The following is a 57,084-nucleotide window of genomic DNA, read 5'->3' on the forward strand; positions in this document are numbered from 1 at the left end:
CAGGGGCCGCCCCGGCCTGCCCGGCATCGCCGCCCTGTCGAGCGACATCAGCGCCCGCACGGCCGGCACCAACGAGATGTGCAAGCTGGGCAAGCAGATGTTGCTCGCCGCGGCGGCCACCGCGGCCACCGACCTGGCCACCGGCCAGGTCTACATCGAGGACGCCTCCACGAAGGACGAGTGCGGCTACATCAGCCAGAAGTACACCTACACCTACTACATCGGCCCTTCGCCGTCGGAGACCCTCAAGTTCTCCGGCAGCGTGAAGGTCCCGTGCGGCCTCTGAGCTGAACTGAGCCGCACGGTGACGCGGCGGACCGGTACGCCGCGTCATCGGGCCTCACCAGGATTGCCTCAGAGTTCGTCGCAGGTGTTGCGCACATCGACGACGAGTTGCTCCACCCGGTCGAAGTCGAACGACACGACGGCCTGCTGCACCTGCTGAGCCTGGGTGGCGAGGGTGCCGTATCCGGCGTCGCGTTCACCCGCGGCCTGAGCCAGCGCGATGGCCCCGCCCAGCTGATAGGTGTTGGCCTCGGTGACGGTCTCGCGTGACCAGTCGTCCGGCACCCGGGCGAACACCCCGCAGGCCGCTGCCGCGTCCTCGGCCCCGTCGTCGTCCCCGCGGCTCCCGGCGAACGAGCTGGCCGCCCACAGGATCCCGACCACGAGCGCGCCGATGACCACCCCCGCCACGCCGGCCAGCAACCAGGGCCGCGACGGCCTCGGCGCCGCCTCGGGCGCGGCCTCCGGCGGGACGGTCGGTGGCGGGAAGTGCTCGGGCTGCGGCGTCGTCATGACCCGAAGAATCCCACATGATCCGGACAGTGATCGCCCGGAGGGTCATCTCGCCCGGGGCGGGAGCAGCCGATCCAGGGCATTGCTGAGGGCGGCGCGCTCGGCGGCGGGGAGGCCGGCGACGATCTCCCGGTCGAGTTGCGCCGCCACCTCGGTCGCGGACTCGAGCAGCCGCAACCCGGCGTCGGTCAGGCGCAGGCTCTGCCGGCGGCGGTCGGCCGGATCCCGTACGCGGTGAAGTGCGCCCAGCCCCTCCAGGTGATCCGCCAGCAGGACCACCAGGCTGGGGGCCACGCCCAGCAGCCGGGCCAGCTCCATCTGCGACTCGGCGCCGTGCAGGCGCAGCACGCAGAGCAGCGCCACATGCTTGGGCTTGAGATCGAGATCGGTCAGCCGCGCCGAGTAGAGCGCGTCCTGGGCGACCCCCAGCAGGCCCAGCCGGAACGAGACCGTCCCCATCGGAGTCGCCGGCTTCTCGGTTGCCATGAGTACACCATAGACGCGCCGAATCATTCATACATTGCACGGTTTTCGGTGGTTGAGACGCGTGGCACCCCCGGGTGTTCCACGGGCGCGATTCGGGCGATCAAGGGGCAGGCTGAGGGCACCAGGACGAAGAAGGGACGACCCATGACCCGTACGACTCCTCTCGGCGCCGTCATCCGGGGCCTCGTCGCCGGCACGGTCGGCACCCTCGCCATGGACACGCTGCTCTACTGGCGCTATCGGCGTGGCGGTGGAAAGGACGGCTTCCTCACCTGGGAGTTCTCGTCGACCGTGCGGACGTGGGACGACGCCCCGGCCCCGGCCCAGGTCGGCCGGCGCCTGTTCGAGGGCCTGTTCCAGCGCAAGCTCCCGGACAGTCGAGCCGCGCTGGTCAACAACGTCATGCACTGGGGCTACGGCATCGCCAACGGCGCCGCCTACGGGCTCCTGGCCGGGTCGGCTCCGAAACCGCGGGTCGCCTACGGCCCGCCGTTCGGCGCCGGCGTCTGGCTCACCGGTTATGCCGTGCTCCCGCCCGCCGGCCTCTACAAACCGATCTACGAGTACGACCGGGTGACGCTGGCCAAGGACCTCAGCGCGCACCTCGTCTTCGGCACCACGACCGCCGCCACGTTCGCCGCCGTCCAGCCGCGCGGCTGACGTCGCGGGTCAGCCCGGCTGACCTGGCCGGTCAGCCCGGCGGCCGGCGGCGGTATTCGACCTCGGGACGGCCGGGCCCGCCGTACCGGGGGTTCCGCGCGACCTGCCCCGTCCCGGCCAGATGCTCCAGGTAACGCCGCGCGGTCACCCGGGACGCTCCCATCCGCGCGGCGACCTCGGCCGCCGACAGCCCGGCCGCGTCCCCGGCCCCGCGCAGCACGCCCAGCACCAGGTCGAGCGTGCCCTGGTCGAGACCCTTGGGCAGCGAGTCGGGGGAGGAGCCGCGCAACGTGGCCAGCGCCCGGTCGATCTCGTGCTGCGCCGCCACCGGCTCGACGCCGAGCATCTGGGCGCGATACCGGGCGTACGAGAGAAGCTTCTCCCGGAAGGTGGCGAACGTGAACGGCTTGAGCAGGTAGTGCGTCACGCCCAGCGACACCGCCGAGCGCACCACGGCCAGGTCGCGGGCCGACGTCACGACGAGCACGTCGGTGCCGATTCCGGAGGCGCGCAGGGCCCGGGTCAGCTCGAGGCCGAACATGTCGGGCAGATTGAGGTCGAGCAGCACCAGGTCGACCGGCATCGCGCGCAACGTGGCCATCGCCCGCTGCGCGGTGTGCGCGACGGCGGCCACCTCGAAACCGTCGACCCTTCCCGCGTACGCGGCGTGGGCCTCCGCGATGAGCGGCTCGTCCTCGACGACGAGCACCCGGATGGCCGTCACGGGCGCACCGGAAGCCGTACGGAGATCAACGCGCCCCCGCCCGCGGCCGTCGCCACCTCGATGCCCCCGCCGTGCCGATCCACCACCTGCCTGACCAGCGCCAGCCCCAGCCCGCGGCCCGCCGCCTTGGTCGACCAACCCCGCTGGAAGGCCTCGGGCGAGGCCAGGCCGGGCCCGGTGTCACCCACCCGCACGAGAACCTCCCCGTCCGACTCGACCACCAGCACGGTCACCTCCCGCGGCGGCTCGGTGCCGGCCACCGCCTCCAGCGCGTTGTCGACCAGGTTGCCGACGACGGTGAGCAGATCGCGACCGGGCAGCGGGGTGCGGCCGAGCCGGGAAGCATCGTCCACCACCAGTTGCACACCGCGCTCGGCGGCCTGCGCCGACTTGCCCAGCAGCAGGGCGGCCAGCGCCGGCTCGCTGAGTGCGCCCACCACCTGATCGGTGAGCTGCTGGGCCACCTCGAGCTCGGCCGTGGCCAGGCGCACGGCCTCCTCGGTGCGGCCCAGCTCGACCATCGTGAGCACGGTGTGCAGGCGGTTCGCGGCCTCGTGGGCCTGCGAGCGCAGCGCCTCGGTCAGCCCGCGGACGGAGTCGAGCTCGCCGGTCAGCGCGCGCAGCTCGGTGTGGTCGCGCAGGGTGAGCACCGTCCCGACCGTCTGGCCCTCCGAGCGGATCACCCGCTGGTTGGCGACCAGGATGCGGTCGCCGGCCGGCACCGGCTCGTCCTCGACGGCAGTTTTCGCGGCGAGCAGGTCGCTGATCTCGGGCGGCAGCTCACCGTCACCCAGGAGTCGTCGCCCCTCGTCGTTGACCAGCGTCACGGTGCCGGCCCGGTCGGCCACCACCAGGCCCTCGCGCACCGAGTGGAGCACCGCGTCGTGATACTCGTACATCCGGGTCATCTCGGCCGGGCCGAGGCCGTGTGTCTGGCGGCGCAGGCGACGGCTGAGCAGCCACGACCCGGCCGCCGCGAGCAGCAGGGCGAGCGCCGTCGGGACGGCCACGGCCGGCGTGCGGGCCAGCAGCTTCTGGTTGATCGCCTCGGTGGTGATGCCGACCGACACCAGCGCGATCACCACACCGTCGCCGTCCCGCACCGGCACCACCGTGCGCACCGACTCACCGAGGGTGCCGACGCTCGTCTCGATCACCGTGCCGCCGTCGAGCGCGCCCTGGATCGTCCCGATGAACCTCTGGCCGATCAGGTCGGGCCGGGTGTGCGTGAAGCGGGTGCGATCGGTCGCCATGACCACGATGAAGTCGGTGCGCGTGGCGTCGCGGACGCTTTCGGTGTACGGCTGCAGCACCTTCGACGGATCGGTGCCGCGCACCGCGTCGACGACCATCGGGTTGTTCGCGACCGCCTGGGCGATCCCCTCGACCTGACCGATGGCCGCCTGCTCGGCGTCGTCCCGGGCCAGCAGCACCGCCCCGGTCGTGCCGATCGCCACCAGCGCCGTCACGACCAGCACCTGCAGGACGAAGAGCCGGCCCGCGATGCTCCAGCTTCGAGTCAACGGCATGTGTCCGTCTCAGTTCCTCGCGGTAAACAGAATGAACTCAATCTCGCCCTCGATGTGAGACGCAGGACACAGTCTGCGGCATGGACACCCAGAGCCCCAGCCCGCGGGTCAAACGGGACAGGACGCATTACCTCTACCTGGCGGTGATCGCGGCAGTCGTGGCCGGCATCGTGCTCGGCCTCGCGGTTCCGGATGTCGCCAAGGAGCTCAAGCCGATCGGCACCGGCTTCGTCAACCTGATCAAGATGATGATCGCCCCGGTCATCTTCTGCACGATCGTGCTCGGTGTCGGCTCGATCCGGCAGGCGGCCAAGGTCGGCCGGGTCGGTGGCCTGGCCCTCGGCTACTTCCTCATCATGTCGACCGTGGCGCTGGCCATCGGCCTGGTCGTCGGCAACATCATCCACCCGGGGGCCGGGCTGCACCTGGACGCGGCGGCCGCCGCGGCCGGGCAGAAGCAGGCCGGCGGGGCGGCCGACGAGAGCCTGGCCGACTTCGTCCTCGGCATCATCCCCAACAGCCTGCTCTCCTCGCTGACCGACGGCGAGGTGCTGGAGACGCTGCTCGTGGCGCTGCTGGTCGGCTTCGCGGTGCAGGGCATGGGCCGCCGCGGTGAGCCCGTGCTGCGGGCCATCTCGACGATCCAGCGGCTGGTCTTCAAGATCCTCGCCATGATCATGTGGCTGGCCCCGATCGGCGCGTTCGGCGCGATCGCGGCGGTGGTCGGCGAGACCGGCGTCGACGCGCTCAAGAGCCTGGCCCAGATCATGTTCGGCTTCTACGTGACCTGCGCGATCTTCGTCTTCGTCATCCTGGCCGCGATCCTCTGGGTGTTCGCCCGGATGAACATCTTCTCGCTGCTCAAGTACCTCGGCCGCGAGTTCCTGCTGATCCTGTCGACCTCGTCGTCGGAGTCGGCGCTGCCGCGGCTCATCGCGAAGATGGAGCACCTGGGCGTGAGCAAGCCGGTCGTCGGCATCACCGTCCCGACCGGCTACTCCTTCAACCTCGACGGCACGGCGATCTATCTGACGATGGCGTCGTTGTTCATCGCCGAGGCGCTCGACCAGCCGCTCAGCGTCGGCGAGCAGATCTCGCTGCTGGTCTTCATGGTCATCGCCTCCAAGGGCGCGGCCGGCATCACCGGCGCCGGCCTGGCCACGCTGGCCGGCGGCCTGCAGAGCCACCGTCCCGAGCTGGTCGACGGCGTCGGGCTGATCGTCGGCATCGACCGGTTCATGTCCGAGGCCCGGGCGCTGACCAACTTCGCCGGCAACGCCGTGGCCACCGTCCTGGTCGGCACCTGGACCAACGAGATCGACCGCGACAAGACCCGGGCCGTGCTCTCCGGTCAGGACCCGTTCGACGAGGCCACGATGCTCGACCGGGACTCGGACGAAGGCACCGAGCCGGCGCCCACCGGCACCGAGCCGGCGCCCACCGGCACCGAGCCGGCGCCAGCCGGCGCCACGGCCCAGCCGGCGCCGGCCGCCAAGGCCTGACCCGGTCCGGCCCGGCCGTCCCCGCTCCCGGAGACGGCCGGGCCGGGCCCTTGGTGGTCTTGAGTAGCATGTCCGGGTGCTGTCCCCGGGAACCATGCTCAACGACCGTTACCGCCTGACCCAGCGGATCGCCGCCGGTGGCATGGGTGAGGTCTGGCGCGGCGAGGACCTCATGCTCCACCGGCCGATCGCCGTCAAGACGATCCTGCCCGCGCTGATGGCCGACCGCGAGTTCCTCACCCGCTTCCGCACCGAGGCCCGGATGATGGCCGCGCTGCGCCACCCGGGCATCGTGCAGGTCTACGACTACGGCGAGAACGCCCAGGTGGGCGGGTCCACCGGCGTCGACTACCTGGTGATGGAGTTCATCGAGGGCATCTCGCTGGCCAAGCGCATCGAGCAGGTGGGCCGGCTGAGCCCCGGCGAGACGATGACGATCGTGGCCCAGGTGGCCGACGCCCTGCAGGTGGCTCACGAGGCGGGCATCGTGCACCGCGACGTCAAGCCGGCCAACCTTCTGGTCCGGCGTAACGGCGCCATCGTGCTGGTCGACTTCGGGGTCGCCCGCTCCGCCGCCGGGGCCGGGCTGACCGGGACCAACGTGGTGCTCGGCTCGGTCAACTACATGGCCCCCGAGCAGGCCGAGGCCCGCCCGATCTCGCCGCAGACCGATGTCTACGCCCTGGGCGCCGTCGCCTACTGCTGCCTGACCGGCCGCCCGCCCTACGTCGGCGACAACCCGCTGCAGGTCATGTCCCAGCTGGTCTATGGCGACCTGCCCGCGCTGCCCGCTGACGTGCCGCCGCCGGTGGCCGCCCTGGTGCTGCGCGCGCTGGCCAAGGAGCCGTCCCAGCGTTTCTCCAGCGCGGCCGAGATGGCGTCGGCCGCCCGCTCACCGGGCCGCCCGCCGACCGGCCAGTTCACCCGGCCCGGCCCCCAGGCCACCCGGCCCGGCCCGCAGGCCACCCGGCCCTACCACCAGCCCGGCCCCGGCACGTCCGGGCGCATGGCGGCGCCCTTCCCGGCCGCCGGCACGGCACCGATGACCGGTTCGGCCCGGCCCGCGCCGGCCGGGTCCGGCGGTTTCCAGGCGGGCCGGGCGTCGGCCTCGGTGCCGCAGCCGCCGTCCTATGCCACGTCGTCCGGGCGGATGCCCGCCGCCGGCTCGGCCGCGATCCCGCTGCCCGGGGCCGGGGTGGCCGGGTCCGGTCGGGGCGGCCCGGGCGCCGGGGCCGCCCCCAAGCGCCGCCGCAATGTCGCGCTCCTCTCGGCCATCGCGGCCGTGGTGGTCGGCCTGGGCGGCATCGGGGTGGCGTACGCGATGTCGGACGGCAACGGCACAACGGACACGCCCGACGACGTGGTCGCCGGAGCCTCCAGCCCGTCGCCCAAGACGACCAAGTCCCGCAAACCGGCCTCGGGCACGCGCACCAAGACCCCCAAGGCCGACCCGACCACGCCGACCGAGTCGCCCGAGCCGGAGCCGAGCGAGACCGTCACCAAGAACCCGTTCACCGCCGAGCAGCTCTGCGGCGACGACTTCCAGGTGGTCAAGCAGGCCAAGGTGCGCGACGACGAGGGTGAGCTGCTCGGCCAGGTCTACCTGCTGTCGTTCAACGAGGGCGAGCTGACCTGCACGGTCACCCTGCGCGAGACCGGCGACGGCAAGAAGGTCGCCATGTCGGCCTACCTCGAGCTCGACGGGCAGCCGCGGGAGGAGGACAAGCGCCGCGACGAGTTCTCGGCCGGCGCGGTCCGGCTCGGCCCGGTGGTCGACGGCGCCTGCCTCAAGTGGGGCGGTTCGATCGACGGCGTCGACTACGACGGCCAGCAGTGCGACGACTGAGGCCGCGGTGGGCCACTCCGAAACGGCCACGCTGAGCTGGATGGCCTGCTGAGCCGACGACCACACCAACGGGGCCTTCCAGCTGGGCCTCAACGGCGCCGAGCTCTGGCACTCGGGCCCACCGCCGCCCGGGCACAGCCTCTATGTGCACGTCAGCCGCGAGGAGCAGGCACACGCGCTGGCCGGGGCGGTCGGCGGCCGGGTGCTCGGCGAGGGCGCCACCGGCTGGTGAGCTCCGGGGCGTCACCGGCCCGCCCCGGCCCGGCGCCCACACCGTCGAGCTGACCTCCACGATGGCCGGCACCCCAGGCGTGGAAACGGCCGAGACTGTCGCCGTGACTGTCCGGAGATGGCGCGATCCTGCTATACCTGCCGATGACGGTCGGATGTAGCGGGACGGTGACTGTGATGGATCTGGGCGAACTGTCGACCTCAGTGGTTCCCTTTGTGGCCGCGGCGGCCTCGGCCTACGGCGGTGCCGTGGTGCAGCGGGCCACCGACACGGCGGTGGACAGCGGTGCCGACGCCACGGTGAGCTGGGGGCGGCGCCTGCTGGGCCGTCTGATCGCGTCGCGCCGGGGCGACCAGGTGACCTCGGCCGTCGAGGATCTGGCCGAGGACCCGGCCGACGAGACCTCGCTGACCCTGGTCCGGGCCCAGGTGCTCAAGGCCCTGACGGACGACCCGGCCCTGGCCGCCGAGATCGAGGCCATGCTCCGCGAGGCTCCCACCCCCGGCGACCGCTACACCATCACGGTGACCAACAGCCACGGCTTCCAGATCGGCTCCCACAACGTGCAGACGAACGTGTCCCGTCCGCAACACTGATGGGCGAGGTCTCCGGCAGCCGGGCCTTCCAGATCGGCTCGCACAACGTCCAGACCAACGTCGACCTCGACGCCGGATCCCTGCCGCCACCGCAGCGCCCGGGCCGGGCGGGAACGGCGCCGCACAACCTGCCTCCGGCGTCGGCCGTCTTCGAGGGCCGCGATCTGACCGAGCTCGGCACGTTGCTCGGCGAACTCGAAGGCGACGCCGAGGGCGGCGTGGTGGCGGCCCAGGCCGCGGTGCACGGGCTGGGCGGGACCGGCAAGAGCGAGTTGGCCAATCAGTACGCCCGGGCCCACCTCGACCGCTACGACCTGGTCTGGTGGATCACCGCCGAGACCCGGCAGTCGGTCGGCCTCGGTCTGGCCGCGCTGACCGCCCGCCTGCACCCGGTGGCCACTCTGGCCGACGCGCAGGAGTGGGCCGTGGGCTGGTTGCAGTCGAACACAGGCTGGCTCCTGGTGCTCGACAACGTCGACGACGTGGCCGCGGTCACCGGCCTGCTCGGCCTGGTCGCCGGGCGTGGCCGGATCGTGGTCACCACCCGCCGCGATCCCGGCGCGGCCGGCTGGCGCAAGCTCGGCCTCGCACCGCTGCGGCTGGACGTGCTCGACCGGCCCGCCAGCGTCCGTCTCCTGCTGGAGCTGACCGGTTCCGACGACGACGCCGGCGCGGACGTGCTGGCCGGCGCGCTCGGTGACCTGCCGCTCGGCCTCCAGCAGGCCGCCGCCTATGTGAGCCGGCACGACGGGATGACCTTCGACGACTACGTCACCTTGTTGACCGAAGAGTTCGACCGGGCGGCGTTGCACAGAGCCGAGGGCGACGACGACCAGAGGACGATCGCTGCCGTGTGGACAGTGACTATGGCCTCGGTCGCCGCGCGGAGTCCGCTGGCCGCGAAGGTGCTGGACGTGCTGGCCTGGCTCGCCGCCGACCCGTTGCCCAAGACGGTGCTCGAGCCGCTGGCCACGAGTGATCGTGACCTGGACGACGCTCTGGCCCTGCTGGCGTCGTACTCGATGATCGCGCGCCGATCCGGGGCGGTGACGGTGCACCGCTTGGTGCAGGCTGTCACCCGCGCAGCCGCCGCGACAGCCGGGAGCTCCGGCGTGGATCGGGACGCGGCAATCAAGTGCTTGGTCACAGCCATGCCGCCTGAGCCCGCCACCAACGTTGCCGGGTGGTCGATGTGGGCGGCACTGCTCCCGCATGTCGAGGCGGTCGGCGGTTACCTTCCGGCCGGCCACCGCTCCGCAGTGGCGCTGAAGCTTCAAGACCGTGCCGCCACTTACCAGCAGTATCAGGGCAACGGGACCTCGGCCGTCGCGACCTTCGAGCGGGTACTCCTCGATACCGAGCGACTCTTCGGCGCGGAGAATCGGAATACTCTCGCCGCGCGGTCGAATCTCGCTTTCGCCTACGTGGAGACCGGGCGGCTGGATGAAGCCATCGCGCTGAACGAACGCAATGTCGCCGATTGCCGGCGCCTCCTCGGTGACGACCACGCGGGAACGCTCACGGTTCTCGGGAATCTCGCGACCTGCTACTTGCGGGCCGGCGACGATGCCAAGGCACTCGAGATTCTCGAGCGTCTCGTCGTCGATCGTGAGCGGATATTCGGTGTGGACCACCGCGACACGCTCTCGGCCCGGAGCAACCTGGCAGCATCGTACGAACGGATGGGTCGCGTCCAGGAGGCATTCGCGCTTCGGGAGGAGGCTCTGGCTGACCTCGAGCGAAACTTCGGCTCGGATGATCCGGACACCCTCAAGGCCCGAGGTGGGCTCGGCGTCGCCTACTGGAAGGAGGGCCGCACCGGCGACGCGATCGTCATCTTCGAGCGGATCGTCGAGGAGAGTATGCGGGTTCTCGGCCCCGACAAGCCGGACACGCTCACCGCGCGCAGCAATCTAGGTGTCGCCTACAGCAGGACCGGACGCGTCCCCGAAGCGATCACGATCCTGGAACGGGTCCTCGACGACCTGGAGCGGGTCCGCGGTTCGGCACACCCCGACACGCTTACTGTCGTCTCGCGCCTCGCCGAAGCCCGCGCCATCGGCGCCCGTGGTTCTAGAGCTGCGGCTCCGGCTGACGTGCTCCCGCCTTCGCCGGAGGGCGCAGGATGACGTTCACCGCCGCGCGGACCGCGGCCACCTCGGGGTGCAGCGCGGCCAGCGCCTCCACGGCCGCGTCGAGGTCGCCCAGGCGGGCCTGCTCCTCCAGCACGCCGCAGGCGTCGGCCGCGCCGGCGGCGCCGATGTTGGCCATGATGCCCTTCAGCTGGTGGGCCTCGTTGCGCAGCTCCGGGGCGTCGTCCAGGGCCAGGGCCTGGCTGATCTTCTCGATGTGGTCCGGGATCCGGGCGACCATCGTGCGCAGCAGGCGCTCGATCACCGGGGCGCTCTCGGCCGGGTCGGGGCCCCGCAACTGGTCGAGGCGAGCCTCGATCTGAGCCACCACCCCGTCGCCGGCCTCCGGCGCGGGAGCGGCCCAGGTGGCCAGGGCCGCGGCCACGTCGGCCGGCACCAGGGGCTTGGCGATGTGCTCGTCCATGCCGGCTTCCAGGCAGCGGGCGCGGTCCTCGGCCAGGGCGCTCGCGGTCAGGGCGATGATCGGGACGTGGCGCTTTCCGGCCTCCTGACGGCGGATCTCGGCCGTGGCCGCGTAACCGTCCATCTCGGGCATCAGGCAGTCCATGAAGACCAGCTGGTAGTCGCGGGCGGTGGCCATCGCCACCGCCTCGCGGCCGTTGACGGCCACGTCGGCGCTGTATCCCAGGTTGGCCAGGATGCCCAGGGCCACCGTGCGGTTGATGTCGTTGTCCTCGACCAGCAGCACATGACCGCGGCCGGGCGCGGCCGGGATCGGGCCGGCCGCCGGCTCCTCCGCCGGGACCAGCACGCCGACCAGCGCGTCGTAGAGCTGGGACTGCCGCAGCGGCTTGCTGAAGGCGGCCGACACCACCTGCGGGTCGGGTTCCGAGGGCAGGCTGGTCGGGTCGTTGGTGAGCAGGATCGTCTTGGGCACCGGCGTGCCGTCGGGGGCCGGCGTGCTGACCCCGGCCGTGCGGACGTCCTGGATGACCAGGTCTATGGGGCGGCCGGTGGCGGCGGCGTCGCGCAGGATCTCGTACGCGGCCTCGCTGTCCCCGACGCCGGTGGCCTGCATCGACCAGGCCGCCAGCTGGTCGGCCAGCACGGCCCGGTCGGTCTCGTCCTTGTCGACGATGACCACCCGCAGTCCGTCCAGGGCATGGCTGGAGGCGATGTCCTTGCCCGGGCGGGCGGCCCGCAGGGTGATCGTGAACCAGAACGTGCTGCCCTGGCCCGGCTCGCTGTGCACGCCGATGTGACCGCCCATCAGTTCGACCAGGTCGCGCGAGATGGCCAGGCCCAGACCGGTGCCGCCGAACCGCCGCGTGGTGCCCGCGTCGGCCTGGGTGAAGGGCTCGAAGAGCTTCTCCTGCTCGTGGCGGTCGATGCCGATCCCGGTGTCGTGCACCTCGAACCGGACCGGCACCGCGTCGGGACCCGCCTGCTGTCCCGGGTCCGGCGTGACGGTGATCGAGACCTTCCCGTACGGGGTGAACTTGATCGCGTTGCCGGCCAGGTTCAGCAGGACCTGGCGCAGCTTGGCCGCGTCCCCGCTGACCGTGGCCGGCAGGCGCTCGTCGCAGCCGCCGGTGACCGAGACCGACCGGGCCGTGCCGGGCGGCGCCACCAGCGCGACCACGTCGTCGACCAGCCGCCGCAGCTGGAAGTTCGTGTCCTCGAGCAGCACCTTGCCCGCTTCCAGCTTGGAGAAGTCGAGCACGTCGTTGATCACGGCCAGCAGCGCCGACCCGGCCGTGCTGATCCCTTCCGCGTACCGCCGCTGCTGCTCGTCGAGGGCCGAGCCGAGCAGCAGGCCGGTCAGCCCGATGACCCCGTTCATCGGGGTGCGGATCTCGTGGCTCATCGACGCCAGGAACTGCGACTTGAGCCGGGCGGTCTCGATGGCCTGGTCGCGCGCCTGGGCCAGCGCCTGCTCGGTCTCCCGGCGGGCGCTGATGTCGCGGGCGAACGCGTGCAGCTGGGCCAGGCCGTCGTGCCGGATGCGCCACATGGTGAGCTCGACCGGCAGTTCCCGCCCGTCGTGATGCACCGCGATCATCTCGGTCGGGCGGTCGAGCAGCCACTCCCACCGGCCGTCGAGGAACCGCCGCAGCGCCTGGTGATACCTCTGCGGCAGCACCGTCCCGGCCACGTCGCGCCCGACGATCTCCTCCCGCGGCCAGCCGAAGACCTGCTCGGCCTGCCGGTTCCACTCGCGGATGATCCCGTCGGAGTCCATCGAGAAGAACGGGTCGGCCGCGGCTGACATGATCATTTCGAGCTGTTCGCGCTCGACCCGCAGCCGGTTCTCGGCCTTGACGCGGGCGGTGATGTCGTGGGCGACGGTGGACGCGCCGATGATCCGGTCCTCGTCGTCGCGCATCGGGGCCATGCTCAGCGACACCTCGATGATCCGGCCGTCCTTGCGCATCCGCCGGGTCTCGTGCTGCGGCAGCGTCTCGCCCCGGGTGACCCGGGCCAGCAGGTGCTTCTCCTCGTCGAGCCGGTCCGGCGGCAGCAGCCGGGTGACGTCGTACCCGATCATCTCCTCGGCCGTGTAGCCGTAGAGCCGCTCGGCGCCCGAGTTCCAGGTCTGGATCGTGCCGTCGAGGGCCTTGCTGACGATCGCGTCGTTCGACGACTCGACGATCGCCGCGAGCCGGGCGTTGGTGTGCCCCTGCAGGCGGCGCGCGGTGACGTCCTGGATGGCGGCCAGCACCATCGTCTTGCCCTCGGCCTGCACGGGGGAGAGGCTGACGTCGACCGGGAACTCGGTGCCGTCCTTGCGCTGAGCGGTGAGCAGCATGCCCTCGCCCATCGGCCGGGCGGTCGGGGTGGAGAAGTAGCGGTTGCGGTGCTGGACGTGGATCTTGCGGCTGGCCCCGGGGACGAGCGTCTCGATGGCCGCGCCGACCATCTCGTCGCGGCGGTAGCGGAACAGGGCCACCGCGCGGCTGTTGGCGTAGACGATCCGGCCGTCGCTGTTGACGCAGACCATCGCCTCGGGCGAGGCGTCGAGCAGGCTGCGGAACTTCCCCTCGGCCAGCCGCAGCTGGGTGACGTCGACGCCGGCGCCGAAGATCGCGTACGGGCGGCCGCGCCCGTCCCGCAGGGCGTGCAGGGTGGTCACGAACCAGCGGCCGCCGAGCTCCTCCTCGTAGGCGACGGGGCCGTTGCCGATCAGTACGTCGGTGTCGTGCCGGTGGATCTCGGCCATCGCTTCGGGCGTGTGCACCTCGTGGTCGAACCGCCCGGCCGCGTCGCCGATGCCGTGCAACCGCTCGTAGGCGGGGCTGACGATCCGGTAGCGACCGTCCAGCGTCTTGACGAAGGCGGGCGCGGCCGTCTCCTCGAGGATGGCGGCGAGGTGGATGTAGCGCTCGAGGCGGCGGCGGTTGTGGCGGCGCGCGAGGCGGCGCCCGGCCCAGATCAGGGCGCTGGTGGCGGCCGCGGCGGCGGTGACGTGTCGGCTGCTCACGGTGATTAACGTACAAGGGATCTTTCCTGCATTAGTCTTATAACGGACATCAGTAGATGAGGAGCCGCCTGTGGCGACGGTGATGGTCGTGGACGATGTCGCCGCGAACCGGGATATCGTCCGCTTGCTGCTCGGATATCGGGGCCACGAGGTGATCGAGGCCAACGACGGGGCAGACGCGTTGCGCCTGGCCCACGAGCACCACCCCGACGTCGTCGTGTCCGATGTGCTGATGCCCGGCATCGACGGGCTTGAGCTCGTGCACCGGCTGCGCACCGACGACGACCAGCTCGCCGCGCAGGCCCCGGTGATCTTCTACACGGCCAACTACCTGGAGCCGGAGACCCGGCCGATCGCCGAGGCGTGCGGGGTCAGCCAGGTCGTGCTGCGCTCCCAGGACCCGCACGAGCTGCTCGACGCGGTGGACGCCGCGCTGGCCGGCGGGCCGGTGTCGATCGACGTGGTGCCCTCCGACGACTTCGCTCAGGCCCACGTGCAGGCGGTCAACGCCAAGCTGATCGAGAAGGTGCGCGCCCTGCACCACAGCGAGCGGCGCTTCGAGGCGATGGCCGTGGCGTCCCCGGTCGGCATCGCGCTGCTCGACGCCGAGGGTGAGGCCGACTACATCAATCCCCGGCTGGCCGAGATCATGCGTACGCCGATCTCGGGTCTCCTCGGACGCGGCTGGCTGGCCTGCCTGCCGGCGTCGGCGCACCGCGACGCCCTGGACCTGTTGCGGGGCGACGCGACCGAGCACCGGTTCATCCACCGGGTCGAGTTCCCCGACGGCGCGGTGCAGTCGCTGCGCCTGCAGCTGCGGCACATCCAGGACGACGACGCGGAGCTGGCCGGCGGCGTGCTCATGGTCGACGACGTCTCCGACGTGGTGGCGGCCGAGGAACGGCTGCGCGACGAGACCCAGCGCCGCCAGGACGACGCCCGCCGCCGCGACGCCGAACGGCTGGACAGCCTGCGGCGCATGGCCGGCGGTGCCGCGCACGACTTCAACAACATCCTGGGCGCGATCCTGGGTTACACGTCGCTGGCCATCGAATCGGTCACCGAGTCGGCCGACGTGCTGCCGCAGGACCTGTCGGCCTCGCTCCTGGCCGACCTCGACCAGGTGATCAAGGGCGGCGAGCGGGCCAAGGCGCTCACCCAGCAGCTGCTCGCGTTCGGCCGGCGCGAGATCACCCAGCCGGCCACCTTCGACCTCAACGCGCTGCTGCGCGAGCTGCAGGGCACCCTGCGCGAGGCGGCCGGCGGGGCCACGGTCGAGCTGCGGCCGTCCGCCGGGACGGCCGACGTGCGGGCCGACCCCCGCCAGCTCAGCCAGGTGCTGGTCAACCTGGTCAGCAACAGCGCCGACGCGATGCCGGGCGGCGGTCCGATCTGCATCGCCACGTCGGTGTCGGGCTCCGGCGACACGGTGGTGACGGTCAGCGACACCGGCCGGGGCATGGCCGGCGACGTGCTCAACCGCGCGTTCGAGCCGTTCTTCACCACGAAACGGTCGACCGGCACGGCCGGGCTCGGCCTCTCCACCGCCCACGGCATCGTCAGCCAGGCCGGCGGCCAGCTGACCCTGGCCTCGGTCCCGGGCGAGGGCACGACCGCGACGATCAAGCTGCCCGGCGTACGGGATCAGGCCGCACCGGCCGCGCCCCAGCCCGCCACCCCGGCCGAGCCCGGCGGCGGCGAGACCCTGCTGCTGGTCGACGACGAGCCCGACCTGCGCGAGGTGACCGCCCGTTTCCTGGACCGGGCCGGATACCGCGTGCTGTCCGCGGCCGACGCGGCCGAGGCCCTGCGCCTGCTCGACCGCGACGACCACCGCATCGCCGCCATGATCACCGACGTCGTGATGCCCGGCATGAACGGCCGCCAGCTGGCCCGGGTGGCCAAGCAGCGCCGCCCCGACCTCCGCGTCGTCTTCGTCTCCGGCTTCGCCGAGGCCCTGATCGACGAGGCCGGCAACAACCTCGAACCCGACTCGATGATCGTCGCCAAGCCCTACACCCGAGACCAGCTCCTGGCCGGCGTCCAGTCGGTACTCCGCCAAACCTGATCCCGCACCGACCCACCCCGGCCGCGCTGCTGCTCTTCGTCTCAGCGGCCCGCAGCCACCTCATCACCCGCCAACGCGCCATCCTGGCTTTACCCTGGCCGAACCCTCACCCCTGTCGATATCGATTGTCGGACGAGCCGAGGAGGCGGCAGGATCAGGCCGATGGACCCGCTGACCGACGCCCGTGATCTCGTCCTCTCCCGTTTCCCCCACGCCACCTGGGCGATCCTCACCGGCAGCGTGCTCGGCCCGTCCCGCACGGCCGGCTCCGACCTGGACATCGTCGTGCTCCAGGAGGAGGCCCCCGGATTTCGCGAGAGCCTGCGTTTCCGCGGCTGGCCGGTGGAGCTCTTCATTCAAACCCCCGCCCAGCTGACCGAGTTCCTCGCCCGCGAGCTGGCCCAGCGCAAGCCGAGCACCCACCGCATGATCGCCCACGGCGTCCCGCTGCTCGGCGACCCGGCCGACCTGACCACCCGATGCGCCCAGGTCCTCGCCGCCGGCCCACCACCACTGTCACCGGCCGAGCACGACCACCTCCGCTACGCCCTGACCGACCTGCTCGACGACCACCTCCACGCCACCGACCCCGGTGAGCGCACCGTCATAGCCACCACCTTGTGGACCGAGACCGCCCGAGCCGCCCTGGCCTTCGCCGCCCGCTGGCAGAGCACCGGGAAGTGGCTCCTGCGAGAGCTACGCGACCACGACGCCGACCTGGCCACGCGTTGGCTGGCCGCCCGCGACAACCCGGCTGCCCTGGCCACCGAGATCCTCGACCGGGTCGGCGGCCCGTTGTTCGACGGCTACCGGGCCCAGGCCCCCGGCCCGACCGCCTGACCAAGCCCGGCCGCACCCATCTGCTGGTTCGCCTCGAGCAGACCTTGTGAAGGTGTCGTGTGCCCCATGGCCACCCGCCTTCCCCCTGCCTAGGCTCTTGATCATGAGAGCGATCCGCGTCTGGCTGGCCATCTTCGTGGCCGGCCTCGTGCTCAGTGGAGTGACGGCCTTCCCGCTGGTTACGGAGGCTCGGCTGCTCGCCGCCATACTGCACGAAATCCCCGCCCCCGACGCCTTGGTCGTCTTCATCGACGATGTACGCGACGGCTTGGCAACGACCGGCACGAACTATCCGTACATCGCCTACGGCACCGACTGGCTGGCCTTCGCCCACCTGGCGATCGCGATGGCGTTCATCGGCCCCTGGCGCGACCCGATACGCAACATCTGGGTCCTGGAGTGGGCGATGCTCTGCTGCGCAGCCATCATCCCCTTGGCCTTGATCGCCGGCCCGATCCGCCAGCTGCCGTGGTGGTGGCTCCCCATCGACATCTCCTTCGGCGTACTGGGCCTCATCCCCTTGACCTTCGCCCACCGCCGCATCAAACACCTGGCACGACACCCCGAAGCCGACCCGGCCCAAGCCGCCGCCCCCAACCCCACGAACTAGCCCCGCCCCGCGACCCTTCCAGGCCGCGACGTGGTTTCACCGCCCAGCAAAGCCCACCAGGACGCTCAACGCCGTGACCTGCTTCCCCCGGCGGACGACCCACCACTTGTCCTACCAGACAGCCGCCGACCAACGCGTTCAACGCTCTCGCGTCCGCCAGCCACCCGACACTCGCACTTTCGCGCGCTCGTGCACCCACACACTCGCAACTGCGCACGGGCACTCGCTCAGCCGCGCGTCCGCGCCCGCGTAGTGGAGCTCTCGTGCTGCCGCACCGCGCACTCGCGTTCTCGCGCGGCCGAGATTCGCGCTCTCGCGCAGCCACGCACGCGCATCGCGAGACCTCGACGTATGCCGAAGGCAGAAGCAACCGGCATTGTCAATTTCCCGCCCCCACCCCAAAGGCCGGCCTGCAACACCCCACCACCTGGTTTCATCCCCAGCGCGGCAGCCAGATCCCCAACCCGTCAGGTGACCGCCACCCCAACCAGGCAATCAGCAGCCCGCGACCAAAGACATAGCCGCCGGCAAGCTCACCCGTCAACCGCAAGCAAGTCGACCAACCAAACCTCAATCCGACTGATCCTCTTTGTAGGTGGCCCCACCACTCGACTCAGAGGTCAACGGCCGAGCCCCACCCTCAGGCGGCCCAGACCGCGACTGCGCCCCCGCAGCCAATTCCGGGAACTTGGCATCAAAAGCCGGACGCTCGGACCGAATCCGCGGCATCCGGTCGAAGTTCCGCAACGGCGGAGGCGACGAGGTCGCCCACTCCAGCGAGTTCCCGTGCCCCCACGGATCATTTACCGTGACGAGCTGCCCCACCCGATACGACTTCCAGACGTTGTAGAGGAACGGCAGCGTGGACGCCCCCAGCACGAACGACCCCAGCGTGGAGAAGGTGTTGAGGAAAGTGAACTGGTCCGAAGCCAGATAGTCGGCGTAGCGCCGCGGCATCCCCTCGGCCCCCAGCCAGTGCTGCACCAGGAACGTGGTGTGGAACCCGAGGAACGTCAGCCAGAAGTGAATCTTGCCCAGGCGATCGTCCAGCATCCGCCCGAACATCTTGGGGAACCAGAAGTAGATGCCCGCGAATACCGCGAACACAATGGTCCCGAACAACACGTAGTGGAAGTGCGCCACCACGAAATAGCTGTCGTGCACGTGGAAGTCGATCGGCGGCGACGCCAGCAGCACCCCCGTCAGCCCGCCCAGCAGGAACGTCACCAGGAACCCGACGGCGAACAGCATGGGCGTCTCGAGGCTCACCTGCCCCCGCCACATCGTGCCGATCCACACGAAGAACTTCATGCCCGTCGGCACCGCGATGAGGTAGCTCAGCAGGCTGAAGAACGGCAGCAGCACCTGCCCGGTGGCGAACATGTGGTGCGCCCACACCACGAACGACAGCGCCGCGATCAGCAGGGTGGCCGACACGAGTCCCTTGTAGCCGAACACGGGCTTACGGCTGAACACCGGGATGACCTCGGTGATGATGCCGAAGAAGGGCAGCGCCACCACATACACCTCGGGGTGGCCGAAGAACCAGAACAGATGCTGCCACAGCATCGGCCCGCCGGTCTCCGGCGCGAAGACCTGCGCGCCCAGGATGCGATCGGCGGCCAGGGCGAACAACGCGGCCGCCAGGAACGGGAAGATCAGGATGACCAGGAGGCTGGTCAGCAGGATGTTCCAGGTGAAGATCGGCATCCGGAACATGGTCATGCCGGGCGCCCGCAGGGTCAGGATCGTGGTGATCATGTTGACGCCGCCGAGGATGGTGCCGAGCCCGCTCAGGGCCAGCCCGACCACCCACATGTTCGCGCCGACCCCGGGCGAGTGGATCGAGTCGCTCAGTGGCGCGTACGCCGTCCAGCCGAAGTCGGCCGCGCCGCCCGGGACCAGGAACCCGGCCACGGCCAGCGAGCCGCCGAACAGGTAGAGCCAGTAGGCGAACGCGTTCAGCCGCGGGAACGACACGTCGGGCGCGCCGATCTGCAGCGGCACGATGTAGTTGGCGAAGGCGAACACGATCGGCGTCGCGAACAGCAGCAGCATGATCGTGCCGTGCATGGTGAACAGCTGGTTGTACTGCTCGGGCGACAGAAACTGCATGCCGGGCCGGGCCAGCTCACCGCGCATCAGCAGCGCCATGAACCCGCCGACCATGAAGAACCCGAACGACGTGGCCAGATACATCAGGCCGATCTGCTTGGCGTCGGTCGTGCGGATGGTGCGGGCCAGGAAGCTGCCCCGGACCTGGGGCCGGACGGGCCAGGGCCGGGTGATGACAGGTTTCGGTTCGACCGCGGTCATGGAACCTCCTCGGGCGTGCCGAGGCCTGACGCTACGCCGACATTTTCAAGACCAACACCCGTACGGCGGTCAATCGACCATGAAGGAGGCAGTGACGACCTTCGTGGACGCACCGGCCGTGGCATCCGCGGCGCGATTCACCACATACCGGTAGGTCATCTTGCGGTTGCCCTGGGCCAGCCCGGCCCACGCGGCGCCGGTGGCGTTGGTCGGGAACGTCGTGGTCTGGTCGGTGATCCACGTCGTGCCGCTGCGGTGCTGCAGGCTGACGGTGACCCGCCCGGCCCGCTTCGGCTGGATCTGCATCGTCGCGCGCACCACGCCGACCGACCGGTAGTGCGCGACACCCTTGACGACCTTTGTGTACCCGATGAGCTTGACGGCCGCCTGGGCCGCCGGTTTGACCACCGGCGCGGCCTGCGCGGCCAGGGTGGCGGGCACGGCGAGGCTGCCGGCGAACACGGCGGCGGACAACAGGGCGGTCTTGAGTTTCAGCACGGACGTTCGTATCGGTGTCGCCGGCGCCGACTTTAGGCCACGGCACATCGACTTCCGGCGGCAGCGGCGGGCCGGCGTACGCCCGCAGACTCGTCAGATACGGGGAAGGGGTGCGGATGGAGCGACGGCTTCCGGGTGCGGTGCGGATCGGGATCGTTTTCGGTGCGGCCACGCTGATCTGGCTGTTCATCCACTGGGCGCGCGGTGCCCTCTTCGGCGGGGACGGCTACAGCCGCGGGGGGCACGCCTTCTCGGCGGTGACGGCAACGGTTCTGGCCGTGCCGATGGTGGTGCTGGCCTATCGCCATCTCGACCGGTTGCCCTGGAGCAGGCTCCGACGGGCTTCCCTCCGTACGGTGGGAAGGCTCTTGACAGCCGGGGCGGCAGGCTACCTGATCCCGGCGACGGTAGCCTTCACGATCTTCGTGGTGGCCGGGGTGGTGAGCATCGAGCTGAACGGGCCGGTGGCCGGCGCGATCCTCTCCGTCCTGGGATTGCTGGTCCTGGTGTTCCTCTACGAGGCGCTGCCCGAGGAGCTCATCTTCCGCGGCTACCTGTTCCGCAACCTCGCCACCGCGTTGCCGACGTGGGCCGTCGTGCTTGTCCAAGCGGCCTTGTTCACCCTGTTCGGCGTGCTGGTCGGTGCCGCCCCGAGCCTCGACCGCATGATCACGCTCTTCGGATTCGCGATCGTCCAGGGTCTGCTGCGGGCGGTGACCGACACGTTGTGGGTGCCGATCGGTTTCCACCTCGCGTTCCAGACCGCCGAGCAGATCGTCGGACCGGACTGGAACCGCTTCATCGTCAACGACCTGCCGCTGCTGCAGAACATCGTCATCGGACTCATCCCGCTCGCCCTCGGCGTAGTCACGGTCCAGCTACTGGGCCGGCGCGCCCGGCGCCCCGCGGTCATCAGATGATCCCAGCTCAAGTAGGCGGCCAGCCCCCCGCTCCGGCCGTTCGCCGCGCTTCTGGTCGACCACGCGGCGATGATCTCCGGCGCGGTGCCGCAGTCAGTGACCCGCAACCTGCCGGCCTGGCCTGACCCGCTGACGTGGCCGGAGCCGCTGGTGGCCTGACCCGCTGGTGTGGCCGGAGCCGCTGGTGTGGCCTGACCCGCGGGCGTTGCCTGGCCCGCTGGCGTGGCAGATCCGCTGGCCTCGTGGCACCCGCTGGCCTGGCCAGAGCCGTCACCTTGTGGAACCTGTGGAACTCGTACGCCTACTGGCCCGTCGCATCCGCTGGTTTGGCCGGACCCGCTGGCCTCGCGACGCCGGCCGGACTTGGTGCGAAACGGGGGAGGGCGGCCGGCTCACCGAATCCGCCGACATCGCCCTGGCCGCGGCCCGCGGGACTCCGGTTCGCACAACGGGCCGAGAGGAGTCAGGTGTCGAGAAAGGGACAGATCGGGCACCGCGTCGGCGTGTTGTTGCGTCGGAGCCTCGGTGGGTGGGATGCTCTTGCCCGTTCTCCTATCGAAATGGTAGGCACGATAGGCGCACCACACATTCGTCCCCACACAGTGCGCCTGGACTGGAGCGACCATGAGAAAGCTGATCCTCCTGGCCCTCGTCGGCCTGGGAGCGCAACTGGTCGACGGCAGCCTGGGCATGGCCTACGGCGTGACGTCGACGACGCTGCTGCTCGCGATCGGCACCAACCCGGCCGCGGCTTCGGCCACGATCCACCTGGCCGAGATCGGCACCACGCTCGTCTCCGGTTTCTCGCACTGGAAGTTCGGCAACGTCGACTGGAAAGTCGTCCTGAAGATCGGTCTGCCGGGAGCAGTGGGTGCTTTCGCGGGCGCCACGTTCCTCTCCTGGCTCTCCACCGAGACCGCGGCACCGCTGATGGCGATCATCCTGCTGGCGCTCGGTCTCTACGTCTTCATCCGCTTCACCACGATGGGCCTGCCCCAGGACCGGCAGGGCCTCCCGCTGCGCAAGCGGTTCCTGGCGCCGCTCGGTCTGGTGGCCGGTTTCGTCGACTCGACCGGCGGCGGTGGCTGGGGCCCGGTGGGCACCCCGGCGATCCTCGCGTCCGGCCGGCTCGAGCCCCGCAAGACGATCGGCTCGATCGACACCAGCGAGTTCCTGGTAGCGGTGGCCGCGAGCCTCGGCTTCCTGGTGGGCCTCGGCTCCGAGAACATCAACTTCGCCTGGGTCGGCGCCTTGCTGCTCGGCGGTGTGATCGCCGCGCCGATCGCCGCCTGGCTCGTCCGGCACATCCCGCCGCGCGTGCTCGGCGCCGCGGTCGGCGGTGTCATCATTCTCACCAACGGCCGCACGCTGCTGCGCTCCGACTGGATCGACGCTTCCGACGGCGTCCGCTACGCCATCTACGCCGTCATCTACATCGTCTGGGCCGCCGCGCTGGCCTACTCGTTCCGCGAGCACCGCAGGCAAGCGGCCGAGGAGCGCCTCCTCCGCGAGGAGACCGAGGCCCTCCCCGCAGCCGAGAGCCGCCGCGAGACCGAGCCCGCCTGACCGACCCTCCGATGGCCGCGCCGACACCCGTCGCCGCGGCCATCGCCTGTTCCAGCTGTCGCCTGTTCCAGCTGTCGCCTGTTCCAGCAATCGCCCGTTCCAGCAATCGCCGGTCTGCCATGGCGGTTCCGGCTGGGTGGGCGACATGGCTGTTCCGGCTGGGTGGGCGACATGGCTGTTCCGGCTAGGTGGATGACCTGGCCATGCTCTGGCGAGGGCACGCCTCACTGCTGTGCAAGGGCAGGCGCCATGACCCGCTCCGGGTGGGCATGCGCCACTGTCCGTCCCCGTCGGGATACGCCATGGCCGTGTTTCGGTGGGAAACGTGCGCCACTGTCCGTTTCGGGTTAGGTGCGAGCCGTCGTCGGCACTCCAGGGGAGACCTGGCAACCTTGGCGCAGCGCGCGGTCCGTCCCGGTTGGGGTGTGCGGTGCTGTCCGTTCCGGTTGGGGTGCGTGGCGCTGTCCGTTCCGGTTGGGTGCGCGGTGCTGTCGGCGCTAGGTCGTTGCCCGGCGGCTGCCCCAGCCGGCTAGGAGCAAGCCGGCCAGGGCCAGCACCACGTGCCCAGTCAGTTGAACTCCGAAGCCGCCCGGCAGCCAGCCGAGCAGACCCGCATTGTCGTGATCCAGGAGCTGCCGGATCGCTCCCTGCGCTCCGACAACCAGCAAAACCATGCCCATGACCAGTACGAATACCCGCATGCCGAACCCTCCCCGGTATCGTGGTACATCCGTACCATAACACGTAGTGATACGGTCGTACCAGAATGGAGAACGGATGCCGCGGCAGGTCGATCACGACGAACGGCGGCGGCGCATCGCAGCAGCGGTGTGGCGGCTGGCTGCCGCCGGTGGGCTCGAGGACGCAACGGTCCGGAGGGTCGCCGCTGAGGCCGGCGTGCCCGCCCGGCAGCTGCAGTACTACTTCGGCAGCCGAGACGACCTCCTGCTCGGCGCCCTCGACCTCCTCAACCGCGACGGCGAAGCGGAGGCGCAGCAGCGGGTCGCCGCGCTGGGCGCCACCCCGGCCCCGCGCGAGGTACTGCGCAGCATCTTGCTCGAGCTGCTGCCGCTCGATGAGAGCCGCCGGCAGCGACAGCTCGTGCACGCGGCCTATTTCGTCCGTTTCCTGGCCGACGACGGGCTGCGCGAGCGGATCCGTGACACCCCGCCCGAGCTGGAGGCCCTGATCGCCCTGCTGCTGCCGGAGCAGCACCGCGACGAGGCCGACTTCCTGCTGGCCGGAGCCGCTGGTCTGCAAGGAGCCGTTCTGCTCGGCCAGATGAGTGCGGAGCGTGCCGTCGAGCTGATCGACCGCCAGCTCGACCGGCTCTTCCCGGCCGCCGCCTGAGCACCCGGCGAATGGCCTACGGTTGGCGGTCATGATGACCGAACTGGCCCAGCAGATAGCCGAGGCGCTCAACGAGGCGCTCGACCAGCGTGTCGCCACCGATCACCACCTGCGGCACGTCGAGCGTGGGCTGGCGGCGGGCGGCCCCGACGAGCCGATCATCGCGCTCACCGTCGACGAGGTCGCCCGGATCGCCGCGCGCACGGCCCGCGACGCCTCGGCTTGACCGATTCGGGCCACGGCAAGACCTTTCCTGTACGGAGGGAGCTGCGGCGCCTCCAGCAATGCGCCGCCACGGCGGGTAAGCGGCCACGCCCCGCACGGGAAGGACTTCCGCAGAAGGCGCCGTGAGGAATGACGTGCCGGTCGAACGCTGAGGGGGCGCCGCCGGGAACTGCCCGAACTTGGCCAACTGCTCAGTGACGTGCACGACGAGCAGGACCGGTCTCCCGTGCTGAGAACCGCCGCCGGCACCGGCAAAATGCCGGATCTCGCCCCGGCCCCGGACCCCGCTCGGGCTGATCGGTGGCTTCGCGGCGGAGAAGAGGTCCGGGCGTCGAGCTTCTGGCCGCGGTGAGCCTCTCGTCGCTGCCCGCCGCGGCCCGCGAGCCCGGCCCCGATAGGCTTGCCCGCGCGCCCGGCTGGGAGACGAACGCCCAGCGTGCGTGGCGTGGCCGGCGTCGGTGACCGAGAGCGGGGAAGCCCATGCACGACGACTTGTTCAGCCCGACGATCCGGGAGCAGCCGGCGCCGGGCCGGCCGCCGTGGCGGCCCGAGTCGATCGTCTACCCCGCCTTCTTCGGCGGGCCGCTCGCCGCCGCCACGCTCGGCGTCCTCAACGGGCGCCGCCTCGCCCTCCCGACCGGCCACCTGCTGGCCATCGCGGGCGCCGGCCTGGCCGGCTTCGCCGCGCGGGCCGTGGTGGAGGGCTTCACCGACGGCAATTCCCCCACCCGGCTGGCCGGCACCGTCACCGGCCTGCTGGTCTGGCTGGTCGTGCTGTCGCTGCAGCGACGCCCGTTCCGCGTCGTCGCTTTGCGTGGACACGGGCCTGCTCGGCTGCTCGGCCCGGGCTTCGCGGCCGCGATCGGCTGTGGCCTGCTGGAGGCCATCCTGCTCGTGGTGCTGGTCCGATGAGCGCGACTCGGCACCGCACCCAAGAACACACGCTCGCACATCATGCACCGGCTCTCGCCTCCTCGACGGTGGTCCGATGAACGCGGCCCTGCACCACGCCCAGGCGCTGCTGGCCACCGGCCGGCCCGAGCAGGCGCTCACCGAGCTGTCGACGCTGCCCGCGAACGAGGTCACCGGCTCGTATGCGATGCAGCTGCGCTGCGCCGCGCTGAGTCAGCTCGACCGCTGGACCGAGGTGGGCGACGCCACCCGCGCCGGGCTGGCGGCCAACGGGCCCGACCCTGATCTGCTGCTGTGGCTGGGCCGCTCCGAGCACGAGGCCGGGCGTGATCCGATGGCCGAGCGGGTCCTGCTCGACGGTCTGGCGCTCGCGCCGCACGATGTGGATCTGCTCTGCGCGTACGCGGACCTGTGCGCGGCCAACGGTCAGCTGGACAAGGCCGGCAAGCTGGTGGATCTCGCCGCCGCCCGGGCGCCGCAGGCACCGGTGGTCTATGCGACGCGGATCCAGCTGGCCCACGCGCGCGGCGACGACCGCGAGGCGCAGCGGATCAGCCGCGAGTTCGTCGGGGTGCACCCGGAGAACCCGGTCGCGCACGCCCTGCTCGGCAGCACGAGCGCGGCCCGGGGGCAGGTCGACGCGGCATATGAAGGTTTCCGCCAGGCAGCGGCGGCCCGCCCGACCGAGCAGATCTTCGCCGAGTCGGCGATGGAGTTGCGCGTGGCGCGCCACCCGTTGATGCTCCCGCTGCGGCCCATCCTGCGCTTCGGCGCACTCAAGACCTGGCTGGTCGCGGTCGGCCTGATCATCGGTCTGCGCGCGGTCGGGCTGCCCGTCCTGGCCGGTCTGCTGGGCTTCGTCTGGCTCGCCTTCTGCGTGTACTCCTGGGTCGTGCCGCCACTCGTCCGCAAATGGGTCCTCCGCGGCTGGCGCTGAGACCGACGCCGGCGCTGAGACCGCGGCTGGCGCTGAGACGGCGGCTGGCGCTGAGACGGCGGCTGGCGCTGAGACGGCGGCTGGCGCTGAGACGGCGGCTGGCGCTGAGAATCCGGCGGGCGCTGAGAGCCCGGCTGGCGCTGAGGACCCGGCTGGCGCTGAAGCCGCGGCCTTCGCCGGGACCGCGGCGGGCGGTGAAGCGTGGCCGGAGGCGAAAGTGCTGTGGGCGATGAAAGACTGGGCCGGGAACCGGACATAGCTGAGAGTGGACCCTGTGAACCCCGACGACCGCCGGCAGCGGTTCGAGGCGGTGGCGCCCACGGTGATCGACGCCGTGCGCCGCTTCCTGGCCCGGCGCACGGACCCGGCCACCGCCGACGACGTGCTCCAGGAGACGTTGCTGGTCTGCTGGCGGCGTTTCGACGATGCCGCCACCGGCGAGGTGCTTCCCTGGGCGTACGGCGTCGCGCGCCTCTGCCTGGCCAACGCCGAGCGTTCACGCCGGCGGCAGGGGCGCCTGCTGGCCCGGATCCGGCAGCTTGACCCGCCGCGTTCCGTCTCACCCGCGCCCGGCCTGCCGGATGACGACCTGGCCGCCGCGCTGGCGTCGTTACGGGCCGACGATGCCGAGCTGCTCCGCCTGTGGGCGTGGGAGGAGTTGGCCCTGTCGCAGATCGCCGTCGTGCTCGGCATCAGCGCGAACGCGGTCAGCATCCGCCTGCACCGCGCGAAGCGAAGATTGCGCGACGAGTTGCGAAAGGGCGAAGCCTCCGCCGGACATGAGGAGTCGACAGAGGGGAGCCGGCCATGACGGACGACGACGACCTGCGCACACGCCTGCACCGGGCCGATCCGGCCGCCGACGTGCCGCCCACGGCTCCCGACCGGGTTTCCCGACTCCTGGAGAAGACGATGACCACCACGACCGCCGCTCCGCGCCGCACCACCGCGCTCCGCCCCACCCGGCTGATCACGCTGGCCGCCGCCGCGGTGGTGCTGATCGCCGCCCTCGGCACGTGGTTCGTGCTGCGCCCCGACAACACCCCTGGAGCTCCCGTGGCCGCCCCCACCGTCACTGAGATCACTGCCCCCGGCATCGCCGCCAAGTGCGCCGAGCCCACCGCCGACCGGTTGACGGAGGCGGCCGATCTCGCCTTCGCCGGCACGGTCACCACCATCGACGGCCGGATAGTGACGCTCGAGGTCACCAACGTCTTTCGCGGCGCCCCGACCGACGTGGTCCGCGTCGCCCAGACCGGCGACATCTCCGAGACCATGATGGGCAGTGGCAAGTTCGAGGTGGGCCGGGATTACCTCGTCGCCTCCTCCGAGGGCTCGATGCTGACCTGCGGTTACAGCGGCGAAGCGTCCTCCCCGGGGCTGGCCGGGCTCTACGACACCGCATTCTGATCGACGGGGGAGCACGTGAGCAGCCCAATGGTTCGTCCCATGCGGCCGGCTGACGCCGGCGCGGTGCTCGCCCTCTATCAGGCTGGGCTCGACGGGGGGAACGCGAGTTTCGAACCGGCCGCGCCCACCTGGGAGGCCTTCGACACGGGCCGGCTCGACGAGCACCGCTTCGTGGCCGCCGATGCCGAGGGACGGGTGCTGGGCTGGGTGGCGGTCACGCCGGTGTCGAGCCGTCCCGTCTACGCCGGCGTGGTCGAGCACTCGGTCTATGTGGACCCGGCGGCTCAGGGCCGGGGAGTGGGCCGCGCCCTGCTCACCGCCCTGATCGCCTCGACCGAGGCCGCCGGCGTCTGGACGATCCAGTCCGGCGTCTTTCCGGAGAACACCGCGAGCCTCGCCCTGCACCGATCCTGCGGCTTCCGCACGGTCGGCATCCGGGAGCGGGTCGCTCGTCACGCCACCCGGAACAATCAGTGGCGTGACGTGGTGCTGCTCGAACGGCGCAGCCCGGTGATCGCCTGAGTGGCCGGCGCAGGCCCGGCCCGGGGCGGGTGCGGGAATCATCGACGGGCGAGGTCGTCGAGGATCTCGACCGAGGCGGCCCAGCCCGCCTGGTCGGCCGCGTGCGAGGTGGCGACCGACCGTACGTCGAACTTGTTGCGGGGCGTGAGCCGGTCGGCCTCGGCGATGAAGCGATCCTGCAGTGGCAGCGGGATCATCCGGTCGCGGGTGTGCCGGATGTAGGTCCGCGGGATCGTGCCCCACGTGTCCTTGTGGCCGCGAGCATCCGCCAGCGGGACCTGGGTCGACTCGTCGGGATGCGAAGCGTTGAGAATCGACATGAACTCGGCCTCGGTGGCGTCGGCGCACAGCGCTTCCTTCATTTTGGCCAGCACGGCGGGATCGTCGGTGCGGAAATTGGTGCGCGTCGCGCCGATCACCGCCGGATCGGCGAGCGAGGCGCCGCCCAGCTCGAGGATCAGGGTGCCGGCCGCCTCGGGGGTCTGCAGATAATCGCCCATGGTGGGCAGGTCGACGCAGCAGAAGGCGGAGCTGTAGACCAACCGGCTGATCAGCCCGGGCACCTCGTTGGCCACCCGGTTGACCGTGGCGCCGCCCATGCTGCCGCCCCACAGGATCACCGGGCCCAGCCGGGCCGCGCGGCGAAGCACGGCGACCGTCGCCGCCGCGTAGTCGTCGAGGGTGACGCCGGCCATCGGCGAGGGCTCGGTGGCCAGCGCGGCCAGGTCTTGCGGAGCCTGATAGGAGCGGCGGAACTGACCGGAAAAGACACCGTGGCCGGGAAGCTCGACGCCCACCGTACGGTGGCCGCGCAGGGTGAGCTCGGCGTCGCCGGCGGCTGACCCGTTCGCCCCGGTCACCATGACGAATGTGGTGACCCCGCGGCGGGGCGGCCCGCCCGACCGCGTGGCGGCCGGTGTGGCGACCACCGCTGCCGCACCCGCGGCGGCACCCAGCAGTACGCGCCTCGTCATCGTCCTCATGACTGTCTCCCCTCGTCGTTGTCGGCCTCCATTCAGCCCGACGGTGAGCGGTCGGCGGCAGCGGAGAAAGTACTGGCCGAGCACCTACTTTGGTAGGGTCCGCGGCTCCGGCCCGGCCGGTAGCGTCAGGCCCATGAAGCGGCGCGACCTGCTGATCGACAGCGTGCTGCTGACCGCGCTCGTCGCGGCGGCAGCGCTCGGCGGCGTGCTGACCGCGCACATCACCGGGCCGTCAGATCCTTTCGCGTACGTGTGGGTGGTGGTCACCCTCCAGGTGCTGACCTCGACGGTCGTCTTCTGGCGGCGACGCCGGCCGACGGGCACGGCCATCACGATTGTGGGTTCGGCGCTCGTGCAGACGCTGGTGGCGTTCGCCGCACCGACCACGATGGCCGAGGCTCTGCTGTCGGTGAGCGCCTGGATCCCGATCGCCCTGTCGGTGGTGGTCGAGAATACGACCGAGCGCGGCGTGCCGCCCCGCTGGACTGCGGTGATCTGGGCTCTGATCGGTCTGCTGACCCTGGTCAGCGTGCGACCCTGGGACCCGACGACGAGCTTGGTGGTCAACGGCTTGTTACACAGTGCGGTCGCGCCGCTGGTCGCGCTCTACCTGGCCGCCCGGCGCCGCAAGATGCAGCTCCTCGGCGAGCGGGCCGAGCGGGCGGAGCGGGAGCAGTGGTGGCGGGCCGAGCAAGCGCGGGCCGAGGAACGCGCCCGGCTGGCGACCGAGCTGCACGATCTCGTGGCCCATCGCGTCTCCCTGATGACGTTGCAGGCCGGTGCGCTGACGGTGTGCGCGTCCGATGACGACACCCGCGCCGCAGCCGAAGACCTGCGGGCGAACGGAGCCTTGGCGCTCGACGAACTGCGCGAGCTTGTCGGCGTCCTGCGGCGGGGCGGCCGGTCGGCCGGGACGCCGCTCGACGAGGCGTCCCTGCCGCCGCTGGCTGAGCTGGTGGACGAGGCCGCGCGGGCCGGGCAGCAGGTGGAGCTGGTCGTCGCGGGGGAGCCGGCCGGCCTGTCGCGGGTGACCGGCCGTACGGCCTACCGCGTGGTGCGGGAGGCGCTGACCAACGCCAGGAAGCACGCCGGCGGTGCCTCCGTGCGGGTGGAGGCGCAGTTCGATCCCGAGCGCGTCCGCATCGTCGTCCACAACGGGGCCGGGCAGACGTCGCGGTCGTCCCGGGGCAACGGCGCCGGGCTCGCCGGACTGCGGGAACGGGTCGAGTCGATCGGCGGCACGTTCGACGTCGGACCGGACGGCTCCGGTGGTTTCCGGCTCGAGACGGTGATGCCCACGACCACGACGCCCGAGCGGGAGCTGATTTGACGCCCATCCGCGTGCTGATCGTCGACGACGAGCCGTTGGTGTGCCGGCATCTGGGGACGATCCTGTCTGCCGCGCCCGACATCGTCGTGGTGGGAACGGCTTCGGACGGCGCCGAGGCAGCCGAGGCCGCTGTGCGCGAGAAGCCCGATCTGGTCCTGATGGATCTGCGGATGCCCGGAGTGGACGGGCTCGCGGCGACCGCACGGATCCGGGCGCTGGCGCAGCCGCCGATCGTGCTGGTGCTGACGACATTCGACGCCGACGGGTATGTGATTCGCGCACTGCAGGCCGGGGCCGCCGGCTATCTCGTCAAGTCGACGCCGCCGGCCGACCTGATCGATCTGATCCGGGTGGCGGCGCAGGGTCACACTGTCCTGTCCCCGGTGGCGAAGGACGGTCTGGTCGCCGCCTCGGCCACGGCCCATGCCGAGCGTGTGGCAGCGCTGGCCCGGGTTGCCGACCTCACCGAGCGCGAGCGCGACGTGCTCACCGCCATCGGTGACGGTCTGTCCAACGCGGAGATCGCCCGCCGCCTGTTCCTGTCCGAGACGACGGTGAAGGGCTACGTGTCCCACCTGTTCGAGAAACTCGGCTGCGCCAACCGTACGCAGGCCGGGCTGCTGGCCCAGTCCGCCGGCCTGACGACTCCGGCCGATCAGTGATCGAGCGGCACCCAGCGGGGCCATCCTCCCCTTGACGGCCTCGCTGGGACCTCTCTTCCCATGTCAGCGCCACAGGCCTAGGAATACCCGCGGTGAGACCTGTTAACGCTAACAGGTCAAAGTGAGGTAGGGCCAGACGCATGCGCAAACTGGCAGGACCGATCCGATGACGTCTCACGTGGAGCGCGACGTCGAGTGCCGCGTTCTTGGTGAGTCGCCCGCTCAAGGGCGGTGGGTGGCCCGCACGGCAAGGGCGGTCAGGGGGCCGGCTCAACGAAACGGCGCGGCGCCGCCTGGGACGGGACGGTGGGTGGCTGGCTCAACGGGCGGTGGGGCGCTGGCTCGGCCGGGACGCTGGGCGGCGGCTGGCTCGACGGACGTGGTGGGGCGCCGGCTCGGCCGGGACGGTGGGTGGCTGGCTCGACGGGCGCGGTGGGGTGCTGGCTCGGCCGGGACGGTGGGTGGCTGGCTCGACGGACGTGGTGGGGCGCCGGCTCGGCCGGGACGGTGGGTGGCTGGCTCGACGGGCGCGGTGGGGTGCTGGCTCGGCCGGGACGGTGGGTGGCTGGCTCGACGGGCGCGGTGGGGCGCTGGCTCGGCCGGGACGCTGGGCGGCGGCTGGCTTAACGGGCGCGGTGGGGCGCCGGCTCGACGCCGGCCCGACCCGCTGCACAAGCACCTTCAACGGCATTGTGCGCGGTCGTCGTGTTCGCGCAAGTACTGGTGGCCGGCTTAACGGGCGCGGTCGGGCGCTTCCACCGGGGCGATGGGTGGTGGCCGGCCTAACCGGCGCGGTGGGGCACCGGCTCGGCCGAGGGCGGTGGATGGCGGCCCGCTCGACGAACCCCGTGGGGCGCGGCTCAACCGGGACAGTGGCGGCGACCCGCTCAGCAGGCGCGGTGTGGGGGCGACCCGCTAACGGAGGCGGTGGGGGGACTTCGCCGCTGGGACGGCAGGGCAGGGCTCAGCGGTGGGCTGGCCGTCAGCGATGGGCGCCGTCAGCGGCGGGGTGGTGGGGCGACGCTGTCGCGGGGGATCAGGGTGGGGGCGATCGTGCGGCGGGCGGTCAGGTTGGGGGAGCCGGAGTCGATCTGGGCCAGGAGGAGCTCGACGCTGGCTGTGGCCACCGCGTCGAAGTCGGGGCGGACCGTGGTCAAAGGCGGGGAGTAGTAGGCGGCCTGGGGGACGTCGTCGAAGCCGACGATGCTGATCTCCTCGGGCACGCGGCGGCCGTGTTCACTCAGTGCGCGCAGCAGTCCCAGCGCTATGTGATCGTTCGCGGTGAAGACGGCCGTCACCTCGGGCAGACGGGCGAGCAGCTTGCCGTTGCGATAGCCCGACTCGGCGCTCCAGTCGCCGGTGAGCAGCGGAGGCTGTTCGGCGCCGGCCTTGCGCAGCGCGTCCTCCCAGCCTCGCACCCGCCCGGCGGCGTCGAACCACTCGGCCGGGCCGGAGATGTGCCAGACCGTCGCGTGGCCGGCGGCCAGCAGATGCTCGGTCGCGTCTCGGGCTCCGGCCACCTGGTCGACGGTGACCAGGGTGCTGGCGCGCTCGGGATCGCCGTCGATCGTGACCAGGGGGATGTCCTCGGGGAGGCGAGCCAGCGCCGGGCCGGCGCTGGCCACGGGCGCGATCACTACGAGGCCGGCGACACGCTGGTCGAGGTGGCGCTCGACGGCGTCGGCGATGGATCGCTCGTTCAGGCTGCGGACGCTGCCGACATTGACCGCGAAACCGCTGTCTTGCGCGGCCTGCTCGAAGGCCGTCAGCATCGACGCCGGACCGTAGAGCGCCGTGTTCGGCGCGACGACGCCGATCACCTTGGACGTGCCGGTGACGAGTGCGCGGGCCGTGCGGTTGGGGCGATAACCGAGCTCGGCGATGGCCGCCCGCACCTTGAGCCGGGTGGGCTCGCTGACATTCGGATGCTCGTTGAGCACCCGGGAGACGGTCTGGTGCGACACCCCTGCCAGCCGGGCGACATCCATCATGCCCGGCGGCCGTCCGCGTTTCACACTCACCCGTACCCCGCATCCACTGGTTGCGGGCAGGATATCGCCTCACCGGCCGTCATCGTGACGTGCGGGTACGCCGCGCCGCGGAAATCACAGCGCATTCCTGTTACCGCTCCCCATCGCAACCTTGCGGGAGCGTTCCCAGTCCGACCGGAGCGTCCGTTCTCCCGCCCACCCGCGGTCGGTTAGCCGCTCTTCGACAAGAACCAGACCAAGCACCGGTACGACCAAGTATCGGTTCCCTGGGGAATCAGGCTTTCGTTTCGGCGCATTCCCTCTCCCCCTGCCAGCGCATCGGGCATTTCCGGAAGAGCCTTCCCGTAACGCCGATGGTGGTCCTCGGTGCCGTTGTCATCGGCGGAGAACAATCAAAGATCCGCTTCAGCTGGTAGCCGCGTCGGCGCCGAGAGGGACCGCCGTTGCCGCAGGGATACGAAATGGCAGTGCTTCTACAGCAGAGGCGCCATCGGTGTTCGGCGATTCCGTTGGCGCTCACTCCACGACCCGGGCGCTGTTCGTGTTCGCCTGTTTTCGGCGCCGACGATCATTCCGCTGTTTGCGTTCGCGGACGAGCGGACGAGCGGACGAGCGGACGAGCGGACGAGCGGACGAGCGGACGAGCGCACGAGCGCACGAGCGGCTGGACGGACAAGCGGACGGACGGCTGGCTGGCGGCCGCGCCGTCGAGGAGCGTCTCAGTCCCGAGCGATGAACAGGTCGACGGGCAGGGCGGCCCTGGAGGTTCGCCCGCCTAGCAGTGGCGAGCGCGAGGTGCGGTCCGGCGAGCGGCACCGTCCCTAGTGGCGGAGGGGTCCGCTGCTCGTCCGGATGACCAGTTGCGGGGCGACCAGCACGCGGTCCGGAGGCGGCACCTCGGGCGAGGTCGCCATGTGCTCCAGGAGCAGTGACAAACTCCGCCGCCCCAGTTCGCCGAAATCCTGGTGCACCGTGGTCAACGGCGGCACGAAGAAGCCGGAGTCCGGCATGTCGTCGAAGCCGACCACGCTCACGTCCTCGGGGACCCGCTTGCCCGCCTCGTGCAGGGCCCGCAGCACGCCCAGGGCGATCCGGTCGTTGGCGCAGAAGATCGCCGTCACCGCCGGATCCCGGGCCATCGCGCGGCCCTGCGCGTAGCCCGATTCCGCATCCCACCAGCCGTGCTCCACCGGCGGCACGACCGCGCCGGCCGCGTAGAGCGTCCTGCGCCAGCCCTCGATGCGCTCCACCGATTCGGGCCAGTCGGACGGCCCGGCCGCGTGGTGGACGGTGGCGTGGCCCAGGTCGAGCAGGTGCTGGGTGGCCAGGCGGGCGCCGGCCGCGTTGTCGATGGAGACCGTGGGTGCGGCGTCCGACTCGCCGGAGCCGCCCACGGCCACGCATTGCAGGGACGGTGGCGCCTGGGCCAGGGCGTGGTTCACCGACTGTTTCGGGGCGATCGCGATGACCCCGTCCACCGAGTGCTGGGTCAGCCGGTCGACCGCCTCCAGCACCTGCCGGCGTTCGAGGTCGCGCACGGAGGCGATGCTCACCATGTAGCCGGCGTCGCGGGCCGCGCTCTCGATCCCGTACAGCATGGAGGCGGGACCGAAAAGGGTGGTCTCGAAGCCGATGATGCCGAGCGTGTCGGACTGGCGGGTGACCAGTGTGCGGGCGGCCAGGTTGCGCCGGTAGTTGAGGGAGCGCATGGCCTCGAGCACCCGTTCGCGGGTCTCGACGCGCACGTTGGGGTGGTTGTTGAGGACCCGGGACACGGTCTGGTGCGAGACGCCGGCCAGCTTGGCGACGTCCCGCATGACGGTCAGGCGTGGGCGGGCCGGCGCGGCGGGGATGCCGTCGGCCGCGGGCTTTCTGGATGCCAAGTGGTACCCCCGGGTCCGCGGTGACAATGCCCGATGTGAGCGCGCACAGTGTACGGCTCCGGCTGACCGTGTCCATCGATCCCGGCCGGGTCTTCCTGCACCTTGCGGGATTCGGCAATCTCTCGGTAACAAACCGGTGTTGAAGCCTTGACTCGCTGGATGAGAACGGTAACACTTCCGGAACGCGGGTCCTGAGGGTGACGCCACAGCGACTCGCCGCAACAAAAGTTCCCTTCACCGGTCGCCCGTCATCCCCGCGAGGCGCCGGCCCTCAGCTCTGTGAACGTTAACACGCGCGCCCTCACATTCAGGAGGATTCAGTGCTCAGAAGACTTTCCGTCGCGGTGGCCGGCGGGCTCCTGCTCGCCTCGGCCGTCGCAGGTTGCGGCGCCAGCGACGACGCCGGTTCCGGCAACAGCGGCGGTGGCGGCGACGACAAGATCACGCTCGGCTTCTCGCAGGTCGGCGCCGAGAGCGGCTGGCGCACGGCCAACACCAAGTCGGTGCAGGACTCGGCGGCCTCGGCCGGCATCGATCTCAAGTTCTCCGACGCCCAGGGCAAGCAGGAGAACCAGATCAAGGCCATTCGCAACTTCATCACCCAGCGGGTCGACGTCATCGCCTTCTCGCCGGTGGTCGAGAGCGGCTGGGGCACCGTGCTCAAGGAGGCCAAGGACGCCAACATCCCGGTGATCCTGACCGACCGCGCGATCGACGACCCGGACACCACGCTCTACAAGACCTTCATCGGCTCGGACTTCGTCGAGGAGGGCAAGAAGGCCGGCCAGTGGCTGGTCAAGGAGTACGAGGGCAAGACCGAGACGGTCAACATCGTCGAGCTGCAGGGCTCGCCGGGCGCCGCGCCGGCCAACGACCGCAAGTCGGGCTTCGCCGACGTCATCAAGGCCGACCCCAAGTTCAAGGTCATCGCCTCGCAGACCGGTCAGTTCACCCGGACCGACGGCAAGGCCGTGATGGAGACCTTCCTGAAGTCGCAGCCGGACATCGACGTGCTCTACGCCCACAACGACGACATGGGCCTGGGTGCGATCGAGGCCATCGAGGCGGCCGGCAAGAAGCCCGGCACCGACATCAAGATCATCACCGTCGACGCGGTCAAGGACGGCATGACGGCCCTCTCCGAAAACAAGATCAACTTCATCGTGGAGTGCAGCCCGCTCCTCGGCCCACAGCTGATGGACCTGGTCAAGAAGGCCAAGGCCGGCGAGACCATCCCGCAGCGCGTGCTCACCGAGGAGACCACCTTCACGCCGGAGCAGGCCAAGGAAGCTCTGCCGTCCCGTAAGTACTGAGAGCGGTTGGTGGGCCGTCCGACCAGGACGGCCCACCGCTGAACGGAGCCCACATGGCCGACCAGTTGAAGATGACCGGCATCAAGAAGATCTTCCCCGGCGTCGTCGCCCTCGACGGCGTCGACTTCCGGCTGTTACCCGGCGAGATCCACGCGCTGATGGGTGAGAACGGCGCCGGCAAGTCGACGCTCATCAAGGTGCTGACCGGGGTCTACGACATCGACGGCGGCGAGATCGAGCTGGCCGGGCAGCAGGTCCGGTTCACCGGTCCGCTGCAGGCTCAGCAGGCCGGCATCAGCACCGTCTATCAGGAGGTCAACCTCTGCCCCAACCTCTCGGTGGCGGAGAACATCTTCATCGGTCGCGAGCCGCGCAAGTTCGGGCGCATCCAGTGGTCCGAGATGCGCAAGCGGGCGGCCGCCCTGCTCGCCCGTCTCGATCTCGACCTCGACGTCACGGCCCAGCTCGACAGCTACTCGCTGGCCATCCAGCAGATGGTGGCGATCGCCCGCGCGGTCGACATCCAGGCTCGCGTGCTGATCCTCGACGAGCCCACCTCCAGCCTGGACGCCTCCGAGGTGGAGCAGCTCTTCACGATCATGCGGCGGCTGCGGGACGAGGGCGTGGCGATCCTGTTCGTCAGCCACTTCCTCGATCAGGTCTACGAGATCGCCGATCGGATGACCGTGCTGCGCAACGGCCGGCTGATCGGTGAGTTCCGCACCGAGGACCTGCCCCAGATGCAGCTGATCAGCAAGATGATCGGCAAGGAGCTGGAGGCCCTCGAGGAGATCGAGGAGCAGGCCCGGGAGGCGAGCTCGCCGGAACGGGGGACGCCCATCCTCGAGGCGCGCCAACTCGGCCGCACGGGCGCGATCGCCCCGTTCGACCTGACGATCCACGCCGGCGAGGTGGTCGGCCTGGCCGGGCTGCTCGGCTCCGGCCGTACGGAATTGGCCCGTCTCCTGTTCGGAGCCGACCGCCCGGATCACGGCGAGTTGCTGGTCGACGGCAACGCCTCCGCCGTGAAGAGCCCGCGCGAGGCCATGGCGAAGGGCATCGCCTTCTCGTCGGAGAATCGGCGCACCGAGGGAATCATCGGCGAGCTGACCGTACGGGAGAACATCATCCTGGCCATGCAGGCCGCCCGCGGCTGGACCAGGCCCATCCCGCGCCGCAAGCAGGACGAGCTCGTCGACAAGTACGTCAAGGCGCTGCAGATCCGCCCGGCCGACCCCGAGCGACTGGTCCGGGACCTGTCCGGTGGCAACCAGCAGAAGGTGCTGCTGGCCCGCTGGCTGATCATCGAGCCCCGGCTGCTGATCATCGACGAGCCCACCCGCGGTATCGACGTCGGCGCCAAGGCGGAGATCCAGCGGCTGGTCGCCCAGCTGGCCGACGGCGGCATGGCCGTGCTGTTCGTCAGCGCCGAGCTCGAGGAGGTCCTCCGGCTCAGCCACAAGATCGAGGTGCTGCGCGACCGGCGGCTCGTCGAGGAGCTCCAGAACGGCGACGACGTCGACGCCGACCGCATCATGCAGACCATCGCCAGCGGAGCCACGCCATGACGACACTCCTGAGACACCGGCTGTTCTGGCCCACCGCCGTCCTGGTGGTGCTGCTGGCCAGCAACCTCGTGTTCTCGAACAACTTCTTCTCGATCACGCTGCAGGACGGGCACCTCTACGGCTCGCTCATCGACATCCTGCGCCGCAGCGCGCCGCTGGTGCTGGTCGCGCTGGGCATGACGCTGGTGATCGCGACCGGCGGCATCGACCTCTCGGTCGGCTCGGTGATGGCGATCTCGGGCGCGCTGGCCTGTCTGCTGATCGGCGACCTGAGCAACCCGGACGCACTCGGACCGGTGCTGCTGGTCGTCGGCGCGGCGATCGCCCTGTGCGTGGTTTTCGGACTGTGGAACGGATTCCTGGTCGCGGTGCTCGGGATCCAGCCGATCATCGCGACGCTGATCCTGATGGTCGCCGGGCGCGGCGTGGCTCAGCTCATCACCGGCGGGCAGATCCTCAACGTCCACTCGGCGCCCTACCGGGTCATCGGCGCCGGATATTTTCTGGCCGTCCCCGTCTCGTTCCTGATCGCGGCGGTCGCGGTCGGCCTGACGGTCGCGCTGACCCGGCGTACGGCTCTGGGCCTGCTCCTGGAGTCGGTCGGGGGAAGCCCGACCGCGAGCCGGCTGGCCGGCATCCGGGCCCGCCGGATCACGATCATGGTGTACGTGTTCGCGGCGGCCTTCGCGGGCGTGGCCGGCCTGATCTACAGCTCCGACGTGTCCAGCGCGGACAGCAACGCGGCCGGCAACCTGATCGAGCTCAACGCGATCCTGGCCGTCGTCCTCGGCGGCACGGCGCTGACCGGTGGCCGGTTCTCCATCGCCGGCAGCGTGCTCGGCGCGGTCATCATCACCACGCTCGACATCACCGCGGTCAGCGTCGGCGTCCCGGTCGAGACGACGCTGCTGTTCAAGGCCGTCGTCGTGATCATTCTCTGTCTGGCCCAGTCGGCGACGTTCCGGGCCAAGGTCTTCGGCCGATTCGGCACCAAGCGAGTGGAGGTTCCGGCGTGATCGACGTGTCCACTCCACCCACGCCGCAGCGGAATCGTCCGATCCTCGGCCGCCGGGTCTACCGGCCCAACACCCGGCACGTCCCGGTGCTGGCCACCCTGGTGCTGCTGATCGTCATGTACTCGGTCGGCGTCTACAACTACGAGGGCTTCGGCGACACCCAGGTGCTGCTGAACGTGTTCGTCGACAACGCGTTCCTGCTCGTGGTCGCGGTCGGCATGACGTTCGTGATCCTCACCGGCGGCATCGACCTGTCCGTCGGTGCGGTGATCGCCCTGACCACGACGGTGACGGCGACCCTGCTGGCGGCGGGCTGGCCGGCCGGGGTGGTGCTCCCGCTGGTGCTGCTCATCGGCACGGTGATGGGGCTCGGCATGGGTGCGGTCATCCACTTCTTCAAGGTGGAGCCGTTCATCGCCACGCTGGCCGGCATGTTCCTGGCCCGCGGGCTGTCGCTGCTCATCGACCGCAACTCGATCCCGATCACCAACGACTTCTGGATCCAGATGGCCCAGAAGCGGTTCCGGTTCGGCGAGGGCGTCTTCATCTCGCTCAACGTGGTGATCGCGCTGATCGTGGTGCTGATCGCCGCGCTCGTGCTGGCCTGGACGCGGTTCGGGCGCAACGTGTACGCGATCGGTGGCAACGCCGACTCCGCGCTGCTGATGGGCTTGCCGGTCGGCCGTACGCGGATCGCGGTCTACACCCTGAGCGGTTTCTGCGCGTCGCTGGGCGGAGTGCTCTACAGCTTCTACACATCGTCCGGCTACAGCCTGCACGGGCAGGGGCTGGAGCTCGACGCGATCGCCGCGGTGGTCATCGGCGGGGTGCTTCTGACCGGCGGCTCGGGGTATGTGCTGGGCACGGTCCTGGGCGTGCTGGTGCTCGGCCTGATCCAGACGATCATCACGTTCCAGGGCGACCTGAACTCGTGGTGGACCCGGATCGTGGTCGGGATCCTGCTCTTCGTCTTCATCGTCCTGCAGCGGCTCGTCACCAGAAAGGCCAAGTGAATGACCGCGTACACCGTTGGGGTGGACTTCGGCACGCTCTCGGGGCGCGCTGTCGTCGTCCGGGTCAGCGACGGCGAGGAAATGGGCTCGGCCGTGCACGAATACGAGCACGGCGTGATCGAACGGACGTTGCCGGCCACGGGGAAGCGGCTGCGGCCCGACTGGGCCCTGCAGGATCCGGCCGATTACGTCGCGGTCTTGCGTACGGCGGTCCCGGAGGCCGTGGCGGCGGCGGGCATCGACCCCGGCGACGTGATCGGGATCGCCACCGACTTCACCGCCTGCACCGTGCTGCCGGCGCTGGCCGACGGCACCCCGCTCTGTCAGCTCGCCGCGTTCACGGGCCGGCCCCACGCGTACGCGAAGCTGTGGAAACACCATGCGGCGCAGCCCCAGGCCGACCGGATCAACGAACTGGCCCACCGGCGCGGGGAGCCGTGGATCGACCGGTACGGCGGCAAGATCTCCTCGGAGTGGCAGTTCGCGAAGGCGTTGCAGGTGCTCGAGGAGGACCCGGAGGTCTACGCGCGCACCGAGCGCTGGATCGAGGCGGCCGACTGGATCATCTGGCAGCTGTGCGGTGTCGAGACGCGCAACGCGTGCACGGCCGGATACAAGGGCATTCTGCAGGACGGTGAGTATCCCAGCGCCGACTATCTGGCCGAGCTCAACCCGGCGTTCGAGGACTTCGCGTCGACGCGGCTCGCGCACCCGATCTCGGCTCTGGGTGAGCGGGCCGGCGGGTTGACGGCCGAGGCGGCGTCCTGGACGGGGTTGCCGGAGGGCATCGCTGTGGCGGTCGGCAACGTGGACGCGCACGTGACATCGCCGGCCGCCCGGGCCGTCGGGCCGGGGCAGATGCTGCTGGTGATGGGGACGTCGACCTGCCACGTCATGAACTCGTCGTCGCGCGCCGCGGTGCCGGGGATCTGCGGCGTGGTCGACGGCGGCATCCTCGCGGGGCTGTACGGCTACGAGGCCGGGCAGAGCGGCGTGGGGGACATCTTCGGCTGGTTCGTGGACAACGGGGTTCCGCCGTACGTGCACGATCAGGCGCGCGAATCCGGCGTCAGCGTGCACGATCTGCTCTCCCAGGAGGCAGCCGCGCAGCCGGTGGGCGGGCACGGTCTGATCGCCCTCGACTGGCAGAGCGGCAACCGGTCGGTGCTGGTCGATCACCACCTGTCCGGGGTGATCGCCGGGCTGACCCTGGCCACCCGGCCGTTCGAGATCTACAAGGCGCTGATCGAGGCGACCGCTTTCGGGACGCGGAAGATCGTTGAAACGTTCGAGGCGGCCGGGGTGCCGGTGACCGAGTTCGTCGCGGCCGGCGGGCTCAAGCGGAACCCGCTGGTCATGCAGATCTACGCCGACGTGCTGCGGCGGCCGATCAGCGTGGCCTCGTCGGAGCAGGCGCCGGCTCTGGGGTCGGCCATCCACGCGGCCGTGGCCGCCGGTGCCTACCCGGACGTGGCGACCGCGTCCGAGGCGATGGGCCGGGTCGAGAAGGACGTGTGGCAGCCGAACTCCCCGGACGCCGACGTCTACGACCGTCTCTACGCCGAGTACGCCGAGTTGCACGACTACTTCGGCCTGGGCGCCGGCAAGGCCCTGCACCGCTTGCGCGCGATCCGCGACGAGGCCTTCCGCCCGTCGTCCGGCCGCGAAGTGAGCGGATCTGTTGTGTCAGGAGCCGGGGAGTGACGGTTGTGCGCGTTTCCCAGACGATCGCTCAGATCCGTGCCGAGGTGTGTGATCTGCATGCGCATCTCACCCGGTGGGGACTGGTCACCTGGACGTCGGGCAATGTGTCGGCCCGGGTGCCGGGGGAGGACCTGATGGTGATCAAGCCGTCGGGGGTCGAGTACGACTCGTTGACGCCGGACTCGATGGTGGTGTGCGACCTGGACGGTGCTCTCGTCGAGGGGGAGCACAGCCCGTCCAGTGACACCGCCTCGCACGCGTACGTCTATCGCCACATGCCCGAGGTGAACGGCGTCGTGCACACGCACAGTCCGTATGCCACGGCCTGGGCCGCGCTCGGGGAGCCGATCCCGTGCTCGATCACCGCGATGGCCGACGAGTTCGGTGGGGACATCCCGATCGGGCCGTTCGCGTTGATCGGCAGCGACGACATCGGGCGGGGGATCGTCGAGACGTTGCGCGGCTCCCGGTCGCCGGCCGTGCTGATGCGCCAGCACGGCCCGTTCACGATCGGCGCCACCGCCAAGGCCGCCGTCAAGGCCGCGGTGATGTGCGAGGACGTCGCCCGCACCATGCACCTGGCCCGCCAGCTCGGCCCGATCGAGCGGCTGCCCGGCACCGCCGTCGACAGGCTGTTCGACCGCTACCAGAACGTCTACGGCCGGCCGTTGTCGCCGGACGGTCCGGAGCCGGGGAACGGTCCGGCGGCCGGCCACGAAGTGAAGCAGGGTCAGCAACTGATGGAGGGACAGCAATGAGTGAGCACGAGGTCTGGTTCCTGACCGGCAGCCAGGGACTGTACGGCCCCGAGACCCTTGATCAGGTCGCCTCGCAGTCCCAGCAGATCTCGGCCGCGCTGGACGCCGGGCTGGACGTCAAGGTCGTGTGGAAGCCGGTGCTCACGAACGCCGGCGACATCCTCACCACGGCCCGGCAGGCGAACGACGACGACAAGGTCATCGGCGTCATCGCGTGGATGCACACCTTCTCCCCGGCGAAGATGTGGATCGCCGGGCTGGACGCTCTGCGCACCCCACTGCTGCACCTGCACACCCAGGCCAATGTCGAGCTGCCGTGGGCGTCGATCGACATGGACTTCATGAACCTGAACCAGGCCGCGCACGGCGACCGCGAGTTCGGTTACATCGAGGCCCGGCTCGGCGTCGCGCGCAAGACCGTGGCCGGGCACGTCTCCGACCCGCGCGTGGTCGAGCGGATCGCCTCCTGGGTGCGCGCCTCGCGCGGGCTGGCAGCCGTCCGTTCGCTCAAACTCGCGCGTTTCGGCGACAACATGCGCGACGTCGCGGTGACCGAGGGGGACAAGGTCGAGGCCCAGTTGCGGTTCGGGGTCTCGGTCAACACGTACGGGGTCAACGATCTCGTGGCCGTGGTCGACCAGGTGCTCGACGCCGAGATCGACAAACTGGTGGGGGAGTACGCCGACCTCTACGACATCGCGCCCGAGCTGCGTGACGGCGGGGAACGGCACGACTCGCTGCGCTACGCGGCCCGGATCGAGCTCGGGCTGCGCGGTTTCCTCGAGACCGGCGGCTTCCGGGCGTTCACCACCAACTTCGAGGATCTGGGCGGGCTCCGCCAGTTGCCCGGGCTCGCGGTCCAGCGGCTGATGGGCGACGGCTACGGCTTCGGCGGTGAGGGCGACTGGAAGACGTCGGTCCTGTTGCACACGCTCAAGGCGATGGCGCCCGGTGGCACGTCCTTCATGGAGGACTACACCTATGACCTGACACCCGGCCAGGAGCGAATTCTCGGCTCACACATGCTCGAAGTGTGCCCGTCCATCGCGGCCGGCACGCCCCGGCTCGAGATCCATCCGCTCGGGATCGGCGGGCGCGAGGACCCCGTACGCATGGTGTTCGACGCCGCCCCGGGGCCGGCCGTCGTCGTCGGGCTGACCGACATGGGGGAGCGGTTCCGGTTGGTGGCCAACGAGATCGAGGTCGTCGCCCCGAGCGCACCGCTGCCCAAGCTCCCGGTCGCTCGCGCGGTCTGGAAGCCGGCCCCCGACTTCGCCACGTCCACCGAGGCCTGGCTGACCGCTGGCGGGCCGCACCACACGGTGCTCTCGTCCGTGGTCGGCACCGAGGAGCTGACCGATCTCGCCGAGATGCTCTCCACCGAGCTGCTGGTGATCGACGACTCGACGACCATCCGGCAGTTCACCAAGGAAGTCCGCTGGAACCAGGCCTACTACCGCCTGGCCCGCGGTTTCTGACCGTCCGGTTCCTGGCCCGGGCTGCGCTTCGCCGGCTCAGCTCGGGCTCCCGGACGACTCCGCCGAGAGCCGGCCCGCCCGGACAGGTCACGCGGCCAGCGAGTGCGCCACGCGGCGCAGGAACTCGTTGTTCGAGGCTGTGCCGCGCAGCTGGTCGAGCAGGCGGCGGGTGCCGTCCGGGCCGTCCAGGACCCGGCGCAGCTGCGCGGTGATCGCCAGCTCGGCCGGGGAGAGCAGCGCCTCGTCGTGGCGCGTGCCGGTCGACGACAGGTCGATGGCCGGGAACACCCGGGCCTCGGCGAGTGTGCGGTCGAGCTTGAGCTCCGCGTTGCCGGTGCTCTTGAACTCTTCGAAGATCAGGTTGTCCATGGCCGACCCGTTCTCGACCAGCGCCGTGGCGATGATGGTCAGCGAGCCGCCACCGTCGATGTTGCGGGCCGCGCCCAGGAACCGCTTCGGCGGATAGAGGGCTGACGCGTCCAGGCCGCCCGAGAGCGTACGCCCGCGACCCGGCGCCATCAGGTTGTAGGCCCGGCCCAGCCGGGTGATCGAGTCGAGCAGCACGACCACGTCCTGGCCCTGCTCGACCAGGCGCTTGGCCCGCTCGATGGCCAGCTCGGCCAGCGCCGCGTGCTCGTGCGGGGGCCGGTCGAAGGTGGCCGCCACGACTTCGGCCTTCACCGTACGGCTGAAGTCGGTGACCTCCTCGGGCCGCTCGTCCACGAGCACCACCATCAGGTGCACCTCGGGGTTGTTGTGCGCGACCGCGTTGGCGATCTGCTTGAGGATCGTGGTCTTGCCGGCCTTGGGCGGCGCCACGATCAGCGCCCGCTGCCCCTTGCCGAGCGGCATGGCCAGGTCGATGACCCGGGTGGTGAGCAGCTTGGGGTCGGTCTCCAGACGCAGCCGCTCCTGTGGATAGAGCGCCGTGAGCTGATAGAACTCGGGCCGCCGGCCCATCGGCCGGTCGAGCTGGAGGGTCGCCGGCTTGCGGCCGCCGGGCGTCCGGGCGACGCCCGCGATCCGGTCGCCGCGGCGCAGACCGAGGCGACGCACCTCGTTCATGCTCACCGGGATGTCGTTCTTTCCGGGCAGGTAGCCGTCGACGCGCAACCAGGCCCGGTCGTCGGCGATGTCGAGCAGAGCGTCGAAAGCGATCTCTGCGGTGGCGGATTCGGCCGGCGCGGTACGCGTGCGGCCTCGGGTGGGTGTGACTGTCATGGGGGTGCTCCTCGAGAGCCTGCGGCGAAAGAACGCCACGCAGGGATGAGAGAAAACGCCGTAACGGCGCGGTGGGAAAAGGCGAGCCGCGAAGGCTGCCGAGTGACTCACCGGGGGCTACCAGGACTGGTGCCGCATCCGGAGGGCGACTGCGGTAAAGGTAGCACTGCTCGGTTCAAGCGCAAGAGATGACATCCTTCGGACACGCCGTGTTTGCCGGCCGGACGCGTCGGCGGTATGGAATGCGGCGTGCACCACGCGAACCACTACTACGGCCACAGCCACGTCCTGGCCCGCTACTGCGGCCTCGACGACACCGACCCGCCGCGGCTCCACGGATATCTGCAGCACGGCTGGAACATCGGCGACGGCATGGCCCCCGACCACGAGTACGTTCCCGGCGTCCCGAAGTTCGTCTGGTCCGAGCGGGTCCGCCGCCGGGCCTGGTCGCTGGGCCGCCGTGAGGTCTACGTGGTCGGCGCCCCGTGGGCGTACCTGATCGCGATGGAACCCGAGCCGGCCGGCGCCCCGCAGCGCGAGGGGACGATCTGGTATCCCTTCCACGGCTGGGAGGGGCAGCACATCATCGGCAACCACGAGGGCCTCATCGAGCAGATCCGGGCCACCGAGCGCGGTCCGGTCACGGTCTGCCTGTACTGGCAGGAGTTCCGGGACAAGCGGGTCCGGGCCACGTACGAGCGGGCCGGCTTCCGGGTGATCTCGCACGGCTACCGGGGTGGCTGGTGGAAGGATCTCGAACCCGGCTTCCTGTATCGACAACTGGCTGAGCAGCGCAAACATTCCCGGGTGGCGTCGAACCGCCTGAGCAGCGCGATCATGTACGGCACGCTCGCCGGTTGCGAGCCGGCCGTCTACGGTGACCCGATGCAGCTGGAGCGGGAGAGATCGGCGTTCGGCGGGCAGGCCCGGATCGTCCGGGAATGGGCAGACCTGCACGGCCCCTCGCTCGACCTCGACGTGGCTCGCCGGATCGCCGTCGCCGAGCTGGGCGCCGACCGGCTGCTGCCGCCGGCTGAGCTGCGCCGCCTGCTCGGCTGGCCGTCCCCGCGTGAAGTTCCCGATCTCGAGCTGACCGGAGTGCTGACCCGATGACCACCCTGATCGGCGGGGAGATGCTCTCCTGGTCCGACCTCGACGGCAGCCACGGCCCGGCTCCCGCCTCCGGTGACGCTCTGCGTTCCCTGCTGTCGCAACCCTTCGGCCGTACGCTCGTGGCCGGCCCGCACGCTCCGGAGTTGCTCGACGCGCTGCCGCCCGAGCAGCTGACCGTCCTGGTGCGCGGCGACGCCGACGTTCCGGCCGTCTCCCGCCCCGGCGTCACGGTGCTCTGCGGCAGCCTCGAGAAGCTCGCGGCGGCGCCCGCCTACGACACCGTGGTCGCGTTCGACGGTCTCGACCGCCTGCTCTCGGCCGAGGCCCAGCCGCACTCCTGGGACGAGACCCTCGAGATGCTCCTGGCCGTCCTCGAGCCCGGCGGCCGCCTGCTGCTGGGCATGGAGAACCTCTTCGGCGTCCACCGCCTGGTCGCGCTGCCGCCGGCACCCGCCGACGCCGACTGGGTGGTGCCCGACGACCGCGATCCTCAGCGGCCGGCCGGGCACGCGCGGTTGCTGGAGCGGCTCACGCGGAGGGGGCTGAGCGTCGAGCGCGACTACGCGGCGTACCCGTCTCTGACGTCACCGAGCGTGCTGCTGAGCCGCGAGATTCTGGCCGATCCGTCGGTCGCCGGTGCGCTCGAGGCGGCCGTCGCCACCGCGGTCGAGGCGAGGACGGACACCCTGGCCGATCCTGTACGCCTGGCCACCGGCGCCCTGCGCAACGGCCTGGCCACCGAGTTGGCCCCGGCCTGGATCGTCATCGCCGGACCGGGCGACACCACGATCCCCACCCCCGACGCCGTGATCTCCTCGCGGGAGGCCACGAACCTGCCGCGTGGGCGCACCCTGGAGGACCACCTCCTGGCCGCCGCCCAGCGCCGTGACCTGCCCCGGATGCGCACTCTGCTGACGGCTTGGCAGTCCGGCCCGGCCGCCGGGGTCCGCGCGGGTCAGATTGTCGTCAGCGAGCCGGCTGCGCTTACCGCCCCGGCGTCGGCTGCGCTTACCGACCTGGCGTCGGCCGCGCTCGCCGACCCGGCTCCGGCTGCGCTCACCGCTCTGGCTCCGCCGGGCGAGCCGCTGACCGCGCTGCGCGCGTTCGCCGCGACGGTGATCGCCGGCGGCTTCGCCCACCTGTGGCCGATCCCAGCCGACGAGGCCGAGCTGACCGCTGTGCTGGCCGGCATGACCGGCCGCGAGCTTGAACCGGCCGAGGTCCCGCCGGCCGGGGCGCCGGTCGCCCACGCGGTCGGGGACCTGCTGGCCGACCGGGCCCGCCTCACCCGCGAGCTGGCCGAGGCCAAGGCGAAACACGAGTGGTACGAGTCGATGCTGCTGCGCCGCGAGGCCGAGCTCAAGCGGGTGCGTCAGATGAACGCGCTGCTCTCGGCCACGATTCCCGGCAAGGCCGCCACCACCCTGGTCGGCGGTCTTCGCGCCGGCAAGCGAGCCGTCCGCTCGGTCGTGCGGCGCACCCGCGACAACTGACGGCTCAGCCCGCGACAATTGACGGCGCGCGCGGGTTGACGGCGCGCGCGGGTTGACGGCGCGCGCGGGTTGACGGCCCGCGACAATTGACGGCGTGCGCAGGTTGGCGGCGCGCGCGGGTTGACGGCGCGTGACAACTGACGGCTCAGGCCGCCGCCTCGTCGTAGACGTCTTCGAGGCGGCGGCTCTGCTTGACGACGTCGAAGCCGGCCTCGGCGCGCGCCCGGGCCGCCGTACCCATCGCTCTCTGCAGATTTTGATCGTCCAGCAGTTTGCGGAGGTTGGCCGCCAGCGCCTCGCGGTCGCCCTCCGCGCCGAGCAGGCCGGTGATGCCGTCGGCGACCGCCTCCGGGATGCCGCTGTGGTGCGTCGCGACGACCGGGAGGCCGAGCGCCATCGCCTCGACGATCGTGGTCGGCAGGCCCTCGCTGTCGCCGTCGGACGCCGTACGGGACGGCGCGGCCAGCACCCGGGACTCGCCGAGCAGGCGGTACACCTCGTCGAGGGGCTGGGCGCCGAGGAACGTGGCGTCGACGCGCAGGCTGCGGGCGAGTCCCTGCATCTCGGCGAACCGCGGCCCGTCACCGAGGAACAGTGCCCGCGCGTTCAGGGTGCTCAGCGCGGCGATCAGGTCGTCGGCGCCCTTCTTCTCGACGAACCGGCCGGCAAAAGCGACGTCCCACTGCTTCGGGGAGTCCGGGACCGCGGCCGGGATCGGCACACCGGTGTGGTGCACGCGGACCTTCGCCGGGTCGGCGCCCCACGCGATCGCCTTCTGCCGGATCACCTCGGAGACGGCGATCAGGATCGATGCCCGGTGAAAGACCGTGCGCAGGTTGCGGCGGTAGCGCACGCCTTTGGGGCCGGTGCTGGACGGCTGGCGGGTGACGTCGTGCCCGTGCAGCGTCACCACCAGCGGCACCCCGGCCCGGGCGGCACTGCCACTGATCAGCCAGCCGTCTCCGCCGAAGTGGGCGTGCACCACGTCCGGGCGTACGGTCGCCATCAGCTTGTGCAGGTGAGGCGACGAACCGGTGAGCCGCAGCCGCAGGAACGCCCGCCGGTCGGCCTCGGACGGGTAGGCGATGAGGTCGGTCTCGCGGGCCAGCACCGAGTCGACCTTCGTCGCGCCCGCGTAGACCGGCTGCCAGCGGCTCAGCGAGTCGGCCTGGTTGCGGATGAACGTCTCCGAGCCCAGGAGCATCGCGCTGCGCCAGATGAGGGCCTTAGGCATGGGCGTTCTTGCGGCCGACCACCAGATCGCGGACGCGGTGCCGGACGCTCGGGGGCAGCGCCCAGATCTGCAGGAACGTCACGTAGTCGAGCGCGCCCGGCCGGCCGTGCAAGCGCGCCTCGGACAGCAGCTGCCGGAAGACCTTGGGGTCGCGGGTCGGTGCGGCCATCGAGCTGATCACGCTCATCGTCACCGCAGCGTACGCCCGCGGTGTGAAGAGGTGCCGGTTGGCGCGGGCCCAGGCCAGCTGTTCCTCCCACGGGTTCTGCAGGCTGATCCGCTCGCGGTTCTCATCCTGGTGCCAGAGCACGAGGGCCTCGGGGGCGTAGAGCAGCTCCACGTCGTCGTGCTGCAACGCGCGCAGTGTCCAGTCGAGCTCCTGCTGCCGGCGCAGGCCGACGGTGAACGGCACCCGGCGCAGCAGCTCGGTCGGCGCCATGATCGTGGAGGTCTGGATGAAGCCGTCGCCGTAGAACAGGCCGTGCCGCACGAGCAGGTATTCGCTGAGCGGCTGGCCGGGCGCGGGCAGCCGGCGCGGCATCACGGTGTCAGCCCGCGGCGTCCGGCTGATCATGCGGGTGGCCACGATCGGCGAGCCCTTGGTGGCCGTCGCGGCCAGGGCCAGCTGCGTCCCGATCTTGCCGGGCAGCCACTCGTCGTCGTCGTCGAGCAGCGCCACCCACCGGCCCCGGGCGGCCAGCACGCCCTGGTTGCGGGCATTCGGGGCCTTGCCGCGCTCGGGCAGGACGAGCACCCGCAGCCGGTCGTCGCCGATCTCCTCGAGCGCGGTCACCGTCTTGTCGTCGGGCCCGTCGATCACGACGATGACCTCGAGGTCGCGGTGGGTCTGCGCGAGGGCGCTGTGCACCGCGCGCGTCGCCAGTTCCGGGCGGTTGCACGTCGGGATGACGACGCTGACGTCCATGTCTTGGGTACCTGCTTCAGGTCGGTGGGGGCCTGGGCCGGACATTAAGGGCGCGCGGCAGCCGGGTGGTTAAGCGCAGTGGTCTTCGACACGAAGCGCGCGTGTGCACGGGCCGTCTCAGCGGTCCGACAGTGAACTTTCAGTGACTTCTCAACCGGCGGGCGCAGTGTTGGCCGACGTGAGATCACCACGCCGCCGCCCGCGCTGGGCGCTCTGGATCGCCGGGCTCGGCACCGTGCTGGCCGTCGTCGCGGGCGGCGCGTTCGTCGTCGAGCAGCGGGCCGTACGAGCCATCCCGCAGACCGACCTGCTCGGTGCCGCCGCCCCGGCCACGCACGCCGGCGTCTCCGGACCCAAGAACATCCTGCTCGTCGGCATCGACCGTCGCGCCTCGGCCGCGCCCGGGGAGCCGACCCGCTCCGACTCGATCATCCTGCTGCACGTGACGGCCGACCATCAGCACGCGTACCTGGTCTCCCTGCCGCGCGACAGCTATGTGTCCATCCCGGCCTACGGCACCTACCGGGGCGGGAAAAACAAGATCAACGCCGCTTTCGCGTACGGGAGCCGGGGGCACACCGGTCAGGCGGCGCTCGAGCACGGCTTCGAACTGCTGTCGCTGACCGTCGAGAAGCTGACCGGCATCACGCCCGACGCCGGTGCGGTCATCGACTTCCAGGGTTTCCAGCAGGTCGTCCAGAAGCTGGGCCGGGTCTGCATGTACGTCGACGAGGACACCACCTCGATCCACGTAGGGCACACCGCCGACGGCAGGCCCGCGGTGCCGTACGCCCTCAACTCCGACGGCACGGTGAACCACAAGATCAAGGGTGTGACGGCGAACTTCTACGCCCGGGGCAACCACTGCCTCACGCCGGCCCAGGCACTCGACTTCGTGCGGCAGCGCGATCTGCTGGCCGACCACGACGCCGACTACGGGCGGCAGCGGCACCAGCAACAATTCCTCAAGGCGGTGCTGTCGCAGGTCGTGGCCTCACCGGCGAAGCTGCCCACCCTGCTCCCGGCGATCGGCCAGGCGGTCACGGTGGACAACGGTGGCATCTCGCTGGAGGACTGGGCCTTCGCGATGCGCAAATTTAAGCCGGAACAGGTCGTCACCCTGAAGACCAACGGCGGGCAGTTCGACAGCGAGTCGGTTCCAAGGGCGGGCAGCGTCCAGATCCTCAGCCCCGACAGCCTGCGGCTCCTGCAAGCGGTCCGGACCGACCGGGTCGGAGCGTTCGCGGCGGCCCATCCGAGCTGGGTCGCCACCTGACCGGGTGGTTTCGCCGCACCAGGCTCACCCGTGTGAGGTAACGCGGCGGAAGCGCTTCGAAGCGTACGGTGAACGGCACGTTGCTTCGGCGTTACAGAGGGGAAGTGCCCGTGGCGGGGGTGCTCGATCGCCTCGAACTCGGCGACCACGTGTGCTGGACCGTCGACGACGACGAGGTCCGGCGGGACGCGATCGTCTCGGTGCTGGCGGACGGCGTGAGCGAGCACCACAAGCTCATCTACGCCGGTGACGAGCCGGCAGCGGTGCTGGCCGGGCTGGGCCGCCGCGGGGTGGCCACGCGGGCCCTGCTCGAATCGGGGCAGCTGTGGGCCGGGACGCCCGAGGGCAGCTACCTGGCCGGGGGTGGCTTCGACCCCGAGGGCATACTCGCGCACTGGCACGTCGGGAAGGCCCGGGCGCGCGCCGAGGGGTATCGCGGGATGCGCGTGGTCGGCGACATGAACTGGGCCCGGCGCCAGGTGCCCGGGGCCGACCGTCTCGAGTGGTACGAAGCCAAGGTCAACACGGTCTTCACGGACGGCTATGTGATGGGCGTGTGCGCCTACGACCGGCGAGCCTTCGACCCGATGTGCCTGCGACGCCTGGCCCTCGCCCATCCCGCGGCGGCGGGCCCGGTGCTGCCCTTCGACCCCGACACGTCGCTGCGCATTCGCAGGACCGAGGAGCCGTACGGGTTGTGGCTCTCCGGGGAGGCCGACATGTCCAACCGGCACGCGCTGGCCGCGATGGTCGACGAGGCGCTCCTCTCCGGCGACGAGCAGCCGGTGGTGACGATCGACGTGACCGCGCTCCGCTTCGCCGACACCGCGGCCGCCCGGGTGCTGCTCGACGCGGCCCGGCGCGGGCGCATGCACATCGTGGGTTGCTCGCCCGTCCTGATCCGCCTCCTGCACTTCCACGGCGCCGCGTCGATCCGGGGGCTGGTGGTGGCGGCCGGTTACCCCACCTGAAAGCCGTTCCTCATGCCGTTGGCCGGCTTGCGCTGAGGTGGGTTCGCCGGCTCTCGGCGGTGTCGGTGGCTGGCTTTGGGGGACGTTGGTTCGCAGGTTTGCGCTGAGGTCGGTTCGCCGGCTCTGGCGGTGTCGGTTGGCCGCTTCGGGCACGTTCGTTCGCAGGCTTGTGCTGAGGCGAGCTCGCCGGCTTTCGGGGTTTCCGTTGGCTGGCTCTCGTGGCCGTTTGTTCGCTGGCTTGTGCTTCGCCGGCTTTCGGCGGTGTCCGTTGGCCGGCTCTCGGGGACGTTCGTTCGCAGGTTTGCGCTGAGGTCGGTTCGCCGGCTTTCGGCGGTGTCCGTTCGCCTGCTGTCGTGGACGTTCGTTCGCAGGCTTGTGCTGACCTCCGTTCGCTAGCTCGCGCTGCTTTCCCGTTGCAGGCTGTCGCGGACGTCCATCAAGGCGAAGCCGAGCAGATTGGTGCCGCGCCAGCGGCGGGGGTCGGCGGCGGCCGGGTCGTCGCGGCCGAGACCGATGCCCCAGACACGGTCGAGCGGGCTGGCCTCGACCAGCACCCGGCTGCCGGTGCTCACCAGGTAGTCGCGAAGCTCCTCATGCTGCTCGAACTTGGCCCGATTGCCGGTCACGACGATCTCGAAACGGTGCTCGTCCCAGACGTACTGCTCGAAGCCGGACACCCGGCCGCCCAGCGTCTTGGCCACCTTGGGGTGCGGCGCGGCGAGGATCCGCCGGGCCATGGCGTCGTCGCCGAAAAGCACCGCCTTGCACCACATCATGTAATGCTCGGCGCTGGCGAAGTCGTGCCCCTCCACGGAGAAGCGCGCCGGCCACCACTGGCTGAGACAACCCGCGCCGACGCTGCCGTCCCGTTCCGGCTGATGACCCCAGAAGAACAAAAACTCGACGCGGCCCTCCCCGGCCACGAACGATGCGAGCTCGTCGACGCTGCGGACCATGACAGACATGCCCGCGAGTCTGCCTCACATCGGCCCGCTTCGCAGACCCCATTTTTGTCGTACCCCCGGTCTACGTTCGTCCCATGAACACAGACCTCAAGACCACTTCCCGACCGGTCACTCAACCCTCCAGCCCGGCCCTGCCGCCGGCCGCACTCCGCGCGCGCCGGGCCCGCCGGGCCAGACTCCGAGCCTCAGCCACCGCCGCGATTCGCCGGGCGGCACAGTGAGGCCGGGTTGACCCTCGAGTTGGTCGAGGAACCATCATCGCTGTCGGAGCGAGGCTCGCCGCCAAGGTGATTGTCGCTCTGGAACGTGACTGTCGCCGCCAAGGTGACTGTCGCTCTGGAACGTGACTGTCGCCGCCAACGTGACTGTCGTTCTCGCGCGTGACTGTCGCCGCCGAGATGACTGTCGCTCTTGAGCGCGAGTGTCGCCGCCGAGGGCGAGTGTCGCCGCCGAGGGCGAGGCTCGCCGCCGAGGACGACTGCCGCTCTTGACCGTGGCTGTCCGCTCTCGTGGCGGCTCCCGCCGTCGTGGGCGACCGTCGCTTCGGCCATGGACCAACTTCCCGGGAGGGCACTGTGCCGCACACCGACAGCGACGAGATGATGGCGGCGATCGGCGCCGCGATCGAGCGGGGCCGCGCGGGCGACCGAGCCGGCGCCCGCGCCGAGCTGGAAGACTTGTGGAGCAAGACCGATGACGCCCTGCACCGGGTCACGATCGCCCATTTCGTGGCTGACCTGGAGGAGACGGTGGCCGACGAACTGATGTGGGACGAGCGAGCGCTGGTCGTCGCCACCGACCTCACCGACGAGCGCGCCCAGCAATACAACAAGACCTTCCAGGTACGCGCGTTCCTACCCTCCCTGCACCTCAACCTGGCCGACGCCCACCGCCGCCTCGGCCACAGCGCCGAAGCCCACCATCACGTCGCCGCCGCCGAAACCGAACTGGACGCCCTCCCCGACGACGACTACGGCCGCCTGATCCACACCGGCCTGCACAAGATCAAGCAGGCCCTAGCCGCCAACTCAACCGCCCCGCTCACTCCCTGACTGCCCGCGCCGCTCCCTCCTGACCGCCCGCCCGATTACTCCCTGACAGCCCGACGCGCCTCGCTCTATGACTGGCTGCCCGCTGGCTCCATGACTGGCTGCCGCCTGCCGCCTGCCGACCCGCCGCCTGCTGCCCGCTGGCTCCATGACTGCTTGCCGCCTGCTGCCGCCTGCCGCCTGCTGCCGCCTGCCGCCTGTTGCCGCCTGCCGCCTGTTGCCGCCTGCCGCCTGTTGCCGCCTGCCGCCTGTTGCCGCCTGCCGCCTGCCGCCTGCCGCCTGCCGCCTGCCGCCTGCCGCCTGCCGCCTGCCGCCTGCCGCCGGGCTGCCGCCTGCCGCCTGCCGCCTGCCGCCTGCCGCCGGGCTGCCGCCCGCCGCCCGCCGCCTGCCTGCCCGCTGCCCGCTGCCTGCCTGCAGCCCGCTGCCTGCCTGCCGTCCGGCTGCTGCCCGCTGCGGGCCTGCCGTCCGGCTGCTGCCCGCTGCCTGCCTACCTCACCGCCCAAGTTCGCTGGCTGCGCGACTGTTCGCCCCGCGTCGGGGATCTCCGGTGGCCGAACCGCTGCGGCTTCCGGCCCACCGTCGCTTGCCTGGTCCACCTGGCCCTCGCACGCGGTGCTACGTCAGGCGGATCAGGCCGGCGTCGGTGGGCTGGAAGCCGCAGCGGTCCAGATAGAAGTGGGCCAGATGGGGCTCGAAGTCGACGTGCAGCCACTCGCAGCCGGCGGTGTGGGCCTCGGCGGTGGCCGCGGCGACCAGGGCTGTGCCCAGTCCCTCGTGTTGGCCGGCGGGGTCGACGGCGGTGTCGAGCAGGAAGGCGTGCGAGCCGCCGTCCCAGCACACTTGCACGAAGCCGGTGAGTCGCCCGGCTTCGAAGGCGCCGATCCAGGTGAGCGCGTGCCGTTCGAGACGCCGGGCCCACGGCGTCACCACTGAGGGGTCGCCACCGAAGGCGCGTGCGTGCAGGGCGCTCAGCTGCCGGTCGTCCACGGGGAATCGCGCGATCAGTGTGGCGGTCATCGGGGACAAGCTATCGACGGCGCGACCGGTCCGCCTCTCCGTTTTTTGATGATTCTGCTCCGATTACAACGATGCCGGTGGATCCAGCCTGGTCACCATGCATCGACACCCGTGCGGGCCGTCGAGACCGTGCTGTTATCGATAACAAAGTTACGGCCAAATGACGGCAACGTTGCTCGGAACGGTTGACACCCGCGAGTGTGACCGTTCACACTCGCTTCCACCCCGCTCCGACGGACCCGATGAAGGAGAACCGCATGAAGTTGTCCAGGATGGGTGCGGTGGTCTCGGCCGCCGTGCTCGCGACCTCCCTGGCCGCATGTGGCTCAAGTGAGAAGACAGTCGACAAGAAAGCCGGCGCCGGCGACAGCGCGGGCGCTCTGATCGGTGTCACCATGCCGACCCGCTCCTCGGAGCGCTGGATCAGCGACGGCGACAACTTGAAGAAGCAGCTGGAGGCGCTCGGCTACCAGGTCGACCTCCAATACGCCGAGGACAAGATCCCGACCCAGACCCAGCAGCTCGACAACCAGATCACCAAGGGCGCCAAGCTGCTGATCATCGCGTCGATCGACGGCACGACGCTCACCAGCCAGCTCGAGAACGCGAAGGCCAACAAGATCCCGGTCATCGCCTACGACCGGCTGATCCGCAAGAGTCCCAACGTCGACTTCTACGCGACGTTCGACAACTTCAAGGTCGGCGTGCAGCAGGCGACCTCGCTGCTGACCGGTCTGAAGGTGCTCAAGGCGGACGGCTCGGCCGGTGACGCCAAGGGCCCGTTCAACATCGAGCTGTTCGCCGGCTCGCCCGACGACAACAACGCCACGTTCTTCTTCAACGGCGCCATGAGCGTGCTCAAGCCGAAGATCGACGACGGCACCCTGGTCGTCAAAAGCAAGCAGACCGACTTCAAGACCGTCGCGATCCTGCGCTGGAAGGCCCAGGTCGCTCAGGACCGCATGGAGAACCTGCTGACCTCCACGTACCGCAGCGGTGCGAAGGTCGACGGCGTGCTCTCGCCCTACGACGGTCTCTCGATCGGCATCCTTTCGGCCCTCAAGAGCAACGGGTACGGGACGTCGGCCAAGCCCTACCCGATCGTCACCGGTCAGGACGCCGAGCAGGCGTCGGTCAAGTCGATCCTGCTCGACGAGCAGTACTCGACGATCTACAAGGACACCCGCGAGCTCGCCAAGACCACCGTCGAGATGGCCGACGCCGTGCTCAAGGGTCAGACGCCCAAGACGAACAACACCACCGACTACGACAACGGCGTGAAGGTCGTGCCGTCGATGCTTCTCGACTCGGTGATCGTCGACAAGTCCAACTACAAGAAGGAACTCGTCGACAGCGGCTACTACACCGAGGCTCAGCTGAAGTAATGAGTGACGTCATCCTCCGCATGCGGAGCATCACCAAGACGTTCCCGGGCGTTCGCGCGCTCGACGACGTCAACCTGGAGGTGCTCCGCGGCGAGATCCACGCGATCTGCGGGGAGAACGGCGCCGGTAAGAGCACCCTGATGAAGGTGCTCTCCGGCGTCCACCCGCACGGCACGTACCAGGGCGAGATCACGTTCGACGGTCAGGAATGCCGCTTCGGTGGCATCCGCGACAGCGAGCACCGCGGCATCGTGATCATCCATCAGGAGCTGGCGCTGGCGTCGAACTTGTCGATCGCCGAGAACATCTTCCTCGGCAACGAGCAGGCCAAGCGCGGCCTGATCGACTGGAACCGTACGAACGCGGCCGCGGCCGAGCTGATGAGCCGGGTCGGCCTGCGCGAGAACCCGGTGACCCAGGTGCTCGATCTCGGCGTCGGCAAGCAGCAGCTGGTCGAGATCGCCAAGGCACTGTCCAAACAGGTACGGCTGCTGATCCTCGACGAGCCCACCGCGGCTCTCAACGACGAGGACTCGGCCCACCTGCTCGACCTGCTGCGCGGCCTGCGGGACGAGGGCATCACCTGCGTGATCATCTCGCACAAGCTCAACGAGG

50 protein-coding genes (2 of these 50 cut by a window edge) are annotated in these 57,084 nt (G+C 70.6%); 34 read left to right on the top strand and 16 right to left on the bottom strand.

Translation table 11 applies throughout. The features are described from left to right. Nucleotides 1-286, top strand: the 3' portion of a protein-coding gene (locus tag NAG42_RS28290; RefSeq protein ID WP_250034824.1) for a hypothetical protein. 215 nt of this gene lie to the left of the window's left edge; 286 of the gene's 501 nt are visible here — the last part of the coding sequence; its start codon lies beyond the left edge, outside the window; it ends in the stop codon at nt 284-286. A 68-nt stretch (nt 287-354) separates the two neighbouring features. Here NAG42_RS28290 and NAG42_RS28295 read toward each other — a convergent pair whose 3' ends face one another. Both NAG42_RS28295 and NAG42_RS28300 read right to left on the bottom strand, forming a co-directional pair. Next, entirely contained in the window at nt 355-798 is a 444-nt protein-coding gene (locus tag NAG42_RS28295) for a hypothetical protein (RefSeq protein ID WP_250034825.1), read from the bottom strand. Nucleotides 799-843: 45 nt separating this feature from the next. After that, nucleotides 844-1,284 carry a MarR family winged helix-turn-helix transcriptional regulator gene (locus NAG42_RS28300; protein WP_250034826.1) on the bottom strand — a complete coding sequence of 147 codons (441 nt, stop codon included), beginning with the start codon at nt 1,282-1,284 and terminating at the stop codon, nt 844-846. A gap of 144 nt (nt 1,285-1,428) precedes the next feature. Here NAG42_RS28300 and NAG42_RS28305 point away from each other — a divergent pair, with 144 nt between their 5' ends. Further along, complete coding sequence (locus NAG42_RS28305; protein WP_250034827.1) at nt 1,429-1,944, top strand: DUF1440 domain-containing protein; 516 nt, start codon at nt 1,429-1,431, stop codon at nt 1,942-1,944. 31 nt (nt 1,945-1,975) lie between these two features. Here the strand turns inward: NAG42_RS28305 and NAG42_RS28310 are convergent, their stop codons facing one another. Next, on the bottom strand, nt 1,976-2,668 hold the full coding sequence (locus tag NAG42_RS28310; protein ID WP_250034828.1) for a response regulator: 693 nt from the start codon (nt 2,666-2,668) through the stop codon (nt 1,976-1,978). Next, nucleotides 2,665-4,197, bottom strand: coding sequence for a sensor histidine kinase (locus NAG42_RS28315; protein WP_250034829.1), 1,533 nt, complete (start codon nt 4,195-4,197; stop codon nt 2,665-2,667). The genes NAG42_RS28310 and NAG42_RS28315 overlap by 4 nt, the downstream gene beginning before the upstream one ends. An 80-nt stretch (nt 4,198-4,277) precedes the next feature. Here NAG42_RS28315 and NAG42_RS28320 point away from each other — a divergent pair, with 80 nt between their 5' ends. The 4 genes from NAG42_RS28320 to NAG42_RS28335 all read left to right on the top strand — a co-directional run bounded on the left by NAG42_RS28320 (nt 4,278) and on the right by NAG42_RS28335 (nt 10,502). After that, nucleotides 4,278-5,699: a cation:dicarboxylate symporter family transporter gene (locus NAG42_RS28320; RefSeq protein ID WP_250034830.1), complete on the top strand. Its 1,422-nt coding sequence runs from the start codon at nt 4,278-4,280 to the stop codon at nt 5,697-5,699. Nucleotides 5,700-5,775: 76 nt separating this feature from the next. Next, nucleotides 5,776-7,545 carry a serine/threonine-protein kinase gene (locus tag NAG42_RS28325; protein WP_250034831.1) on the top strand — a complete coding sequence of 590 codons (1,770 nt, stop codon included), beginning with the start codon at nt 5,776-5,778 and terminating at the stop codon, nt 7,543-7,545. A gap of 408 nt (nt 7,546-7,953) precedes the next feature. After that, entirely contained in the window at nt 7,954-8,373 is a 420-nt protein-coding gene (locus NAG42_RS28330) for an RIP homotypic interaction motif-containing protein (protein WP_250034832.1), read from the top strand. Then, entirely contained in the window at nt 8,373-10,502 is a 2,130-nt protein-coding gene (locus NAG42_RS28335; RefSeq protein ID WP_250034833.1) for a tetratricopeptide repeat protein, read from the top strand. Before NAG42_RS28330 ends, NAG42_RS28335 begins: the two co-directional genes overlap by 1 nt. On the opposite strand, the gene NAG42_RS28340 is transcribed toward NAG42_RS28335, so the two are convergent. Then, nucleotides 10,447-13,947, bottom strand: coding sequence for a PAS domain-containing hybrid sensor histidine kinase/response regulator (locus NAG42_RS28340; RefSeq protein WP_250034834.1), 3,501 nt, complete (start codon nt 13,945-13,947; stop codon nt 10,447-10,449). The genes NAG42_RS28335 and NAG42_RS28340 overlap by 56 nt on opposite strands. Before the next feature lie 70 nt (nt 13,948-14,017). Here NAG42_RS28340 and NAG42_RS28345 point away from each other — a divergent pair, with 70 nt between their 5' ends. From NAG42_RS28345 to NAG42_RS28355, 3 genes are all read left to right on the top strand, one after another. Then, on the top strand, nt 14,018-16,015 hold the full coding sequence (locus NAG42_RS28345) for a response regulator (RefSeq protein ID WP_250034835.1): 1,998 nt from the start codon (nt 14,018-14,020) through the stop codon (nt 16,013-16,015). A 162-nt stretch (nt 16,016-16,177) separates the two neighbouring features. Then, complete coding sequence (locus tag NAG42_RS28350; RefSeq protein ID WP_250034836.1) at nt 16,178-16,855, top strand: nucleotidyltransferase domain-containing protein; 678 nt, start codon at nt 16,178-16,180, stop codon at nt 16,853-16,855. 103 nt (nt 16,856-16,958) lie between these two features. Continuing rightward, entirely contained in the window at nt 16,959-17,465 is a 507-nt protein-coding gene (locus NAG42_RS28355; protein ID WP_250034837.1) for a hypothetical protein, read from the top strand. A 570-nt stretch (nt 17,466-18,035) separates the two neighbouring features. On the opposite strand, the gene ctaD is transcribed toward NAG42_RS28355, so the two are convergent. After that, nucleotides 18,036-19,781: an aa3-type cytochrome oxidase subunit I gene (ctaD, locus tag NAG42_RS28360; protein ID WP_250034838.1), complete on the bottom strand. Its 1,746-nt coding sequence runs from the start codon at nt 19,779-19,781 to the stop codon at nt 18,036-18,038. A gap of 69 nt (nt 19,782-19,850) precedes the next feature. Next, nucleotides 19,851-20,279 (bottom strand): hypothetical protein, encoded by a 429-nt coding sequence (locus NAG42_RS28365; RefSeq protein ID WP_250034839.1) that lies wholly within the window; start codon nt 20,277-20,279, stop codon nt 19,851-19,853. A gap of 116 nt (nt 20,280-20,395) precedes the next feature. Here NAG42_RS28365 and NAG42_RS28370 point away from each other — a divergent pair, with 116 nt between their 5' ends. Continuing rightward, complete coding sequence (locus NAG42_RS28370) at nt 20,396-21,199, top strand: CPBP family intramembrane glutamic endopeptidase (RefSeq protein ID WP_250034840.1); 804 nt, start codon at nt 20,396-20,398, stop codon at nt 21,197-21,199. A gap of 624 nt (nt 21,200-21,823) precedes the next feature. Further along, nucleotides 21,824-22,765, top strand: a complete 942-nt coding sequence (locus tag NAG42_RS28375) for a sulfite exporter TauE/SafE family protein (RefSeq protein ID WP_250034841.1) — start codon at nt 21,824-21,826, stop codon at nt 22,763-22,765. A 497-nt stretch (nt 22,766-23,262) separates the two neighbouring features. Here NAG42_RS28375 and NAG42_RS28380 read toward each other — a convergent pair whose 3' ends face one another. Further along, entirely contained in the window at nt 23,263-23,466 is a 204-nt protein-coding gene (locus NAG42_RS28380; protein ID WP_250034843.1) for a hypothetical protein, read from the bottom strand. A gap of 76 nt (nt 23,467-23,542) precedes the next feature. Here NAG42_RS28380 and NAG42_RS28385 point away from each other — a divergent pair, with 76 nt between their 5' ends. The 7 genes from NAG42_RS28385 (at nt 23,543) to NAG42_RS28415 (ending at nt 28,121) form a co-directional block, all read left to right on the top strand. Beyond that, entirely contained in the window at nt 23,543-24,115 is a 573-nt protein-coding gene (locus NAG42_RS28385; RefSeq protein ID WP_250034845.1) for a TetR family transcriptional regulator, read from the top strand. Nucleotides 24,116-24,146: 31 nt separating this feature from the next. Continuing rightward, nucleotides 24,147-24,341 carry a hypothetical protein gene (locus NAG42_RS28390; protein WP_250034846.1) on the top strand — a complete coding sequence of 65 codons (195 nt, stop codon included), beginning with the start codon at nt 24,147-24,149 and terminating at the stop codon, nt 24,339-24,341. A 479-nt stretch (nt 24,342-24,820) separates the two neighbouring features. After that, on the top strand, nt 24,821-25,252 hold the full coding sequence (locus NAG42_RS28395) for a hypothetical protein (RefSeq protein ID WP_250034847.1): 432 nt from the start codon (nt 24,821-24,823) through the stop codon (nt 25,250-25,252). 76 nt (nt 25,253-25,328) lie between these two features. Next, nucleotides 25,329-26,189 (top strand): tetratricopeptide repeat protein, encoded by an 861-nt coding sequence (locus NAG42_RS28400; protein WP_250034849.1) that lies wholly within the window; start codon nt 25,329-25,331, stop codon nt 26,187-26,189. A 274-nt stretch (nt 26,190-26,463) separates the two neighbouring features. Continuing rightward, entirely contained in the window at nt 26,464-27,000 is a 537-nt protein-coding gene (locus NAG42_RS28405) for an RNA polymerase sigma factor (RefSeq protein ID WP_250034851.1), read from the top strand. After that, nucleotides 26,997-27,599 carry a hypothetical protein gene (locus tag NAG42_RS28410; RefSeq protein ID WP_250034852.1) on the top strand — a complete coding sequence of 201 codons (603 nt, stop codon included), beginning with the start codon at nt 26,997-26,999 and terminating at the stop codon, nt 27,597-27,599. The genes NAG42_RS28405 and NAG42_RS28410 overlap by 4 nt, the downstream gene beginning before the upstream one ends. A gap of 39 nt (nt 27,600-27,638) precedes the next feature. Then, complete coding sequence (locus NAG42_RS28415) at nt 27,639-28,121, top strand: GNAT family N-acetyltransferase (protein WP_284045995.1); 483 nt, start codon at nt 27,639-27,641, stop codon at nt 28,119-28,121. A gap of 38 nt (nt 28,122-28,159) precedes the next feature. Here NAG42_RS28415 and NAG42_RS28420 read toward each other — a convergent pair whose 3' ends face one another. Continuing rightward, a complete protein-coding gene (locus NAG42_RS28420; RefSeq protein ID WP_250034856.1) occupies nt 28,160-29,104 on the bottom strand; it encodes an alpha/beta fold hydrolase in 945 nt (314 codons plus the stop codon). Nucleotides 29,105-29,237: 133 nt separating this feature from the next. On the opposite strand from NAG42_RS28420, the gene NAG42_RS28425 reads away from it, so the two are divergent. Then, nucleotides 29,238-30,434, top strand: coding sequence for a sensor histidine kinase (locus NAG42_RS28425; protein WP_250034858.1), 1,197 nt, complete (start codon nt 29,238-29,240; stop codon nt 30,432-30,434). Beyond that, nucleotides 30,431-31,096, top strand: coding sequence for a response regulator (locus NAG42_RS28430; protein WP_250034859.1), 666 nt, complete (start codon nt 30,431-30,433; stop codon nt 31,094-31,096). The genes NAG42_RS28425 and NAG42_RS28430 overlap by 4 nt, the downstream gene beginning before the upstream one ends. 998 nt (nt 31,097-32,094) lie before the next feature. On the opposite strand, the gene NAG42_RS28435 is transcribed toward NAG42_RS28430, so the two are convergent. Together NAG42_RS28435 and NAG42_RS28440 are read right to left on the bottom strand one after the other, a co-directional pair. Continuing rightward, nucleotides 32,095-33,087: a LacI family DNA-binding transcriptional regulator gene (locus NAG42_RS28435; protein ID WP_250035098.1), complete on the bottom strand. Its 993-nt coding sequence runs from the start codon at nt 33,085-33,087 to the stop codon at nt 32,095-32,097. An 821-nt stretch (nt 33,088-33,908) separates the two neighbouring features. Then, nucleotides 33,909-34,904, bottom strand: coding sequence for a LacI family DNA-binding transcriptional regulator (locus NAG42_RS28440; protein ID WP_250035099.1), 996 nt, complete (start codon nt 34,902-34,904; stop codon nt 33,909-33,911). Nucleotides 34,905-35,290: 386 nt separating this feature from the next. Between NAG42_RS28440 and NAG42_RS28445 the strand changes: the two genes are divergently transcribed. Genes NAG42_RS28445 through araA form a run of 7 tightly spaced genes read left to right on the top strand, consistent with a single transcriptional unit; the run spans nt 35,291 to nt 43,820 of the window. Continuing rightward, nucleotides 35,291-36,283, top strand: coding sequence for an ABC transporter substrate-binding protein (locus NAG42_RS28445; protein WP_250034861.1), 993 nt, complete (start codon nt 35,291-35,293; stop codon nt 36,281-36,283). A 53-nt stretch (nt 36,284-36,336) separates the two neighbouring features. Continuing rightward, on the top strand, nt 36,337-37,851 hold the full coding sequence (locus NAG42_RS28450; RefSeq protein WP_250034863.1) for a sugar ABC transporter ATP-binding protein: 1,515 nt from the start codon (nt 36,337-36,339) through the stop codon (nt 37,849-37,851). Beyond that, entirely contained in the window at nt 37,848-38,867 is a 1,020-nt protein-coding gene (locus tag NAG42_RS28455) for an ABC transporter permease (RefSeq protein WP_250034864.1), read from the top strand. The genes NAG42_RS28450 and NAG42_RS28455 overlap by 4 nt, the downstream gene beginning before the upstream one ends. Before the next feature lie 5 nt (nt 38,868-38,872). Continuing rightward, nucleotides 38,873-39,880 (top strand): galactofuranose ABC transporter, permease protein YjfF, encoded by a 1,008-nt coding sequence (gene yjfF, locus NAG42_RS28460; protein WP_438872458.1) that lies wholly within the window; start codon nt 38,873-38,875, stop codon nt 39,878-39,880. Next, nucleotides 39,881-41,584: a ribulokinase gene (gene araB / locus NAG42_RS28465; protein WP_250034868.1), complete on the top strand. Its 1,704-nt coding sequence runs from the start codon at nt 39,881-39,883 to the stop codon at nt 41,582-41,584. Between the two features lie 5 nt (nt 41,585-41,589). Further along, complete coding sequence (locus NAG42_RS28470) at nt 41,590-42,342, top strand: L-ribulose-5-phosphate 4-epimerase (RefSeq protein WP_250034870.1); 753 nt, start codon at nt 41,590-41,592, stop codon at nt 42,340-42,342. Continuing rightward, nucleotides 42,339-43,820 carry an L-arabinose isomerase gene (gene araA, locus NAG42_RS28475; RefSeq protein ID WP_250034871.1) on the top strand — a complete coding sequence of 494 codons (1,482 nt, stop codon included), beginning with the start codon at nt 42,339-42,341 and terminating at the stop codon, nt 43,818-43,820. The genes NAG42_RS28470 and araA overlap by 4 nt, the downstream gene beginning before the upstream one ends. Nucleotides 43,821-43,907: 87 nt before the next feature. Here araA and rho read toward each other — a convergent pair whose 3' ends face one another. Further along, nucleotides 43,908-45,041 carry a transcription termination factor Rho gene (gene rho, locus NAG42_RS28480; RefSeq protein ID WP_284045996.1) on the bottom strand — a complete coding sequence of 378 codons (1,134 nt, stop codon included), beginning with the start codon at nt 45,039-45,041 and terminating at the stop codon, nt 43,908-43,910. A 249-nt stretch (nt 45,042-45,290) separates the two neighbouring features. Here rho and NAG42_RS28485 point away from each other — a divergent pair, with 249 nt between their 5' ends. Next, the gene (locus tag NAG42_RS28485) at nt 45,291-46,154 is read left to right on the top strand and encodes a hypothetical protein (RefSeq protein ID WP_250034873.1); all 864 of its coding nucleotides are present in this window, start codon (nt 45,291-45,293) and stop codon (nt 46,152-46,154) included. Next, nucleotides 46,151-47,647 carry a hypothetical protein gene (locus tag NAG42_RS28490; RefSeq protein ID WP_250034875.1) on the top strand — a complete coding sequence of 499 codons (1,497 nt, stop codon included), beginning with the start codon at nt 46,151-46,153 and terminating at the stop codon, nt 47,645-47,647. Before NAG42_RS28485 ends, NAG42_RS28490 begins: the two co-directional genes overlap by 4 nt. Before the next feature lie 145 nt (nt 47,648-47,792). On the opposite strand, the gene NAG42_RS28495 is transcribed toward NAG42_RS28490, so the two are convergent. Both NAG42_RS28495 and NAG42_RS28500 read right to left on the bottom strand, forming a co-directional pair. Then, nucleotides 47,793-48,881: a glycosyltransferase gene (locus NAG42_RS28495; RefSeq protein ID WP_250034877.1), complete on the bottom strand. Its 1,089-nt coding sequence runs from the start codon at nt 48,879-48,881 to the stop codon at nt 47,793-47,795. Next, nucleotides 48,874-49,806 (bottom strand): glycosyltransferase family 2 protein, encoded by a 933-nt coding sequence (locus tag NAG42_RS28500; protein ID WP_250034879.1) that lies wholly within the window; start codon nt 49,804-49,806, stop codon nt 48,874-48,876. Before NAG42_RS28500 ends, NAG42_RS28495 begins: the two co-directional genes overlap by 8 nt. A gap of 178 nt (nt 49,807-49,984) precedes the next feature. On the opposite strand from NAG42_RS28500, the gene NAG42_RS28505 reads away from it, so the two are divergent. Further along, entirely contained in the window at nt 49,985-51,082 is a 1,098-nt protein-coding gene (locus NAG42_RS28505) for an LCP family protein (protein WP_250034880.1), read from the top strand. Nucleotides 51,083-51,192: 110 nt separating this feature from the next. Next, nucleotides 51,193-52,053 (top strand): MEDS domain-containing protein, encoded by an 861-nt coding sequence (locus NAG42_RS28510; protein ID WP_250034882.1) that lies wholly within the window; start codon nt 51,193-51,195, stop codon nt 52,051-52,053. A 392-nt stretch (nt 52,054-52,445) separates the two neighbouring features. Here NAG42_RS28510 and ybiA read toward each other — a convergent pair whose 3' ends face one another. Further along, nucleotides 52,446-53,018 carry a riboflavin biosynthesis intermediates N-glycosidase gene (gene ybiA / locus NAG42_RS28515; RefSeq protein ID WP_438872454.1) on the bottom strand — a complete coding sequence of 191 codons (573 nt, stop codon included), beginning with the start codon at nt 53,016-53,018 and terminating at the stop codon, nt 52,446-52,448. A 599-nt stretch (nt 53,019-53,617) separates the two neighbouring features. On the opposite strand from ybiA, the gene NAG42_RS28520 reads away from it, so the two are divergent. After that, nucleotides 53,618-54,070, top strand: coding sequence for a hypothetical protein (locus NAG42_RS28520; RefSeq protein WP_250035101.1), 453 nt, complete (start codon nt 53,618-53,620; stop codon nt 54,068-54,070). A 612-nt stretch (nt 54,071-54,682) separates the two neighbouring features. On the opposite strand, the gene NAG42_RS28525 is transcribed toward NAG42_RS28520, so the two are convergent. Further along, nucleotides 54,683-55,084: a GNAT family N-acetyltransferase gene (locus NAG42_RS28525; RefSeq protein WP_250034884.1), complete on the bottom strand. Its 402-nt coding sequence runs from the start codon at nt 55,082-55,084 to the stop codon at nt 54,683-54,685. A gap of 257 nt (nt 55,085-55,341) precedes the next feature. On the opposite strand from NAG42_RS28525, the gene chvE reads away from it, so the two are divergent. Together chvE and mmsA are read left to right on the top strand one after the other, a co-directional pair. Beyond that, a complete protein-coding gene (gene chvE / locus NAG42_RS28530; protein WP_250034885.1) occupies nt 55,342-56,469 on the top strand; it encodes a multiple monosaccharide ABC transporter substrate-binding protein in 1,128 nt (375 codons plus the stop codon). Beyond that, nucleotides 56,469-57,084 carry the 5' portion of a multiple monosaccharide ABC transporter ATP-binding protein gene (mmsA, locus tag NAG42_RS28535; protein WP_250034886.1) on the top strand. The gene runs 917 nt beyond the window's last position, so only the first 616 of its 1,533 coding nucleotides appear in the window; its start codon is at nt 56,469-56,471; its stop codon lies beyond the right edge, outside the window. The genes chvE and mmsA overlap by 1 nt, the downstream gene beginning before the upstream one ends.

Origin of the sequence: Paractinoplanes maris, from assembly GCF_023544465.1 — a bacterium.
Classification (GTDB): domain Bacteria; phylum Actinomycetota; class Actinomycetes; order Mycobacteriales; family Micromonosporaceae; genus Actinoplanes; species Actinoplanes maris.

Excerpts from the sequence above, each read along its gene's own strand:
- NAG42_RS28295 (WP_250034825.1), bottom strand. The coding sequence starts at position 798 with ATGACGACGCCGCAGCCCGAGCACTTCCCGCCACCGACCGTCCCGCCG.
- NAG42_RS28300 (WP_250034826.1), bottom strand. The coding sequence starts at position 1,284 with ATGGCAACCGAGAAGCCGGCGACTCCGATGGGGACGGTCTCGTTCCGG.
- NAG42_RS28305 (WP_250034827.1), top strand. The coding sequence starts at position 1,429 with ATGACCCGTACGACTCCTCTCGGCGCCGTCATCCGGGGCCTCGTCGCC.
- NAG42_RS28315 (WP_250034829.1), bottom strand. The coding sequence starts at position 4,197 with ATGCCGTTGACTCGAAGCTGGAGCATCGCGGGCCGGCTCTTCGTCCTG.
- NAG42_RS28320 (WP_250034830.1), top strand. The coding sequence starts at position 4,278 with ATGGACACCCAGAGCCCCAGCCCGCGGGTCAAACGGGACAGGACGCAT.
- NAG42_RS28330 (WP_250034832.1), top strand. The coding sequence starts at position 7,954 with ATGGATCTGGGCGAACTGTCGACCTCAGTGGTTCCCTTTGTGGCCGCG.
- NAG42_RS28335 (WP_250034833.1), top strand. The coding sequence starts at position 8,373 with ATGGGCGAGGTCTCCGGCAGCCGGGCCTTCCAGATCGGCTCGCACAAC.
- NAG42_RS28350 (WP_250034836.1), top strand. The coding sequence starts at position 16,178 with ATGGACCCGCTGACCGACGCCCGTGATCTCGTCCTCTCCCGTTTCCCC.
- NAG42_RS28355 (WP_250034837.1), top strand. The coding sequence starts at position 16,959 with ATGAGAGCGATCCGCGTCTGGCTGGCCATCTTCGTGGCCGGCCTCGTG.
- ctaD (WP_250034838.1), bottom strand. The coding sequence starts at position 19,781 with ATGACCGCGGTCGAACCGAAACCTGTCATCACCCGGCCCTGGCCCGTC.
- NAG42_RS28370 (WP_250034840.1), top strand. The coding sequence starts at position 20,396 with ATGGAGCGACGGCTTCCGGGTGCGGTGCGGATCGGGATCGTTTTCGGT.
- NAG42_RS28375 (WP_250034841.1), top strand. The coding sequence starts at position 21,824 with ATGAGAAAGCTGATCCTCCTGGCCCTCGTCGGCCTGGGAGCGCAACTG.
- NAG42_RS28380 (WP_250034843.1), bottom strand. The coding sequence starts at position 23,466 with ATGCGGGTATTCGTACTGGTCATGGGCATGGTTTTGCTGGTTGTCGGA.
- NAG42_RS28385 (WP_250034845.1), top strand. The coding sequence starts at position 23,543 with ATGCCGCGGCAGGTCGATCACGACGAACGGCGGCGGCGCATCGCAGCA.
- NAG42_RS28390 (WP_250034846.1), top strand. The coding sequence starts at position 24,147 with ATGATGACCGAACTGGCCCAGCAGATAGCCGAGGCGCTCAACGAGGCG.
- NAG42_RS28395 (WP_250034847.1), top strand. The coding sequence starts at position 24,821 with ATGCACGACGACTTGTTCAGCCCGACGATCCGGGAGCAGCCGGCGCCG.
- NAG42_RS28400 (WP_250034849.1), top strand. The coding sequence starts at position 25,329 with ATGAACGCGGCCCTGCACCACGCCCAGGCGCTGCTGGCCACCGGCCGG.
- NAG42_RS28410 (WP_250034852.1), top strand. The coding sequence starts at position 26,997 with ATGACGGACGACGACGACCTGCGCACACGCCTGCACCGGGCCGATCCG.
- NAG42_RS28415 (WP_284045995.1), top strand. The coding sequence starts at position 27,639 with ATGCGGCCGGCTGACGCCGGCGCGGTGCTCGCCCTCTATCAGGCTGGG.
- NAG42_RS28420 (WP_250034856.1), bottom strand. The coding sequence starts at position 29,104 with ATGAGGACGATGACGAGGCGCGTACTGCTGGGTGCCGCCGCGGGTGCG.
- NAG42_RS28425 (WP_250034858.1), top strand. The coding sequence starts at position 29,238 with ATGAAGCGGCGCGACCTGCTGATCGACAGCGTGCTGCTGACCGCGCTC.
- NAG42_RS28435 (WP_250035098.1), bottom strand. The coding sequence starts at position 33,087 with ATGATGGATGTCGCCCGGCTGGCAGGGGTGTCGCACCAGACCGTCTCC.
- NAG42_RS28440 (WP_250035099.1), bottom strand. The coding sequence starts at position 34,904 with ATGCGGGACGTCGCCAAGCTGGCCGGCGTCTCGCACCAGACCGTGTCC.
- NAG42_RS28450 (WP_250034863.1), top strand. The coding sequence starts at position 36,337 with ATGGCCGACCAGTTGAAGATGACCGGCATCAAGAAGATCTTCCCCGGC.
- NAG42_RS28455 (WP_250034864.1), top strand. The coding sequence starts at position 37,848 with ATGACGACACTCCTGAGACACCGGCTGTTCTGGCCCACCGCCGTCCTG.
- araB (WP_250034868.1), top strand. The coding sequence starts at position 39,881 with ATGACCGCGTACACCGTTGGGGTGGACTTCGGCACGCTCTCGGGGCGC.
- araA (WP_250034871.1), top strand. The coding sequence starts at position 42,339 with ATGAGTGAGCACGAGGTCTGGTTCCTGACCGGCAGCCAGGGACTGTAC.
- rho (WP_284045996.1), bottom strand. The coding sequence starts at position 45,041 with ATGACAGTCACACCCACCCGAGGCCGCACGCGTACCGCGCCGGCCGAA.
- NAG42_RS28490 (WP_250034875.1), top strand. The coding sequence starts at position 46,151 with ATGACCACCCTGATCGGCGGGGAGATGCTCTCCTGGTCCGACCTCGAC.
- NAG42_RS28495 (WP_250034877.1), bottom strand. The coding sequence starts at position 48,881 with ATGCCTAAGGCCCTCATCTGGCGCAGCGCGATGCTCCTGGGCTCGGAG.
- NAG42_RS28500 (WP_250034879.1), bottom strand. The coding sequence starts at position 49,806 with ATGGACGTCAGCGTCGTCATCCCGACGTGCAACCGCCCGGAACTGGCG.
- ybiA (WP_438872454.1), bottom strand. The coding sequence starts at position 53,018 with ATGTCTGTCATGGTCCGCAGCGTCGACGAGCTCGCATCGTTCGTGGCC.
- NAG42_RS28520 (WP_250035101.1), top strand. The coding sequence starts at position 53,618 with ATGATGGCGGCGATCGGCGCCGCGATCGAGCGGGGCCGCGCGGGCGAC.
- NAG42_RS28525 (WP_250034884.1), bottom strand. The coding sequence starts at position 55,084 with ATGACCGCCACACTGATCGCGCGATTCCCCGTGGACGACCGGCAGCTG.
- chvE (WP_250034885.1), top strand. The coding sequence starts at position 55,342 with ATGAAGTTGTCCAGGATGGGTGCGGTGGTCTCGGCCGCCGTGCTCGCG.